This window comes from Actinomadura montaniterrae (assembly GCF_008923365.1).
GTDB lineage: Bacteria > Actinomycetota > Actinomycetes > Streptosporangiales > Streptosporangiaceae > Spirillospora > Spirillospora montaniterrae.
Window position 1 is genome coordinate 1 of the sequence record NZ_WBMR01000002.1, and the last position, 55,263, is coordinate 55,263.

Consider the following 55,263-nt stretch of genomic DNA (forward strand, 5'->3'; position numbering starts at 1 on the left):
GGCGTCGACCTGGGCGAGCGAGGCGTAGGCGTAGGTGCCGAGCGGTTCGTCGACGAACCCGGCGACGGTCGCGGCGGCGGTGCGGCCGCCGGGCAGCCGGAGGGTGACGCGGTCGCCGGCGCCGACGGGCGGCTCGAATCCGCGCTCGCCGGCGCGCGCGGCCGGTTCGTGCTGGTCAAGCCCGACCGCTACGTCGCGGCCGTGTTCCCGTCCGCCCGCGCCGCGCGGGTGCGCGACGCGCTGGCCGGCTACTTCGACATGGCCGGCCACTTCGACACGGTCGGCCACTTCGACATGGAAGGCACGTCATGACCCGTCCGCCCGAACCGAAGATCGACCGGTCGCTGACGCTGCACCTGCGCGGCGACTGGGGCGCCGCCAACCTGCACCGGGTCTGCGGCTGGATCTCCCAGGAGCTCACCGACCGGTGCGGCCCGTACACCCGGGTCGCGATCTGGAACAGCCGAGGCTACGCCGACGCCGTGCGCGCGGTGGGGCGGGGCGAGGTGGACGTGGCGTTGACGACGCCCGCCGCGTTCGCCACCGCCGCCCTGGACGGCCGCGGCCTGTACACCAAGGAGGCGTTCCCCGAACTGCGCGCGCTCGGCGTCGTCCCGCAGCGGGACCGTCTGGTCGTGGGCGTCCGCCGGACGCTCGGGATCACGTCGTTCGCCGAGCTGCGCGAGGCGAAGCCCGCGCTGACGCTCGCGACGTCCGGCCACGACAGGGAGAACCACGTCGGCGTCGGCGCACACGAGCTGCTGACCCGCTCCGGCGTCGACGTCACGGGCTGGGGCGGGACGATCCTGGCCGACGAACGCCCCTGGGAGACGTTCGCGCACGTCCTGGAGGGACGCGCGGACGCCGTCGTCCACGAGGCCGTCATGCTGCCGCACTGGCAGGAGTTCGGCGGCGACCTCCACTTCCTGGAGGTGGAGCAGGACGTCCTGGACGGCCTGTGGGCCGACTACTCCTGGCCCGCGGCGACCGTCGAGGAAGGCCACTTCCCCGGCTGCCCGCGCTTCCGCACGCTCGACTTCTCCGACTTCCTGGTGCTGACCCGCTCCGACCTGCCAGCCGACGTGGCGTACGCGATCGCGTGGGTGCTGGGCGAGACCCGCGAAGTCATCGAGCGGCAGTACCGCCACCTCCCGCCGGAAAAGAGCCCGGTCACCTATCCCCTCGACCCGGTGGCGATGGGCCGCACGCCCGTCCCGCTGCACCCCGGCGCCGCCGAGTACTACCACGCCCTGCCGCAAGGAGAGTCATGACCGAATGGATCACCGTTGAGACCGCCGACGGGCCGATGCGGGTCTACGCCGCGCGGCCGGACGCCCCCGCCGACCGGGCCGTGGTCGTCCTGCAGGAGGCGTTCGGCGTCAACGACCACATCCAGGACATCGCCCGCCGGTTCGCGGCGCGCGGCTTCCTGGCCCTGGCCCCCGACCTGTTTCACCGAACCGGCGTAGCCACCCTCGGCTACGACCAGCACGCCGAGGCGATGCCGCTGATCGGCGCGATCGGCCCGGACGCGATCGTCACCGACGTCGGCGCCGTCGCCGACCACCTCTCCGGCGTCGAAGGCGTCTCCGCCGATCGGACCGCGGTCGTCGGTTTCTGCTTCGGCGGCCGCGCCGCCTTCACCGCGGCCACCGCGATCCCGGGGCTCGCCGCGACCGTCGTGTTCTACGGCCCGGGGATCGCGGCGGGCCCGCACGCCGTCCTGGACCGGGCCGGGACGATCGACGCGCCGATGCTGCTGCACGTCGGCGCCGAGGACCCAACGATCCCCGCCGACCAGGTGAAGGCCATCGACGCCGCGCTGCAGGACGCGGGCGCCGACTTCGACCAGCACGTGTACGAGGACGCCGGGCACGCCTTCGCGTGCGACGCGCGCCCCCACATGCACCGGTCCGGCGCGGCCGAGACCGCGTGGGAGCGTACGCACGCGTTCCTCGACCGGCACCTGCCCTCGGCCGCCGCGGAGGCCCGGTGAAGACGATGCTCGCCGCGCGCGCCGACCGCGGCTCCGACGCGCTGCAACTCCTCGAGATCCCCGTCCCGGAGCCGGGGCCGCTGGACGTCCTGGTCAAGGTGGCCTCCGCCGGGCTCGCGCCCGGCATGATGCGGCTGCTCGCCATGGGCGCGTTCCGGCATCTGCCGACCACCCTCGGGCACGAGGCCGCCGGGACGGTCGCGGCCGTCGGCGAGAAGGTCACCGGCGTCGCGGTCGGCGCCCGGGTCCGCGTCCACCCCAACCTGACGTGCCGTTCGTGCCGGTACTGCCGCACCGACCGCGAGATGATGTGCGCCCAGCAGGCGATGATCGGGCACGCCGCGTTCAGCGACGTGCCGATGCCGCTGTACGACGCGTACCACGACGGCGGGCTCGCCGAGTACGTCCGCGTCCCGCACTGGCTGGTCGACCCGCTGCCGGACGCGGTGGGCTTCGACGTCGGCGCGAAGGTGCACGACCTCGCCAACGCCGTCCGCGCCCTCAAGCTCGCCGGCCTCACGCCGGGCGCGACGCTCGTCGTCACCGCCGCGACCGGCACGATGGGCACCGCGACGATCGCGCTGGCCCGGCACTTCGGCGTGGCTCGGCTCGTCCTGGTCGGGCGCAGCGCGGAGCGGCTGGAGGCGGTCCGCCGCCTCTCCGCCGGCGTCGCCGCCGACGTCGTCGCGCTGGACGGGCTGCCGCCCGGCTGGGACGAGAAGCAGGGCCTCACCCGGGCGCTGCGGGACCTGGTGCCGGAGGGCGCCGACGCCGTCCTGGACTACGTCCCGCACGGCCCTGTCACGCTGCAGGCCACGGCCGCGCTCGCCACCGGCGGGACGCTCGTACACATGGGCGCCAACCAGGCGCCGGTGACGCTCCCGATGGCCGAGCTGATGCGGAACTGCTGGCGGATCGTCGGGACGCGCGCCTGCACCCGCACCGACGCCGAGCAGGTCCTCGGCCTCCTCGGCGGCGGCGCGCTGGACGCGGCGGACCTGATCACCCACCGGTACCCGCTCGCCGACGCCGCCCGCGCCGTCGAGGCGATGCAGACCCGGACGGAACCGATCTGGATGGCCGTCGTCAACCCCTGACACCACGCGGAAAGGCCGGCCCGGTGCGACGCGCACCGGGCCGGCCTTTCTCATCCGGTCAGGGGACGACGGGCGCGGTCTCCTGCGCGGCGGCCCGCTTCTCCGGCGCGGCCGGCAGGACGCGGGGCAGTGCCGCGATCAGGGCCGCGCCGAGGACCGCCGGGATCATGAAGGCGAAGAACCCCGCCTTCGGCGAGGTGAACAGGTCGGTGGCCACCGCGACGTACGACGGGCCGGCGACCGCGCCGAGCCGCCCGACGCCCAGCCCGAACCCGAGCCCGGTGCCGCGCAGCCGCGCCGGGTAGAACGCCGTCATGCAGGCGATCACCATGTTCTGGCCGCCGAGCGTGCCGAGCCCCGCCAGCGCCGACACCGCCAGCAGCAGCACGTGCGGCTGCGGGGTGCTCAGGACGAACAGCGCCACCGCCGCGAGCACGAACCCGCCGAGCGTGACCGGCTTGAGGTGGCCCCGGTCCGCCACGACCGACCCGCCCAGGCTCCCGGCCGTCGCCCCGACCGTGAAGGCGATGGTGAACTCCAGCGACGAGCCCAGGTCATAGCCGGACTTCATCATCACCGCGGGCAGCCAGGCCGTGGTGCTGTAGACGAGCGCCATGCTCATGAAGGACGCGCACCAGAACAGGACGGTGGCGCGGCGGCTGCCGGAGGTGAACAGCTCGGACAGGCGCGTCCGCTCCCGTCCGGGGCCGCCGCGTCCGGGCCCGCGGCGTCCGGCGGGCGCGTCCTCCTTCATCCGCCAGATCACCGGCACGAGCAGGACGGGCAGCGCGCCGAAGAGGAACAGCCACTGGAAGTGCAGGTCCGGCAGCAGGAGCCGGCCGAGCACGGCCGACGCGGTGCCGCCGACGCCGATGGCACCGAGCGCGATGGTCAGATGCAGCGTCCGCCGCCGCGGCGGTGCGGCGTCGGTGACGTAGGCGCTGACCAGCGGCGCGAGGGCGCCGATCCCGACGCCGGTGCAGAACCGGGCGGCGGCGAACAGGCCGAGGGACGGCGCGAACGTCGCCGCCGCCATCGCCGCCGAGATCCAGACGACGGCGGCGGTCAGCGGGACGCGGCGTCCGCGCCGGTCGGCGGCCCAGCCGGCGAGGACCGAGCCGAACGGCATGCCGAGCGCGGTGACGCTGCCGAGCATCCCGAGGGTGTCGTGGGTGGCGCCCCACGGCCTGTACTGCAGCAGGCTCGGCCCGACGGTGCCGATGGCGAACACGTCGTAGCCGTCGACGAACAGGATGAGGCAGGCGAGGACGAGGACGCCGGCCTGCCGCCTTCCGGCGGCGGGTTCTGGGGTCGCGGACATCGGATCTCCTTACGCAGGGGTGGGTACACGCGGGGTTCGGAAACGGACAGCGCAGGAGCAACCGAACGCAGCGTTGACGGGGCGCCCGGCCGCGAGCCGGGCGCGTCGACGCGTCTTCGGGCGTGTCAGTCGAGGTGGCCGACCGCCCGCCGGAGGATCTCCGGCGGGGAGGCGGGGACGTCGCCGGTCCAGGCGACGTGCTGGTCGGGCCGGACGAGACGGAGGCTCGTGGTGTGCGGGTCGTCGAGGACGTCGAGCGGGACGCCGAGGTCGGCGGCGGCCTTGGCGAACGCCGCGGCGCCGGTGGCGGACGGGTTCGCGATCAGGGTGAAGCCGCGTCCGAGACGGTCGTAGAGGGAGTCGCCGGGGGCGAGCCAGCGGTGCGGGAGCCGCCCGCCCGCGTCGCCGGCGACGATCGGTGAGCCCTGGTAGGTGTAGCCGAGGACGAGGTCGAGGCTGTGGAACTCGGCGTCCTTGGTCCGCTGCACGGCTTCGGCGACGGCCGGGCGGGCGGCGGCGAACTCGGCGTCGGTGCCGGCCAGCCGCCGGTCGGCGAGTTCGGGGGCGAGCGTCGCCATGTTGCGGGCGGCCTCGGCGATGGTCCGCGCGGCGACGGGCCGGCGTTCGGGCTCGTAGCTGCGCAGCAGCGTCCCCGGCGCCCATCCGGACAGGACGGCGGCGAGCTTCCAGCCGAGGTTGACGGCGTCGCCGATGCCGGTGTTGAAGCCGTGCCCGCCCCACGGCGGATTGAGATGCGCGGCGTCGCCGGCGAGGAAGATCCGGCGGGTCCCGTACCGCTGCGCGAGCAGCATCTTCGCCTTCCACGGGTCCGTCGCGACGATCTCGGCGTCGACGTCGGCTCCGACGAGCCCGCGGACGATCCCCAGCGGGTCGGCGCCTCCCTCCTGTTCGGTGACGCCCTGCGCGATGCACCACCAGGTGTCGCGCAGGTCGAGCCGGCCGACGAGCCCGGGACGGCTCGGATGCAGGACCCAGTAGTGCACGGCGGGCCCGTGCGGCACGCGTTCGGCGAGGCCCGGGGCGCGGAAGACGATGTTGAAGTTGGGGCGTGCGTCGGCGGTGCCCTCGTAGGCGACGCCGATGGCCTCCCGGACGGTGCTCCAGGCGCCGTCCGCGCCGATCAGGTAAGCGGCGCGGACCTGTTCGGCGGTGCCATCGGGTGCGGTGACGGTCGCGGTGACGCCGTCGTCGTCCTCCTGGACCGCGCTGACGGTGCGGCCGGTGAGCAGCCGGGCGTGCCGCGAGCGGGCGGCCGCTTCCCGCAGCACCTGCTCGACCGCCGGCTGCGGGATCTGCTGGCCGGGCTCGGCGACCAGGTCGTCGCCGGCCAGGTCGAGGCCGAAGCAGCCGTGGAACCGCGTGATCTCGCGGCCGAGCAGCCCGGTGGTGAACACGGCCTGGTCGGACCAGGCCACCGGCAGGGCCGCCCGTTCGCGCACGGCGCCGGCGAGGCCCCAGCGGCGGAACAGCTCCATCGTCCGCGCCGAGGTCGTCTTGGCGCGCGGCCGCAGCCACGACACCTCCTCGCGGGGCTCGACGACCAGCGACCGGACGCCGTGGTGGGCGAGTTCCAGAGCAGCGGCCAGACCCACCGGGCCGCCTCCGGCGATCAGCACCGGTACGCGGTGCGGCGTTTCGTCCGTCACGAGGCGCGTCCTCCCCCGGTCGGAACGCGGAGCCGCGTCCTCAGTTGGCCGATGACTTCGTGCAGTTCAGCCGGGTTTTCCGCGGCGCCGAAGAGGTAGAAGTCGGGGCGGATCACGGCGGCGATGTGGTTGTGCTCCCTCATGTGCGGCAGGTAGGCGTTCTCGGTGTCGGCGTACCCGTCGGCGGGTGCTCCGGCATCGTCCGGCGAGTGGAGCGGGACGAGCACGGCGCCGATGCGCCGGAGGAACTCCCGATCGTCGCCGTCCAGCGCGTCGCCCGCGGCGGCGCCGTCGAGCAGGACGGTGAAGCCGCCTCCGGTGATCTCGTCCAGCAGCGCGGTCTTGCCCTGCCGGGTGACGCGGTGCTGGGGCGTGAGATGCCCGGCGCCGGCGCGGCGGAGCCCGTCCGGGCCGCGCTGGAGGACGCCGTCCCCCAGGACGGGCGGCGGGGTGGCGGGAAGGACGCGCGCCGGGTCCGCGCCCGCCGCGATCATGCGGTCGTCGCGGGCGGCGGCCTCGTCCTCGTCGAGGACGCAGATGACCCGGCCGAGCGCCATCGACATGCCGATCGCGTGCTGGACGTGCTCGCGGCGCTCGGTGGTGTAGGTGTCGAGCAGGCCGGGCCCGGCGACGCCGCGCAGGACGAGGTCGAGCTTCCAGGCGAGGTTCATGGCGTCGCGCATGCCCGAGCACATGCCCTGGCCGGCGAACGGCGGCATCTGGTGGGCGGCGTCCCCCGCGATCAGCAGGCGGCCGTCGCGCCACCGCTCGGCCCAGCGCGCCTGGAAGGTGTACAGCGCGTGCCGTTCCAGCGTGGTGTTCTCCGGGGTGCGTCCCCAAGGCTCCAGCAGGCGCCACGCCGATGCGAGGGTGTTGAGGTCTTCGGGGCTCTCCCCCGGCAGCCGCATGAACTCCCAGCGGCGGCGCCCCGGCCCGCCCGACACGATCGTGGTGGGACGGGCCGGATCGCACAGCTGCCAGTTCATGGGCGACCATTCCCGCTCGTCGCGCGGGACGGTGTCGACGATGAGCCAGTCGAAGAAGAACCCCAGGTCGGTGACGTCCGTGCCCATCCGGTCGCGGACGAAGCCGTTGGCACCGTCCGCGCCGACGACGTAGCGGGCGTGGAAGGTGGAGTCGCCGCCCTCGCCCGCCCGGGCGGTGACGCGTACGCCGTCGCCGGTGTCGTCGAGCCCGGTGGCCTCCAGGCCGCGGCGGACGGTCACGCCGGGCAGTTCGGCGACCGCGGCGGTGAGCACGGCCTCCAGCTCCGGCTGGGAGAAGAAGTTGGCGACGGGCCAGCCGCTGGGGCCCGTCCCCGACCAGTCGATGCGGACGAGGGTGCGCCCGTGCCGGTTCCGCCATTCGTAGAAGTCGGGCACGGGCTCGGTGACGCCGCGGACCTGCTCGGCGACGCCCGCCGCCTGGAAGATCCGGCCGATCTCGTCGTCGAAGTGGACGGCGCGGGGCAGCGGATAGGGGCGCGGGCGCCGCTCCAGGACCAGGACGCGGTGCCCCGCGCGTCCGAGCAGCAGCGCCAGCAGCTGCCCGACGGGCCCGAAGCCGACGATCGCGACGTCGTGCTCGGTCACGCGGTCACCGTCCCGCGCCGTGCGTGCCGGTCATGAGCTCGGCGAGGTCGTCGGGGTGCAGGAAGGACGGGGGCGGCGGCGGGCCCCAGTTGAACAGCCCCTTGGCGCCTTCGAGGGTCTCGGGCGTCCAGAGCTGGTCGTCGACGATGCAGTCGAGGTCGGAGTAGTACTCGGAGAAGTTGCCGGCCGGGTCCTTCAGGTACCAGAAGAAGTTGGAGCCGGCGTGGTGGCGGCCGAGGCCCCACACGTGCCGTTCGGGGTGGCCCTCCAGCATCGCCGACGCGCCGCGCCCGACCTCGTCGATGTCGTCGACCTGCCAGGACGTGTGGTGCAGGAAGCAGACAGGCGCGGCCAGGACCAGCAGGTTGTGGTGGTCGGTGGAGCAGCGCAGGAAGACGCCCGCGTCCTTGATGATGTCGCTTGTGCGGAAGCCGATGCCGTCGCGGAAGAACGCGGTGGTCGCGGCGAAGTCGGTGGTGGCCAGCACCGCGTGGCCGAGCTTGCGCGGCCGCACCGGCTCCTCGCGCAGGACGCCCGGCGCCCGGGTGCCGGTCCGCTCGAACCGTCCGGGCCCGTTGTAGGGCGTGGGCGGGACGGGCTCCTGCCGCAGCCTTGGCGTCACCTCCACGACGGCCCGCACGCCCGTGACGGGTTCGACCGCGGTGAGCGTCGTCGCGGACCGGTCGCAGGCCACGCCGAGCCGGTCGAGGCGGGCGGCCGCCGCGCCCAGGTCGTCGGGCGAGTCGGCGCCGATGTGCATCTCCACGAGGCGGCGGGCCGGGCTCGGCACGATGCGCAGCTGGCGCCCGCCGTCACGGGTGCCGAACCAGCCTCCCGTGTCGGGCCGGAGCCCGAAGTCGGCGTAGTAGTCCGCGGTCTCGGCGACGTTGGGGACGCCGATGGTGACCGAGATCAGGCGGTGCAGGGACATGGTGTCTCCTCGGCTTGAGGGGTGGGAGCCGGAGGCGGTCAGGCGGGGACGAACCGCTGGCGCAGCTCGCCGATGCCCTCGATGTGGCTGACCAGCTCGTCGCCCGGGGCGAGCCAGCGCTGCGGGTCGCGGCCGAGGCCGACGCCCGCCGGGGTGCCGGTGAAGACCAGGTCGCCGGGCAGCAGCGGCAGCACCGCCGACAGCCGCGCGACCAGCAGCGGGACCGAGAAGATCAGCTCGCTGGTGCGGCCCTTCTGCACCTCCTCGCCGTTGATCGCCGACGTCAGCTCCAGGTCGTCGGGATCGTCGAACTCGTCGGGCGTGACGACCCACGGCCCGGTCGGCGCGAAGCCGGGGAACGACTTGCCCAGGCTGAACTGCGGGGCCGGCCCGGCGAGCTGCGTGACGCGCTCGGAGACGTCCTGGCCGGCCATGAGACCGGCCACGTGGTCCCAGGCGTCGGCCTCGGCGACGTCGCGCGAGTGCCGCCCGATCACGGCGACCAGCTCGACCTCCCAGTCGGTGTGGCCGCCCGGCGGCAGCGTCACCTCGGTGACCGGGCCGGTGATGCTCGTGACGAACTTGGTGAACACCGGCGGCAGCCCCTCGGGCGCGTCGAAGCCCGACTCGGCGGCGTGCTCGCGGTAGTTCAGCCCGATCGCGAAGACCTGCCGCGGCGCCGGCACGGGCGCGTCCAGCTCGGACGGCTCGACGGGGACGCCGTCCGGCAGCGCGGCCGACACCGCCCAGTCCCGGAAGCCCTCCCAGTCGGCGTAGACGGCCTGCGGATCGGCCCCGAACCTGCCGCCGCTCGCCTGCTCGACGTCCACCGCCCGGCCGTCGCGCACGATGACCAGCCGCCCGCCGAGGTTCCCGATCCGCATCCGCACTCCCTAATTCAGCATGATGATTAGGGCGATAATGCATGCAGGTCTCGTCGGGCGTCAAGGGATCGGCCTGCTAATGTGCATGACGAATTCAGCAGAGGAGGACCGGGTGCCCGTACACGCCGACGGGACGGCCGGCACCGGCCGCGCCGAGCAGGCCGCCGACCGCATCGCCGAACTGGCCCGCGCCGCCGAGCCGGGCGCGCGCCTCGGCACCAAGGGCGAGCTGCGGGCGCTGTGCGGGGTCTCCGTCTCCACCTTCAACGAGGCGCTCCGCCTGCTGCAGGCCCGCGGGCTGGTCGCGGTCCGCCCCGGCCCCGGCGGCGGGCTGTTCGCCGCCGAGCAGTCCCCCATGGTCCGGCTCGGCAACTCCATGCTGGCGCTCGACGCCGAGCAGACCTCCGTCGCCGAGGCCATCCGGATCCGCGACGCCCTCGACCCGCTGCTGATCGAGGACGCGCTGTGGCACGCGTCGCGCGCCGACATCGGCGAGATGCGCGAGATCCTGGACGACATGGGCGCCGCCGCCGCCGGCGAGGACGCCACCGCCTTCGTGCACGCGAACTGGCGGCTGCACGCCCGGATCGCCGCGGTCAGCCCGCACGTCCTGCTGCGCTCGCTGTACGCCAGCCTGCTGGACCTCATCGAGGCCCACACGCGGTCCGTCCAGCCCGACGGCGAGCGTCCCCTCACCCCGTACCTGAAGGAACGGCACGAACTGCACGCCGCCCTGGTCGACGCCATCGCCGCGCACGACCGCGAGGCCGCCATGCGGATCATCCACGACCACAGGACCACCGGCTCCCTCTAGCCGGCGCGGCCCCGTCCGCGCCTGCCGGCCCCACGGCGTTGCGAGCCTCCTCGCCGCGGGGCCGGGCATCCCGAGATCGACCACTGCCGCGCCTCTCGTCGCGCACTTTCGCGCAGCCTACACAGTCCCGCATTGCGTTACCAGCGTCCCGAATATCAGGACTAGGCGAGGCGGGTGCTCAACAGGCCCAACGGCACGCGGTGAGGCGGGCGACGCCCGGTCGGGTCGGGTCCGGGATCAGCCTTCGATGAAGATCAGGTCGGTGATGGGTTTGGTGAGCCGGACGGTGTCGCCGGTGACCTCGATGACGGTGTCGAACCCGGTCGCGTGGGCGTCGGAGATCACGTACAGCCGGTCGTTCAGGGTGGCCATGTACGCCTTGAAGCCGGCGAGCGAGGGGTCGCCCGGGGCGAGGGCGTAGTACTCGGCGAGACGGCGGAACAGCTTGGGCATGATGACCAGCCGCTCGGACAGGTCCTGCTGGGCCTGGATGCTCGCACCGCCGGTCGTGGCGTCGGAGCCCCAGATCCCCGTCTTGGCGGAGCGGGCGGCGTCGGCGGCCTCGGTCAGCGTCGCGCGCAGGTCGGGATAGAGCTTGCTGTAGAAGGTGGGATAGACCAGGCCGTCCGCCAGCAGCCGGTGGTTCACGCTGGTCTTCAGCAGCGCGGAGTCGGTGAACACCGGCTGCAGGTCGGGACGGTCGGTGTCGCCGGCGAAGGCGAACGCGACGGGGCGGCCGTACTTGTCGCCGAACCGGGTCAGGACGTACCCGGGCGTGGCGTCCGGGGTCGCGCCGGTGACGACCTCACCGTCGCGCACCACGTCGCTGAACCCGATCAGCTCCAGCAGGCGGGCCCCGGCGGCGTGCGCGAACTCCAGCGGCTGGTGCATGGTGTGGCCGCCGTGCCCGGGCGGCGTGTAGTGGGTCTCCAGCGCGTCGATCGCGTCCAGCCGCAGCTGGGCCGCACCGCTCGCGCCCAGGCGCACGTTCAGGTGCAGCCGGGTGAACGCGTCCGGGGCGCTCGGGAAGAAGTGCACGGAGTCCCCGTCGGGCTGGCTGTGCACGATCCGGTACTGGCCCTTGATCAGATACAGCGACACCGCGCTCTCCTCACGGCCGACGACCTCGCACCACGAGTCAAGCAGTGATCGGACGGCTACGCACCGGCCCTAGCCGGTGTCGGCCACAAAATCGACCGCGCATTCTCCGCTTATCGCATTTGGCGCCATTTCAGGGTCTTTTCAGGCCCGCTGGCGTTCGGCCCGCTCGCGGACCAGCTCCTCGACCGCGGAGGGCAGGGTGGTCTCGAAGTCGATGAGCTTCACCCACGTCGGGGTGATGACGATCCGGACCATGCCGTCGTAGAGCGAGCGGACCTCGGCCTCCCACTCGACGCGCTGCTCGGGCGTCATCTCGTAGCTGCCGTTCATCTGGAGGAACTCCTCCGGGATGCCGTCGACGACGTCGAGCTCGGCGCGTCCCCGGATGAGCAGGATCTTCGGCGGGTGCACCTCGGTGTCGATCGTCAGCGCGACCTCGGGGCGCTCACGCAGGGAGCGCAGCTTCGGGGCGTTCTTGGTGGTGCACAGGACGATCTCCGAGCCGTTCCAGGTGAACGAGATCGGGACGTTGCGGGGCGTGCCGTCGCCGGCGACGTAGGCGAGGCGGGTCAGGTCGCGGGCCAGCAGCTCCTGGCTGATCGGGCGGTTGAGGATCTCGGTGATCTCGTGCTGTTCCATGGTCGTCGCTCCTGTCTCGGCGTCCGCGAGCGGGCCGTTCTCGGCTACTCGTACCCCTGGGACGGAGCCGGTCGCGGGTTCTCGACATCCGCGGCTACAGGATTTCTCGATCCGTTTCCGGGGCGGACGCGCGGCCGGGCGGCACCGCTTCCATCGCGTCCATCAGTTCCTCGACGCGCCCGTCGAGGACCTCGTACATGCGCCGGCGGAACCTTATGTCGCCCAGGTTCTCGCGCTGGCCGGACAACCGCATCAAGTCGTCTTGCACATCCATCGATGCCTCGTTGCCGTACACCACGGCCAGAACCGTATAGCCCGCAGCCAGGTACGATTCGCCGCTCTTCTCGTATTGGCGGCCCAGTTTCCGGTACGCCTTCGCGACGGCGGTGTTGTCGCCGGGCCGTCCGTACCGGTTGGGGCCGAGGGTGCCGGGCAGGCAATAGAAGATCATCAGAACGAGACCGCCGTACGGCACGAACGCCATGAGGAGCCAGAGCGCGCTGCGGTCGCTGTCGTGGAGCCTGCGCGCCGCCGCGCCCAGCGTCGGCAAGGCGAAGAGCAGCGGCCAGGCCGCCATTATCGCCCAGAAATGGGAGACGGCACCGATGAAGACGCAGAGCATCGAGAACATGGCGGAGGCCAGGACGAGGAACCAGAACTCGGAACGCGAGGCCCTTCCCGACCACACAAAGGCCCGGCGGAACCCGCGCTTGACCGCCATGTCCATGTTCATTGCTTTGTCCTCCGCCGCTCAAGGTGGAGGCATCGTAGGTTCGCTCCGCCGGGACCGGTCCCGGCCCCGGTCTTGCGGGCCACCCCTTCCGTCGGCCGGGGTGACCGTGGAGCCCGCCCGGAGCGGCTGCTGGTCGTGGTGGGCCTGGCCGGGCACCGCGGCCGCGCCGGCGCTCAGCGGGCGGGTTCAGTTCGCGGGGTTCGACCGCACGGTGAGGTGCCGGATGAGCTGCACGTCGGTGAGCGGTCCCGTGGACGCGGCGAAGCCGAGCCTGACGGTGTCCGGGACCGGATCGGGCGCGCGGAATCGCAGCACCCGCTGGAAGCCGCGCCCGTCCTGGAAGTCGATGTCGACCGTCGCCATCGGCTCCGGCGGGGACGTCACGGCGACACGGACGGTCCTTTTCGCCGGTTCCAGCAATTCTTCGGCCCGTTGGGGCGACGCTCCGGAAGGCATTCTCTCCAGATCGCCGTGAAGCCGGCCGGGAAGCGTCGACGGCCAAAGGCCTGCGTTCGTCGCGTTCCCTGCCGTGGCGGCGAGCAGGCAGTAGCCGTCGTTCCCGTCGCCCGGACCGCGGACGCTCACGATATTCGGGCCGGGAGCGGGTCTCCGGAACTCCGTTCCGGCCGGAGAGCGCCGCTCGCAGCCGTTTCCGCGCCTTTCCCCGTCGCCGAAGTAATCTCCCAGCACGTCGAGCCCGATACCGAGATATCCGCCGCCGACCCCCGGGACGAACCGGCCGTCGGTGCTGCCGTCCGGCAGTTTCTGGGCGTAGCCGAGGCTTCCGCCGAACGCGCCGGGCGTGGTGAGCCGCGCGGCGCCGTCGGTAAGGAAGAACGAGATCCCGTCCGCGGGTGAACGCGTGGTGTTCCCGTACTGCCACTGCTCGAAGGTGACCTCCAGCCCGTCCCGGGCCGGGATCGGCGAGTCGAACAGCGCGGCGCCGGTCTCCTCGACGTGGGCGTCGGTGAGCTGCAGATACCCGTGCGTCGCGGCGTCGCCCGGGGGCACGGGGCCGGCCGGATCCCGGCGGCACCCGCCCAGGGGATGGTTCGTCGCCTCCGCCGGGGCCGCGCCGCGTGGCGCTCCCGTCAGGCAGGCCGACCCGTACCCGACGAAACGCGGGTCGGCGCGGGCGCCGGTGAACGGCTCGCCCACCAGCACCTCCCCCGGCTCCCGGTGCGTCACCGAACCGGCCCCGGCCGAGGCGGCGGCCGTCGTGGCCGCGGCGGCCGCGATCGCCGCGGCGACGCGAAGCGTCCTGTTTCCCATATCGCCGACTCCCCCGCGCGAGTTCTCGCCGCCGCTCACCACCGCCATATGATCACGAATTCGCCCGGGACGCCGCATATTGCCTTACTTATGGAGATAGGCAAGGCCGATCATGACGATAACGCGTGTCATCCCATCGGATGGTCACATAGTCGCATTCAGAGGTTGGAGGCGACCAGGCCCGCGAGGCAGACGGCGCCCAGCACCGAAGCCGCGCCCGCCGTCAGGTAGCGGACGAGCCGTCCCGGGACGCGGCCGGCGAGCAGATAGGTCAGCCCCAACGGCATGGGGACCAGGAAGAGCAGCCCCAGGGTGGGCAGGATCAGTGCGGACAGGCGGCCCTTGACGTCCGCGGGCCGGGCCCGCTCGCCGTCGGGCTGGAGCTGCGCGCGGAAGCTCTCGCCCTCGTCCGACTCGGGAGGCAGCCCCACGGTGCGGGCGGGCGTCCCCCGGTCGTCGGGGACGAAGCGTCCGCGGCACTCGGTCTCCGCGTCCTCGCCCGAGCCGTGCTCGACGCAGCTCTCCACCGTCGCCGTGCCGGGCTCACCGGTGAGGCCGAACGCCAGCCGGGCGTCCGAGAGGCCGAAGAGCAGGGGGAGGAGGGCGACGGCGAGCCAGGCCACGATCGTGACGAGGGCGCCGGCAGGGCTCGTTCTCCGCTGTGACATGCGTGTCCTTCGTGCAAGGGGGAGCCCCGGCACTCGCTATGACGCACGCGGGAGCTATCTCGTTCGCACCCTGCCCTGCCCGTCTCCGTCCGGACGCCCGCCCGGCGCGTGGCACCCGGCATTCCCCGGGATGCCCCGGCCCGGTCATGTGTGCGATCTTCTAGGGGCCGGCCGCCGCGCACGCGGCGCTCCCAGGCCCGCGACACGGAAGGACGGCGACGTGTCCGACTTCGATGACCTGGTGTCGGCCGAGCGGCGCAGGCTCGACGAGCAGGCCGCGGCGCGGGCGGCGGCCGAGGGCGCACGGCGGCACGGCGAACTGCCCGAATGGCAGCAGGTCGTCGCGCGCATCCGGGAATTGCTGGCGGCTTCGGCGCATCACCTCGAAGAAGCCGGTGTACCGGCCGTTCCCGTCCTGGAGACGGGGCCTCGAAACCGGGCGCATGGGCCCCTTCGGCAAGGACGAGAACGGCACTCCCCTGCTGCTTTCGGGCAACCCCGGCGCCGGCGAGCCGCTGGATTCCTTCCTCGCGAAGGAGGTCGCCCGGCTCATCGCCGGGAACGGCGCGCGCTGACGCCCGCGCCGTCCCGTCGCATCAGGCTTCGGCGGTGCGCTTCGGCAGCCTCCAGCCGGGGCGGGGGAAGTGGCACGTGTAGCCGTTCGGGTACTTCTGCAGGTAGTCCTGGTGCTCGGGCTCGGCTTCCCAGAAGTCGCCGGCGGCGGTCACCTCGGTGACGACCTTGCCCGGCCACAGGCCGGAGGCGTCGACGTCGGCGATCGTGTCCTCGGCGACCTTCCGCTGCTCGTCCGAGGTGTAGAAGATCGCGGAGCGGTAGCTCGTGCCGATGTCGTTGCCCTGCCGGTTCAGGGTCGTGGGGTCGTGGATCTGGAAGAAGAATTCGAGCAGCGCCCGGAAGTCGGTCTTGTCGGGGTCGTAGACGACCTCGATGGTCTCGGCGTGGGACCCGTGGTTGCGGTAGGTCGCGTTGGGCACGTCGCCGCCGCTGTAGCCGACCCGCGTGGAGACCACCCCGGGCTGCCGGCGGAACAGCTCTTCCATCCCCCAGAAACAGCCGCCGGCGAGCAGGGCCCTCTCGGTTGCCATGTTCTCTCCCTCGTGTCCTCCGTCGATGGTTACAGCGGGCGCCGCCCCGGCGTTATTCCATGCCGGCGGAGGGGGCCGCCGCCTAGCCGGAGCGCACGGACGACGCGGTCGGCGGGGTGAAGCTGCAGGGCATGCGCTTGTAGCCGTTGATGAACCCGGACATGAGCCGGTCGGGCTCGCCGGCGGTGATGTCCGGCAGGCGGTCGAACAGCTCGCGGAACATGACGGTGATCTCCCGCCGGGCCAGGTTGGCGCCCAGGCAGAAGTGCGGGCCGGGTCCGCCGAACCCGACGTGCGGATTCGGCGACCGGGTGATGTCGAAGCGGTCGGGGTCGGTGAAGACCGTCTCGTCGCGGTTGGCGGACCAGTAGAACAGCGTCACCCGCTCGCCCTTGCGGTAGGTGTGGCCGTTCATCTCGTGGTCGCGGGTGAGGTTGCGGCGCATGAAGATGACGGGGCTGCTGTAGCGGACGATCTCCTCGACGGCCGCCGCGATGCGCCCGTCGAAGTCGGCCAGCAGCAGCTCCCGCTGCTCGGGGTGCTCGGTGAACAGCCGCAGCCCGTGCGCGATCGCGTTGCGGGTGGTCTCGTTCCCCGCCACGACCAGCAGCAGGAAGAACGCGGCGAACTCGCGCGGGCTCAGCCGCTCGCCGTCGACGTTGGCGTTCACCAGCGCCGACGTCAGGTCCCCGGTGGGCGTCGCCCTGCGCTCGCGGCCGAGCTGGGCGGCCAGCCGGTGCAGCCGCCATCCCGCCGACGCCACCGTGCCCAGCATGCGGAGCGTCGGCAGCCGCCCCATCTTCGGGCCGCCACCGCCGTACTCCACGGTGGCGCCGACGTACTCGGGGTCGCTGTAGCCGACGATGATGTTCGTCAGCTCCACGACGCGCCGGTGATGGTGAGCGGGAATGCCCAGCATGTCGCAGATGACCTCGACCGGGAGCCGTGCCGCGGCCTGGGAGACGAAGTCGCCGCCGCCGGCCGCGATCAGCTCGTCCACGATCCGGGCGGCGCGCCGGGCGATGTCGTCCTCGGCCTTGGCGAGCATCTTGGGGCTGAACGCCCGGGAGACGATCCGGCGGATCTTGGCGTGCCGCGGGTCGTCCATGTCGATCATCGAGTTGAAGTACTTGTCCAGCCAGCGGGGCATGTCCGCGGGGCTGGTCGCGCTGGGCTCGCTGCTGAAGATCTCCGGATGGCGGCTGGCCTCGGTGACGTCGGCGTGCCGGACCAGCGCCCAGGACCCCGGGCTCTGCGGGAGGAACGGCAGCTTGGGCAGGGTCAGGAACACCGGTTCCGGCCGGGCGCGCAGCTCCGCGAACGCCCGTGCGCGCTCGTCCAGCGGCCGGGCCCAGAACCGCAGATCGCTCGGGTCGATGTCCGCCGGTGCCTGCTGTGGGGGGTTCTCCGTCGCCACCGGCCTCACGCTCCCGTCTCGCCGCGGCCATGATTTCTGGTGAGGCAGTTCACCAGAAATATTCGGTGTTCAGCGTCCCCAGATTCGCGGGCGGAGTCAAGGGATGCGGCACAATCGGGAACCGTGACGCCCCGGACACCTCGCGCGCGCCCCTACGGCGGCGTCCCCGCCGACCAGCGCCGGGCCCGCCGCCGGACCGCGCTGCTCGCGGCGGGGCTGCAACTGCTCGGAACGCAGGGGCTGGCGGCGACCACCGTGCGGAAGGTCTGCGCCGAGGCCGGACTCAACGACCGCTACTTCTACGAGAGCTTCCCCGACCGGGACGCCCTGCTCCTGGCGGTCGTCGACGACCAGGTCGACCAGGGCACCGCCGTGATCCTCTCCGCCGCCCGCGAGGCCCCCCGCCACCCGCAGGCCCGCACCCGCGCCGTGGTGACGGCGGTGTTCGACTTCCTGACCACCGACCCGCGCCGCGCCCACATCCTCACCCGCGCGTTCCCCTCCTCTCCCCTGCTCCAGCAGCGGCGCGTCGAGATCGTCCGCAGCCTGGCCGCCATCTTCGCCGCCCAGGCCCACGCGACGCTGGACCACGTCCCCGTCTCCGGCACCGACCTCGAACTGACGGGCCTGACCCTCACCGCCGGCCTCTGGGACCTGTTCACCGCCTGGTTCCGCGGCGAGCTGGACATCGACCGCGACCACCTCATCGACTACACCGTCGCCCTGGTCCTGACGACCACCGACCTGGCCGCCCCCCTCCACCACCGCCTCCACTGACCGTTGCAGGCCGGCGCAGGCGGTCGCGTGCTCCCGCGGAGAGCCGGGCGCCCAGCCCGCCGCGCGCGACCAGCGTCACCGGCAGGCCCGGCCGGTATTCGGCGATCTCCGTGCCGGTCTCGATGCCGCGCCTGGGACGCCGCGGTCGCGGGCCCCGTGGCCGCCGAGCGCGTACAGCAGCGTGTTGTAGCCGAGCTCGCCGCCGCCGTCGGGGGCGGCGACGGTGACCCGGGCCACGCGCAGCCGTGTGGCAACGGTCATGCGCGGGTCGCGGGAAAGCGAGAGGATGTCGGCGGTCGTGAAATCACCTATCTCGTTTCGCTGACCGGAGGGATTCCATTCTTATGGCCGAGGAGATTCAGACGGCTCTTTCCAGCAGGATCCGGTCAGCGGTCTTGTCGAGCTGGCTGGCGGCGCTGCTGATCGTCGCGACCTTCCTGCCGTGGCTGTCGACGACGCAGACTCCGAAGGGCCTGGGCGACACTCTCGAGACCTCGCGCAGCGTCGACCTGTGGCGTCTGGTGGAACCCGCGGCGTCGAACCATGTGCCGGGGACCGCCCGCGTGGCCGCCGCCCTGATCGCCTGCGCGGTGGCGGTGATCGTGTGGGTGGCCGCCGAAGGCGCCGCCCATCGTCAGACCGTCGTCGCGGCCTGCACCACCACCGCCGCGGCCGCGGTACAGGGATATCTGGTCCATAAGGTGGCCGACAATGCCGACCTGTACAGCGGTCACGAGGACACTGACGCCGACAGCGTCGTCCATCATGTTCATATCGCCGTCGGTATGTGGGCGACGCTGGGCCTGCTGATCATCGCCATGCTCGCGTTCATCGGCTTGTACTTGGGCGGTGAACGCTGACCGAGAGCATTCCGCTTCGGGCGTCGGCGGCTCCGTTTCGCGGCGGCCGGTTAAGGGGCCTTCGCCTCCTGCTCAGGCCGGTACCGGCCTCGGCACCCGATCTTCGTGCCGTCCCGGCACCGCCGGCTTTATGATCTTCGTCGCCGGGTCGCCGGCGGGGAGAGGGACGGGATGTTCAGTGACGGCACCGCAGGATGAGCTGCAGATCGCGTACCGAAGCCGCACCGTGTGGTTCTGGTCCGCGGTCTGGCCGGTCGCCCTCGCGCTGAGGTGGTTCCTCGGCGGGGACGCCGCGGGGCCGCTGGACCTGTGGTTCCTCGGCATCGCGCTCCTGGAGGCCAACGCGGTCATGACCGCGCTGCGCGCCAGGCGCGGCCTCACCCTCACGGCCCGCGAGGTCATCTGGCACAAGTACGAGATGCGCCTTTCGTGGGCCAACGTGACGGCGGTGGAGCAGAGCGCCCGCCGGGACGGCACGCGGCTGGTCGTCCGCGTCGGCGAGCCCGACCAGGCACTGGAGGAGGTGGCGTTCCCGGCCCGCCTGGAGGTCCGCGCCGACCTTCGGCGCTTCGGCGCCCCGGTCGTGCTGCGCGCCGGAAGCCTCGCGCGCCCCGCGGCGGAGGTCGTCGAGATCGCCGAGCGGCTGCGGCGCGAGTACGAGCCGCCCTCGGGGGTCATGAGGCTCTCGACCGGTGCCGTCTCGCCGGAACGGGACCGGGCCCGGCGGTCCGCTCGCCTGTGGGTCAGGCTGGCGAGCGCCGGCTTCGGCGTGCTGCTGGCCGCCGTCATCGTCAGCATCACGGCGCCGGCCCCCGCCCCGCAGCTCACCTTCGCCTTCAAACGGACCACCGGCCCGGGTTACATGGACCAGACCCTCATGATGAACAACTACGGGTCCACGGCCACGGCGCCGTCCCTGACGTTCGTTCCGCTCGACTGGACGGGGCACGTGCTCCCCGGCGTCACGGTCCGGACCGCGTACGGAAGCGACCGCGGGCTGGTCGTCCTGCCGCCCCGCTCGACCGGCGCCGACGTGCTCGCCTTCGACGGTCCCGGCTTCCGGAACGTCGCCGACGTCCGGGTGACCGTGCGGCACCAGGAGCACCCCAAGCAACCGGCGCACGCCGCCGGTGAACTGCAGGCGCGCCGGTTGATCGGCACCGGGTACACCGAGGCCGGCCAGGACTTCGACACCGTGGTCGTGCACAACACCAACGGCGTGGCGGTCTCCGTACGTCTGGTGTGCATTCTCTGGGAGGACCCGCCTCCCGGCGCCGCCCAGCAGATGGTGCGCAGCCTCCCCATCGGCGGGCTGATCTCGATGGCTCCCTACGCCAAGATCCGGGTTCCGGTGACGGAACCGGTCCGGAGCCTGGCCAGAAGCTGCGGAAGCGTCAAGGTCTACTACTCGCGCTCGACCGATCTGGTCAACGTGTAGGCCGCGTCGTCGCGGGTCAGAACATTCCGTGCGGGTGAAGCACGTCGTCGGGGACGGGTTGAACGACGTCCCAGTGCTCGACGATCTTGCCCACGTCGACGCGGAAGAGGTCGACGGTGGCGAGGTCGCCCTGCGGGGCGGCCACGTGGGTGTGTACGGCGACCAGGTCGCCGTCCGCGAGGACGTGCTTGGCCTCCACGGTCGCGTCTCGCAGGTGGGCGCTGCCGGGCCCGCTCAAGAAGTCGGCGAACGCCTGGCGACCGGACTGGATGGCGGGGTCATGCGCCACGCGCGGGTTATGGGAGACGAATTCGTCGCCCAGCAGTTCGGTGAAGCCGGCGATGTCGCCCGCGCCGAACCGGGTGACGGCCTCCATGACGAGCAGCCGGTTCTGGTCGGTGCGTAGGGTCGATGCCATGTCACGCCTTTCGGGGTCGGTGATCCGTATGCACCCGGTGAGACGGATGCGGGTCCGCCGGCGTCACGCGTGACGCCGACGCCCCCTGGACCGTCTTGTTGATGAGGTCCCTACGGGAGGTGCAATGGACACAGCGGGCGAACTGTTCGAGAGGCACCGGGCCGCGCTTTCGGCCGCGGCGTACCGGATGCTCGGCAACCGGGCAGATGCCGACGACGTCCTTCAAGAGGCATGGCTTCGCTGGAGCCGGGTGGATCACCGTTCAGTCGCGGACCCGGGCGCGTATCTGTTCCGGCTGGTGACCCGCCAGGCGATCGACGAGCTTCGCAAGATACGGGCGCGCCGGGAAGTGCCGGCCAGCGGGGATCGGCCGTCCGAGCCGGGCGTCGAGCCGCGTCCGGTCGACGCGGTGGCGGCGGGCGTGCTGGTCGTCCTGGAGACCCTGGCCCCGACGGAGCGCGCGGTGTTCCTACTGCACGACGTGTTCGGCTTCTCGCACGCGGAGATCGCGGCCATCGTCGGACGCACCGAACGGGCGGTGCGGCAGATGGCGTACCGGGCCCGGCGGCACGTCCGGGCGCGCCGTCCGCGGTTCCGGCCCACGCCGGCCGAGCACCGGGCGACCACCGAACGCTTCCTGGCCGCCGCCGCGCTCGGCGGCGACCTGGCGGGCTACGGCACGGCCTGCGCCAGGGAGTTACAGAGCTTTCGCCACGTGTAGAACTTCTGTAATGTCACCGGGGCGGCATCGCCTGCCGGGCGCCGGCGGGTTCCCGCACTGACGGACAGGAGTCTGCATGTCGACGGTCTTGTACGAGAGCCGGGATCGCAAGGCGTACCTGACGCTGAACCGGCCGGAACGGCTCAACGCCATCGACTTCGCCATGCCCGGGGACCTGGCCGCCGCCGTCCGGCGGGCGAACCAGGACCCCAGCGTGCACGTGATCGTCCTGCAGGGCGCCGGCCGCGCCTTCTGCTCGGGATACGACCTGAAGATCTCCGCGGAGGACGGCCAGGGGACGCAGGGGTCCGGCGGCGGCGACCCGGTCTGGGACCCGATCCAGGACTACACGGCGATGAAGTCGTTCACCGACGACTACTTCTCCCTGTGGCGGTCGCTCAAGCCGACGATCGCGAAGGTGCACGGGTTCGCGGTCGCCGGCGGGAGCGACATCGCGCTGTCGTGCGACCTGGTGGTCATGGCCGACGACGCGCGGATCGGGTACATGCCGGCGCGAGTCTGGGGCTGCCCGACCACCGCGATGTGGGTCTACCGGCTGGGCGCCGAACGCGCCAAGCGGATGCTGCTCACCGGCGACACCATCGACGGACGGCAGGCGGCCGACTGGGGCCTGGTCCTGGAGTCCGTGCCCGCCGACGACCTCGACGGCGCGGTCGAGGCCCTCGCCGACCGCATCGCGGGCGTCCCGATCAACCAGCTCGCCATGCAGAAGCTCATGATCAACCAGGCGTACGACAACATGGGGCTGCACGGGACCCAGATCCTCGCGACCCTCTTCGACGGCATCACCCGGCACTCCCCCGAGGGCCGCTGGTTCCAGGAGTTCGCCGCCGCCCACGGCTTCCACGAGGCCGTCAAATGGCGCGATTCCGGCCGCTGGATCCCCGACGGCGGCGGCCCCGTCCCCGACGCGGCCGACCTCGACCGAGAACCCTGATCCCGGATCCGGGCCCGGCAGGACCTGGACGGCCGCCCGCACGAGCGCCGGCCGGCAGCGGCGTGCCTCGGGTGCGGTATTCGGCTTGATCAAATTGGGTACTCCGACAGTCCGGCGACCATAACGGGCTGGTTCGGGGGCGACATGGGCGAGGTCATCGGGACACTGCTGCCATTGGCGATCGGGGTCGCGGTCAGCCCGATCCCCATCATCGCGGTCATCCTCATGCTGCTGGCGCCGCGCGCCCGCGCCACCGGCCTCGGCTTCCTGGCGGGCTGGGTCTGCGGCGTCCTCGCGGCGACGGTCGTGCTCCTGCTGATCGCCAACGGGCTGGGCATGACCGCCGCGTCGGGGCGGCCCAAGACCGGCGTCTCCTGGATCAAGCTGCTGCTGGGCGTGCTCCTGCTCATCCTCGCCGCCAAGCAGTTCACCGCCCGTCCCGACCCGGGAGAGCAGGCGGAGATGCCGGCGTGGATGAAGGCCATCGACACCTTCACGCCCGTCAGGGCCGCGTCCCTGGGCGTGCTGCTGTCGGCGGTGAACCCGAAGAACCTGATGATGTGCGCCGCGGCCGGAATCGCCGTCAGCCAGGGGCGGTTGAGCACCGGCGGCCAGATCGTGGCCGTCGCCGTCTTCACCCTGATCGCGGTGTCCAGCGTGGCGGTTCCCGTGATCGTCTACGTCGCCGACACCGCGCGCATGCGCCGGCCGCTGGACGCCCTGAAGACCTGGCTCGAACGCAACAACACCACGGTCATGTTCGTGCTGCTGCTCGTCATCGGCGTCGTCCTGATCGGCAAGGGCATCGGCGGCCTCATCGGCTGACCGGCCCGGCAGGGGAATCGCCCGTCAGCCCTCGGGACGGCTCGCGTAGGAGCGGGCGATCGCGGCGGCGCGGTCGCGCAGGGAGATGCGCAACCACTGCGGGGCCAGGGCCTCCGCGTTCGCGGCGAGCTGCCACAGCGCCCACTCGGCGTGTCTCCGGTCCTGGAAGGTCACCTCCAGCCGCAGCCGCCCGTCCGCCTCGGCTTCCTCGGCGAGGACGGCCAGCGCGGTGCCCGCCAGCTCCTCCCGCCGCGCCGGGTCCACCCGTACCAGCACGGTGACCTGGTCGCCGCCGGTGCGGAACCGCGTGCTGCGCTCCCGCCAGGCCCGGTCCAGGTCGACCCGGTCCGGTCGCTGCGCGGGTTCGGCGAGTTCCTCGGCGGCCAGCACACGCGACAGCCGGTAGGTGCGGTCCTCGCCGGACCGCGTGGCCAGCAGGTAGCCCTGGCCGCGAACCGTGACGAGGCCGACCGGGTCCACCGTGCGCCACTTCGGCGGCTGGCCGAAGGCCGCGTAACGGATGCGCAGCCGGTGCCCGGCGAACACCGCGCGCCGGACCTCGGCCACCACGGCGTCGGGCACCTCTTCGGTGACGAGCCGGCGCGAGAGGAGATCGGTCTCCGGGTCGATGAGCAGGCGCTGGGCCGCGCCGGCCGCCATGTCCCGATGGCCCTCGGGCAGCGCGTCGACGACCTTGAGCATGGCCGACGCGAGCGCCGAGCCGAGGCCGAACGCCTGCGCGCCGCGCCGCGATCCGGCGATCAGCAGGGCGAGGGCCTCGTCGTGGTTCAGCCCGGTGAGCTCCGTCCGGAACCCGGGCAGCAGCGCGAACCCGCCGTGCCGGCCGCGTTCGGCGTAGACCGGGACGCCCGCCGCGGACAGCGCCTCGATGTCGCGCAGCACGGTGCGGGTGGACACCTCCAGCTCGCGGGCCAGCGTGGCCGCGGACAGCCGGCCGTGCCGGCGCAGCAGCAGCACCAGCGAGACCAGCCGATCGGCGCGCATACGCGGAAAATACACGACACAGGGTGTCGTGTTTCGCTGCGAGGCTCGTCGGCACGGCGTCGAGGAAGGCCGATCGACGCCTGTGTCCCCCAACGAATCGAATGGAGCCGATGTGGCGATGGAGCGAACGGCGGTCAACCCGTGGGCGTGGTCCGTGGAGATGGGCTACAACCAGGGTGAGGTCGTCTCCGGGCAGACCCGCACCCTGTACTGCTCCGGGCAGACGGCGATGAGCGGCGACGGCAGGCCCCGGCACGCCGGTGACATGGCGGCGCAGCTGGCGCTGAGCCTCGGCAACCTGGAGGCCGTGCTCGGCGAGGCCGGCATGTCCCTCGCGAACCTCGTCCGGCTCAACGTCTACACCACCGACGTCGAGCGGCTCTTCGAGCACTACGGCGTGCTGGCGTCGCGGCTGGGCGCCGCCGGGGTGGCACCGTCCACCACGATGCTCGGCGTGACCCGGCTGGCGATCCCCGACCTGATGGTCGAGCTCGAAGGCACCGCCGTCGCGTGACGCGTACCGGCCGCCTCCGGCAAGCCTGCCGGAGGCGGCACGCGCGGCAGAGGCGGGAGAATCGCGGCACGCGATCACCCTCCCATGGCACCACCCGTAGCCATCCGCCGGCGCCGATTCATGACGGGCCGGCGTTCACCCGGTGAAGTCGCGCCGGTGGTCGACCACCCATTCGCGGTAGGTCAGCGCGGGGCGTCCCGTGAGCTGTTCGACGGTGCGCGTGACCTTCTCCGGCTTCTTGGTCATCTCCAGCATGCCCTCTAGCGTGGCGTCGACGGCCTCGGGCGGCAGCCAGGACAGGAACTGCCGCCTGGCCTCCTCCACGGAGAGCTCTTCGAAGCGCAGCGGCCGCCCGATGACCTCGCCGATGATCCGCACCCGCTCCGCCTGGCTCAGCGCCTGCGGCCCGGTCAGCTCGTAGACGGCGCCGGCGTGCCCGTCGTCCAGCAGCGCCCGCACGCCCGCGGCGGCCAGGTCGGCCTCGTGCACCAGCGATCGGCGCCAGCCGCCGAACGGCTCGCGCACCACACCGCCGTCCCGGATGCCCCCCGCCCAGGCCAGGTCATTGCCGGCGAACCCGCCGCCGCGCAGGAACGTCCACTCCGCACCCGACTCCTTGATCAACCGCTCGAGCCGTCCGTGGGAGTCGAGCACGGGGCCACGGCCGGGCGTACCCGCGCCTATCGCCGACAGGTAGACCACACGCCGTGCCCGTGCCGCCAGCCGCCGCACCACCTCCGGTGCGGCGGCGTCGGCGGCCAGCGTCGGCCAGACCAGGAACACCTTGTCCACCCCGTCCAGCGCCGCGTCCAGGGAACCCGGATCCGCCAGGTCGCCCCGGACCATCTCCACGCCGTCGGGCAGGCCCGCCGCCTCCGGGACGCGTGCCAACGCTCGAGCCTCGACACCCGCCTCGTGCAGCTGCGCCACCACTTGCCCGCCGACCTTCCCGGTCGCTCCCGTCACCAGAATCATGGAAGAGACGCTATGGCCTGCGGAAACGGACGGCATCAGTCATCTGACCGGGATGATGACCCGGGACGACGGCTGCATTCCGCTCAGCGCAGTGGGGATTCGGCGTAAGGGGTCAGGACGACGGGGCCCAAGAGGCCGGTTCGCTGTTCAGGTGCGCGGTAGGTGGCGCCGCCGCTCGCGTGGACGGCGTTGTAGAGGGTGGTCGAGACGGTGACGGTGATGGTGTTGGCGCCAGGGTGCAGCCGACGGCCGAGGTCGACGCGGCTGATGTCGCTCTGGTCGATGCCGTCGACGGCCTGGCCGTTGACCTCCACCCGCACGGTGTCGACCGCCTTTCCGAGGTCCAGGTAGGCGCCGTTTCGGCTGGTCCAGTCGTTGGGCAGCGTGACGGTGGTGGTGTAGGCGCCGATGCCGGAGACGTGGTTCAGGCCGGTGATCTCGTTCCAGGGCTGCAGGGCACCGCCCTGCCCGGCGGTCAACTGGATTGGCGGCAGCGTGGACTTGGTGGTCTCGGCCTGGCCCGCTCCAGGCGTCCAGGACTGTGCGGACAGCCGCCAGGACGTCAGGGTCCGCTGAGGTGCGACGTTCTTGATGACGGTGGAGGCCTTGCGGCCGTTGTCCAGGGCGGCGGTGTAGGTGCCGGCGCCGGTGGCTCGCGCCAGGAGTGAGCCGTCCCCGTTGTAACGGACGTCGGTCGTCGCGGTGACGGCGTGCCGCGTGCCCGGCTTGGCGCCGTAGTCCTTGCTGGTCACCGCGATGACGGTGACGCCGTACGGGGCGAGCTTCGCTGGGATCCTGACGGAGTCGCGGTCCTTGGAGTAGGCGGCGATCGGGTCGATGGTGCCGCTCCAGCTATCGAGCTGGTAGGGCCGTCCGGTGCCGTTGAGGGAGATCATGGTGTCGACTCGTGAGGCGGACCGGTTGTAGATGAAGTAGTAGTCGGTGCCGTCGGCATTCCGGTGCACCGTCTCGAGCGCGCCCGACGACGAGGCCGCTTTGGCATCGGGACGAAGGCCGGCGTTGTCCAGTGCGCCGGGCAGCTCGGCTTCGTTCGCGAGCCGCCGGACGCTCGGCTGGCGCAGCAACTGCGCGGTCAGCGCTTTGACACGGGCATCCTGGCCGGTGGCGCCGGGGGCGGCCGATGGGGCCGCGCCGATCACGAAGACGGGCAGGCCCCGGCGGGCGAGGGCGAGGATGCGCTGGGCCGCGTCGGCGGTGATCGTGGCCTGGTTGTTCAGGACGAGGCCCTTGTAGGCGGCTCCGTCGGGGAAGAGGCGGTGGCCTTCGTAGGGGGCGCCGGCAAGGGTGCCAGGTGTCACGTATTCGTAGGTGTAGCCCGCGGCGGCGGTGGCCGAATCGACGCCGAGCATGTGCGCCGGTGCCTCCTGGGGGCTGACGCTCTGCCCGGCGAGGCCGAGGTCCTGGTAGTAGACGGCGAGGTCGAGGCGCGGCCTTCCCTGCCGCAGGACGAGCTGGAGCCGGGAGAGGTGGTCGTTGACGGAGCGGTAGTCCTGCCATTGCGGGACGCGCGGCCCGAACAGCTCCCCCACGTTGAGGTAACCGCGAATGTTCCACGGGTTGTAGCCGGGCCACGCACCGCCCTCGCCGGGGTTCGGTGAGGCGAGCCCCGCCGGTGCGTCCTTGTAGGCGAAGCCGTGCCAGACGACCTGGGTGACGCCGCCGGCGAACGCCTTGTAGGCGGTGTCGAGGTTGCCGTTCTGGGCGTCGCCGTTGACCCACGGCTGGTCGGACGTGAGATCCTGGTTGAGGTCGCGGCCGGCGACGGTGGACCGGTACGCGCCGTTGAAAACGGCGCAGCATTCGGTCGATATCCGCGTCGTGCCGACGGTGTGGGCGCCGCCTGCGAGCACCTTGTAGTCCTGTTCGGCGCCATAGGCGTTGGGGCTGCCGAAGTTGAGCGACTCCCCTTCGGGGATGCCCGTCACCTGGGCGGCCTTGCCGGTCTCGATGGGGTTGCCGTAGGGCTGGGCGCGGTAGACGAGCCCGTGCGACTCGGCCCAGTGCTGCAGGCCGGTGACGTACCGGTCGATATAGAGGTCGCTCCAGGTCTGGCGGTAGTCCTGCCGGTAGCGGGCTCCGCTGCCGTCGCCGAAGTCGAACCCCGGCGTCGCCGTTCCCTGGGCGCCGATGCCGGTGAGGGCCGGCAGCGCGTCGACGACGGAGTACCCGCGGCGCTTGGTGAACTGGCTCGCAAAGTCCCACGTCCAGAGCTGGTTGGACCCCATCTCCAGGGAGTCCTCGAAGATGGAGCCGCGCCCGTCCATCCGGTCGAGGAGCCGCTGCGTCGCGGGAGTGAAGATCGCCGAGTTCCAGAAGGAGGCGACCGCCTTCGCTCCGGTGCCGCTCAGATGGTCGACGACGTAGTTCGGCGACGTCGCGGACAGGGCGGTCTTCGTCAGGCCGTCCGCCGTCTGGTAGAAGGCGAGCAACGCCCAGGTGCCCGTTCCGGCGGGCGCGGTCCAGGTCAGCTCGCCGTTCTTCACCTGCCCGGTCAGGTCGGTGACCGTCGAGCGGTCCAGCTTCCGCGAAGCGCCTTCGGGGAGAGGACATCCGTCCTCGGTGCACCTGGCGGCGGCGACCGCGACGAGCGTCGTCCTCGCTCCGGCCGGCACGCTCGTTCCGGGAGCCGGCAGGCTCCCCTGGAAGGCCTCCCCCGCCTTCACGAACGCCGAGCCGTACACCAGCTGCTGAGCGGCCGCCGGATCGTTGACGTCCTTCACGGTGGGCACGGTCGGCGGGTAGTGCGGGCCCATGTTCTGGTCCACGGTCAACCCGTACTTGTTCGCCTCGGTGAGGATGACCTGCAGCTTGTGCGTCCACAACGCGGTGCCCCAGCCGTAGGTCTTCAGGAAGCCGGCGTCCTGGTTCCCGGCGCCCGGCACACCGAAGGGCGCCACTTCCACCCCGCCCGCGCCGGAGTCCGCGATCTGCTTGACCTCCGCGCGCAGTTCGCCGTCGTCGGTGTCGGCGAGCGGCACCCACCACCGGTACTTGGGCCGGACGGCCGCGGGCGGGTTCCGGAAGGCGGCGGCCGTCAGGGACGGGACGCGATCCGAGGTGGCGGCGGGCGTCCCCGGCGGGGCCGCGGCGACGGCACCGGCCGTCAGCGCGATGCTCATGCCGGCGGCCGTCATGGCTGCGACCAGCACCTTGGCGGTTGTCACGGGGCCACTCCTTATTAAAACGTTTTAATGGCCGGGCGTGCCGAACGGGTGTTCAGCAGACGGGGAGGGCCATGTCTAACACCTGCGGCGAAAGGCCGTCAACAGGTCCCGTGCCGGAACGGTCGCGCCCGGGACTCAACCGCCGATCGCGTCGGCGGGCTCGCTCGCGGCGCGATGCGCGTCCCGGCGCGGTACACGACCCCGCGACTGGCGCGTCGCGATCCCGGCCGCCTGGACCAGCCGGCGGCCGAGGGCCAGGACCCGGTCGACGCGGACCGGTTCCCCGGACCCGGTGACGCTGAGCGTCAGCAGCGCGCGGGCGCTCGGGTCGAAGATCGGCGCGGCGATCGCCTTGAACACGATCTCGTCGGAGCCCGGCAGGCCGTCGAAGAGCACGAGCATCTCGTCGGTCGCGCGCAGCACCTCGCGGAGGTTCTGCTCGGCGCCGTCATCGGTCGGTTCGGCGCGGACCCGGCTCATGGCCTCGATCACGGCCGGCGCCGCGATCGCGGACGTGGCGACGCTGAAGCCGTGGTCTCGCACCTGGGCGAGGATGCGCCGGTAGAGGGCGTCGAGGGGCGGCCCGACGGCGCCGCGCTCCAGCCAGGCCGAAACGGCCTCGTCGTCGGCCCACGCCAGGAACGGCGCGCCCATCGGGGCGAGCAACGGCGACCGGTCGCCGGGGTAGCCGATGCCGGAGGCGGCCGGTTCCGGCCCCCGCTGGGCGAGGATGACGACGTCCCGCCCGGCGACGGCCGTCACGCCGACCTCGCATTCGAGTTCGGCGGCGAGCACTTCGGCCTGGGCGATGGCGGCGCCGATCGACGGGTGCCGCTCCAGCGCGGCGAAGCCCGTCGCCGCCAGCGCCGGACCGAGCACGTACGTGCGGTGCACGGGGTCCCGCAGGACGAATCCGCAGTCGCTCAGCACGGCCAGCGTGGCGTGGGCGGAGGCGATGTTCATCCCGAGGTGCCGGGCGAGCTCGCTGATCGTGAAGCCCTGCAGGGGATGCGCGGTGAGGAAGGAGATGATCGTCGCCGCGCGGGTGGACGCAGGCGCAGGACGAGCCATGCAGCACAACCTACCGGATTCCGGAGCGCACCCGGACTGTTGACTGCAAAGAACTTTTTGTTATAGCAATGCCGAGGAGAGATCGGATCGGTTCGATCAGCGGCCGCGACGCAGGGACGGAAGCGCGTCGCCGCGCGCCGGCGTGGAGCGGGAAGGGCCGGGAAGCAGTGGGACAACTGGACGGCAAGGTCGCCTTCATCACGGGTGCGGCACGCGGGCAGGGGCGCAGCCACGCGGTCCGCCTCGCCGGCGAGGGCGCGGACATCATCGGCGTCGACATCTGCGCGGACATCCCCGCCAACAGCTACGCGATGGGCACCCGCGAGGAGCTGGCCGAGACGGAGTCGCTGGTCAAGGAGCAGGGACGGCGGATGATCGGGGCCGTCGCCGACGTGCGCGACTTCCACGGGCTGCGGGCGGCGCTGGACGCGGGCGTGGCCGAGCTGGGCCGGCTCGACATCGTCTGCGCCAACGCGGGCATCGCCCCCATGGCGTTCCGCGAGCTGACCATCGAAGAGGAGCTCGAGCACTGGGAGGCCGTCGTCGGCGTCAACCTGTCGGGGACGTTCAACACCGTGAAGGCGGCGATGCCGCACCTGATCGAGGGCGGCCGCGGCGGCTCGGTCATCATCACCAGCTCCACCACCGGGCTGCGCGGCTTCGGCGGCACGCAGGGCGGCGGGGTCGGGTACGCCGCGTCCAAGCACGGGGTGGTCGGGCTGATGCGGACGTTCGCCAACGCCCTGGCGCCGCACAGCATCAGGGTGAACACGGTGCACCCGACCGCGGTCCGGACGATGATGGCGGTCAACCCGGGCATGACCGAGTGGCTCGAGCAGAACCCCGAGGGCGGCGGGCCGCACCTGCAGAACCCGATGCCGGTCGACATGCTGGAGCCCGGCGACATCAGCGACGCCGTCGCGTTCCTGGCCTCCGACCAGGCCAGGTTCATCACCGGTGTGGCGATGCCGGTCGACGCCGGCTTCTGCAACAAGCTCTGACGGGACGGGCGACACGATGGCTGGAAGAGCGGCGGGAAAGCGCGTCCTGGTCACCGGGGCGGCGCGCGGGATGGGGCGCAGCCACGCGCTGCGCCTGGCCGAGGAGGGCGCCGACCTGATCCTGGTCGACCTGTGCGAGTCGCCGCCCGGGCTGGAGTACGCGCTGTCCACCAAGGACGACCTCGACGAGACCGCGCGCCTCGTGCGCGGACACGGCCGCCACGCGGTGGCGGCGGTGGCCGACGTCCGCGACGCCGCGGCGATGCGCAAGGCCGTCGCGGACGGGGTGGCCGAACTCGGCGGGCTGGACGCCTCGGTGGCCAACGCGGGCGTGCTCACCGCCGGCACCTGGGACACCACCACGCCCGAGCAGTGGCGTCTCGTCCTCGACGTCAACCTCATCGGCTCGTGGAACACCTGCGTCGCCGCGATCCCGCACCTGATCGAGCACGGCGGCAGCCTGGTCAACATCAGCTCCGCCGCCGGCATCAAGGGAAGCCCGCTCACGACGCCCTACACCGCGTCCAAGCACGGCGTGGTCGGGATGAGCCAGGCGCTGGCCAACGAGCTGGCGGCGCAGAACATCCGCGTCAACACCGTCCACCCCACCGGGGTGGCGACCGGCATGGCGCCGGCCTCGCTGCACGGCCTGCTCGCCGAGAAGCGCCCCGACCTGGCGCCCATCTACGCCAACGCGCTGCCGGTCCCGATGGTCGAGGCGCGGGACGTGAGCAACGCCGTCCTGTTCCTCGTCTCCGACGAGTCCCGGCATGTCACCGGCATGGAGTTCAAGGTCGATGCGGGTGTCACCATCAGGTAGCCCAGCCCGGGCTTACAGATACGGCAGCCAGGTCGTGCCGGGCGAGGCGTCCTCAAGGGCGGCGAGCGCGGCCGGTGACGCCGGAGCCTGGAGGAATCCGAGGAGGCCGTCGAGCAGGTCGGCGACGTGCAGCGCGAACGGCACGACCGGATAGCCGTTCACCCGCGCCCGTTCGCGGTCGGACGCGGCCTCGACGCCGAACGACACGACCTGGCCGATGCGGTGCTCCCGCAGCGGCTCGGGGAGGTGCGGGAGCAGCGCCGCGACGCGCTCGCCGAACTCGCGCGTGGACGCCTGGAACTCCTCGGGCAGCCGTCGGAACACGTCCTGGCGGTTGTGATGCCGCAGCATGCTGACGAAGGTGAGGTACCTGCTGTCCTCCCGCTCGCCCTGCTCCAGAAGCGGGAGGACATAGCATTCGACCCACGAACGCAGATCGCGCGGACGGTATCGGGCGATGAGCATCCGGCGCCGCTCGTGGATGTCGGGCAGGCGATGCTCGCAGATCGCCTGGAGCAGGAGTTCCTTGGTCCCGAAGTGGTATTGGACCGCCGACTTGTTCCCGTTGCCGGCTTCGGCGCCGATCTGGCGGAGCGATACGCCGTCAATTCCGTGCTGCGCGAAGAGCCGTTCGGCGGCGCGAATTATCTCCGCCTTCGTGGAAGACGTCGAGACCGACATGGACACCATGGATCACCCGCGGGAGGGAAGTCGACTGCGTTCTCATGCGTTTCCGGCGACGCCCATCGTAGAAGGACGGGTGCGCCCCGAGCGTCAGCGGGTCCTTTCGGCCCAGATCGCGTCGGCGGTGCTCCCGAGCGCCTCGCCCTTGGCGAAGCCGTAGTAGGCGGCGAACTGCAGGACGATCTCGTCCATCTCCTCCTTGGAGACGTCGCCGGAGTTCAGCGCGGCACCGACGTGCGACCGCAGCGGCGTGGGCGAGTCGCAGACGGCGACGCTCGCCACGGTGATGATGCGGCGTTCGCGTCGGGTGAGGCCGGGGCGCTGCCAGACGTGCCCGAAGACGAAGTTGAGGATTCCGGCGTGGATGTACGGCGTCTCGGGCCTGGGCGCCTGGATGAGGTTGACGTCGACGAACTCCTCCACGCCGCGCTTGATGCGCTCGTCCCGGTCCTCGATGCCCAGGGTGTCGTTACCGAGGAGCGGCAACGGCCCGGGCTCCTCTCCGCGCTCCCGGAGGATGCGGGCCCACTGCCGGCGGATCACCCCTTCGATGTGCGAGGCCTTCGGCCAGCCGCAGTAGACGGCGAACTGCAGCACGAACTCCAGCATCGCCTCCAGTTCGATGTCGCCGCTGTTGAGGGCCGCGTAGACGTGCTCGTCGATCGGCTCGGGCGCGTCCGCCGCGCCGACGCAGGTCAGCGTCACCCATCGGCGGTCCCGCCGGCTCAGCCCGGGTCGCGGCCACACCTCGCCGAACACGAAATCGCGGGCCGCCGCCTCGAGCGGGGTGGCCGGTGCGGGCGCCTCGCGCGTCATGACCTCGCGATACGTCCTGTCTGCGGGTGCGTCGCCCATGCCAAATCCTCCGGCCGGCCGTTCGGAATTCGGACGGCTTAACTTTAAGTCACTGGACTTTCTCCGGCAAGGTGTGCTTCGATCCGATCGTCAGTGGTAGCGACGTTCTCATGATCGCAAACTCTCCTCTCCAAGCGTCCGGCCACAGATGCCGGACGGGCCGCGCCGTTATGGACAAGGCGGGATCCCGCGATGACCACACCCCCGACCACCTCGGACGACCTCGGCGTCACCGGACCGCTCATCGACGGCACCTGGCTCGACCGCCCGGACCTGGACACGGCGGATCACATCAATCCCGCCACGGCCCGGGTGAACGGCACCGTCATGTTCAGCGGGCCACGGGAGGTGGACGCGGCGGTCAGCGCGGCCAAGGCCGCATTTCCCGCATGGCGGGCGATGTCACCCGACAAGCGCCGGCGCATCCTGCAGCGGATCGAGGAGTTGATGGAGGCCCGCCTCCCCGAACTCGCCCGCCTCACCACTCTGGAGATCGGCGCCCCGGCGGTGATATCCGGGGCGCTCGCGCATCTCTGCGCCGGCTGGTTCGGCTATTACGCGGGCTGGGCGGACAAGATCGAGGGGGCGACGATCCCCCTGAGCCCCGTGCTCAACACGGGCTTCGACTTCACGCTCCCCGAGCCGTACGGCGTCGTCGGGATCATCGTGACGTGGAACGGGCCGATCACGTCGATCGGCATGAAGGTGGCGCCCGCGCTGGCCGCGGGCAACTGCGTGGTCGTCAAGACGTCCGAGCTCGCCCCCTACACGGTGGCCCGGTTCGCGGAGATCGCTCTTGAGGCCGGTCTTCCTCCCGGGGTCCTGCACGTCCTGCCGGGCGGCGCGGAGGCCGGCGACCGGCTGGTGCGGCATCCGGACGTCGGGAAGATCTCCTTCACGGGCGGGATCCCCACCGCGAAGAAGATCCTGGACGCCGCCCGGCACACGGTGAAACCGGTCGTGCTGGAACTGGGCGGCAAGTCGGCGAACGTGGTCTTCCCCGACGCCGACCTCGACGAGGCCGTCGCCCTGACCGTGCGCTCCTGCTACAACATCGCCGGCCAAGGCTGCAATCTCACCACCCGGATGCTGGTACACCGCGAGGTGTACGACGACGTGGTCGAGTCGACCCGCCGGCGCGTCGCGGGCCTGCGCGCGGGCGATCCGTTCGAGCCGAGCACCGCCGTCGGCCCCGTGATCGACGCGGCATCTCGGGACCGCGTCCTCGGTGTGATCGGCCGGGCCAGGAAGGACGCACGGGTGGTGATCGGCGGCCGCGCCGTGGATCGGGCCTCGCTGCCGCCGCACGTCCGCGACGGCTACTTCGTCGAGCCGACGGTCCTCGCCGACGTGGATCCGGCGAGCGAGGCCGCCCGCCAGGAGATCTTCGGCCCGGTGCTGTCGATCCTTCCCTTCGGGAGCGAGGCGGAGGCGGTCGACCTGGCCAACTCGACCCCCTATGGCCTGGGCACCTACCTCCAGACCCGGGACGTGTCACGGGTGCACCGGATCGTGCCGCTGCTCCAGTCGGGCAGCGTGCACGTCAACGGCGTCTCCGGTCAGCCGCCCGGTGCGCCGTTCGGCGGCTACAAGCAGAGCGGCATCGGACGAGAGGGAGGCCGGGAAGGGCTCTTCGAGTTCCTTCAGACCAAGAACGTCTTCATCCATGCGTGACATGCGGTCGATGCGCCCCCGCGCACCGCCGGGCGTGGCGCTTCACGCCGAGGCAGGCGCCCGCACCTCGACCTCCCGCCCTCGAACGGTTCACTCCGCGTCCTGGACGGGAGCGCCGTCGATCTTCCGCAGGTACTCCTCGACGAGGGCCAGGGCTTCGTCATGGCCCACGGTGAGCCCCATGGCGTCCTCAATCGTGAGCGCTCGGGAAACCGTCGATATCAGAACGGTCAGAGCGAGCGGAGGCAGCGTCTCGGGGTCGATTCCGCGCGCCTTCAAATAATCGGCGACCGCCTTTCTTTGGAGTTCGCGGGCCCGTTCGGCATAACCGACCAGCTCGGCGCGCACCGCCTTGCGGTGATTCGACAGCGCGATGAACTCGACGTTCAGCGTCGCTCCCCGGGGATGGCTGTTGTAGGCCCACAGGGAGCGCAGCAGCCCGCCGGACTCCAGCGCGCGCTCCTGCGCCTCCAGCTCCTGCTCGGAGCGCCTGCGGATCAGGGCGACGAACAGGTCGTCCAGGGTCCGGAAGTAGTAGTGGATCAGGGCCGGCGTGACGCCGGCCTCCCGGGCCACGCGCCGGATCCCGACGGCGGCGTAGCCCTCCTCCAGCATCAGCCGTTCGGCGATGTCCAGGAACCGCAGCCGGGTTTTGGAATTCTCCGGTCCCATACGGCGAGGCGAAGTCATGTCCCCTTCTCCTTGACGGCCCGCAGAGCGGGTGTTAAACAGTCGTTTAGCAGAGATCGTGGCGCCATCCGCCCCCTTCCCGCCATCGGCCTCCGAGAAGAACGGAGAAGCTGCTCGATGGAAGTCGACACGCCTTTCCCCGCCGGTCCGTCCGCAGAGCCCGAGGACGTCCGCGCATGGGCGGACCGGTGAGCGGGCACGGGGCCGGCGGACGGGCGGCCTGCCCCGACGCGGGGCTCCCCTTCAACCCGAACGCGGTGGAGGGACACTGCGCCTACGGCGGGGACGGCAACCCCCTCACCACGACCTTCATGGCCTACCTCCCGCCCACCACCACCGAGGTGCCCACCCTAGAGTACGGACACCTGAAGTCCCCGGGAGCGTTCGAACACCACGTCCCGACGACCCTCGAAGAGGCGGTCGCGCTTCTCGCCGAGCTGGGCGAGGACGCCAAGGCCATCGCCGGCGGGCAGAGCCTCGTCCCCATGCTCGTCCGGCGGATGGCGGTCTTCGGCCACCTGGTCGACCTGCGCTACGTGCCGGGCCTGCGCGGCATCGAGCGCCGCAACGGATCGCTGTGGATCGGCGCGGGCACGACGCAGGCCGCGATCCAGTGGTCCGGCGAGGTCTCCGGCGCCGTCCCGCTGCTGGCCCGCGCCACTCCCCTGATCGGCCACTTCCGGATCCGCAGCCGCGGCACCATCGGCGGGTCGCTCGCCCACGCCGACGCCGCCGCCGAGTACCCCGCGGTGGCGCTGGCCCTCGACGCCCGGCTGGAGACGTTCTCGCCCCGGGGACGGCGGACGATCCCCGCCACCCTGTTCTTCACCGGGCTGTGGAGCACCGACCTGGCGGAGGACGAGCTGCTCACCGGGATCACTTTTCCCGTCCGGAGCGCCCGCAGCGGGTTCGCGGTCGAGGAGTTCGCCCGCCGGTACGAGGACTTCGCCTTGGCGGGCGCCGCCGTCGCCGTCGAACTCGACGAGGACGCCCGGATCCGGCGCTGCGGCATCGGCCTGTTCGGGCTCGGCCCGACCGCACGGCGGGCTCCGGCCGCGGAGGCCGCCGCGACCGGCGGGGAGGCCGCCGCGATCGACGCCGCCGATGTCGGGCGCACCGCCATGTCCGAACTCGCGTCCGTCCCGTCGGACCTGCACGGATCCGCCGCCTACCGCACGCGCGTCGGCGCGGTCATGGTCGCGCGGGCCTGGCGGAGGGCCGTTGAGGAGGCCAAGGGTGACTGAGGCCGCCATCGGGACGAAACCGGACGATCCACAACCACGCCGTCGCCTTCGTCGCCTGGACGAGGGCCGCGAGCCGAGAAAGAGGGACAGCATGCCCGGAAGAGTCGAAGGCAAGGTCGCGTTCATCACCGGCGCCGCCCGCGGTCAGGGCCGCAGCCACGCCGTGCGCCTCGCCGAGGAGGGCGCCGACATCATCGCCGTCGACGTCTGCAAGCAGATCGACAGCGTGCCCACGCCGATGTCCACCCCCGAGGACCTGGAGGAGACGGTCGCGCAGGTGGAGAAGGCGGGCCGGCGCGTCCACGCCGTCCAGGCCGACGTCCGCGACTACGACGCGCTGAAGGCGGCGGTCGACGAAGGAGTGAGCCGGTTCGGCCGGCTCGACGTCATCCTGGCCAACGCCGGACTCGCCGCCGCAGGCGACGCCATCGAGAAGATGAGCGAGAAGCTGTGGCGCGACTCGATCGACGTCAACCTCACCGGCGTCTGGCAGACCGTCAAGGCCGCCGTCCCGCACGTCATCGAGGGCGGACGCGGCGGCGCGATCGTGCTGACCAGCTCCGTCGGCGGGCTGAAGTCCCACCCGAACATCGGCAACTACATCGCCTCAAAGCACGGCGTGGTGGGGCTGATGCGCAGCATGGCGGTCGAGTTCGCGCAGCACAACATCCGCGTCAACTCCGTCCACCCCACTCAGGTCAACAGCCCGATGCTGATGAACGACATGACCTACCGGATGTTCCGGCCCGACCTGGAGAACCCGACCGCCGAGGACATGGCGCCGATCTCGCAGATGATGAACACCCTCCCGGTCCCGTGGGTCGAGCCGGTGGACGTCAGCAACGCGATCCTCTTCCTGGTCTCGGACGAGGGCCGCTACGTCACCGGCGTCCCCCTGCCGATCGACGCCGGCGCATTGCTCAAGTAGGCGGACGGAACCGCCACGACCCGCGCGATACAGGGAGGTGCGAAAGGTGGAGACCGGCGGCGAGATCTACTGGGACCCCTACGACGCAGGCATCGCTCAGAACCCGTACCCGATCTACCGTCGGCTCCGGGAAGAGATGCCGCTGTACTACAACGAGAAATACGACTTCTACGCGGTCACCCGGTTCGCCGACTGCGAGCGCGGGCTGCCGGACTGGCGGACGTTCTCCTCGTCCCGCGGAGACATCCTGGAGATCATCCAGTCGGGCTACGAGATCCCGTCGGGCACCCTCATCTTCGAGGACCCGCCCATCCACGACGTCCACCGCCGGCTGCTCTCGCGCGTCTTCACCCCGCGCCGGATCGGCATGCTGGAGCCCCAGGTAAGGAACTTCTGCACCGCGGTCCTGGACCCGCTCGCCGGCGCCGACCGCTTCGACCTCATCGAGGCCGTCGGCGCCGAGATGCCGATGCGCGTCATCGGCATGCTCCTCGGCATCCCCGAGGCCGACCAGCCCGCCATCCGCGACATGGCCGACGAGGCGCTGCGCACCGAAGACGGCCAGAAGATGCGGTTCAAGGGCGCCGAGTCCCTCACCAACGAGGCCTTCGCCGACTACATCGACTGGCGCCGCGACCACCCCTCCAACGACCTCATGACCGATCTCCTGAACGCCGAATTCGAGGACGAGAACGGGCGGACCCGCACACTCACCCGGGACGAGGTGCTGACCTACGTCAACGTCGTCTCCAACGCCGGCAACGAGACGACCGGACGGCTCATCGGCTGGATCGGCGCCGTCCTCGCCCGGCACCCCGAGCAGCGCCACGAACTCGTCGACGACCCGTCCCTCATCCGCAACGCCATCGAGGAGATCCTCCGATACGAGCCGACCGGCCACTCCATCGCCCGCTACGTCACCCGCGACGTGCAGTTCCACGGCGAGACCGTTCCGGCCGGCAGCGCCCTGCTGTTCATCGTGGGCTCCGCCAACCGCGACCACCGCCGCCACACCGACCCCGACCGCTTCGACCTCCACCGCGACATCGGCCAGCAGCTCACCTTCGGGCTCGGCGGCCACTACTGCCTCGGTGCGGCCCTGGCCCGCCTCGAAGGCAGGATCGCGATGGAGGAGATCCTCAAACGCTTCCCGACCTGGGAGGTGGACTGGGACAACGCCAGGCTCGGCCAGACCTCCACGGTCCGGGGCTGGGAGACCCTCCCCCTCATCGTCGGATGACCGGGATCCGTCACCGCAGCTGGTCGCGGCGGCGGGCCAGGTAGGCGGTCTCGGCGGTGTTGCCCGCGAGCTCGATGGCCCTGTCGTAGGCGGCGCGCGCCTCATGACCGCGGCGCAGCCGGCGCAGCAGGTCGGCGCGGGTGGCGTGGTAGGCGTGATAGCCGGCGAGCTCGCCCTCAAGGCGGTCGACGGCCGCCATCGCCACCTCCGGGCCGTCGACCTCGGCGACCGCGATCGCCCGGTTGAGTGCGATGACCGGGGACGCGTCGAGGCGGACGAGCTGGTCGTAGAGGGCGAGGACCTGCGACCAGTCGGTGTCGCGCATGTCGCGGGCGGAGGTGTGCACGGCGTTGATCGCCGCGAGGATCTGGTAGCGGCCCGGAGCGACCCCGCCCGCGGCAGCGGCGAGGCGCTCGCGCACCAGCCGGTGCCCCTCGGCGATCAGCGCCGCGTCCCAGGCACCGCGGTCCTGCTCGGCCAGGGGGACGAGCTCGCCGCCGGCGGAGACCCGGGCGCTGCGGCGGGCCTCGGTCAGCAGCATCAGCGCCAGCAGCCCGGCCGCCTCGCCGTCGCCGGGCAGCAGGGCCCGGACCAGGCGGGTGAGCCGGATCGCCTCGGTGGTCAGGTCGGCGCGCACCGGGTCGGTGCCGGGGCCGGACGCCAGGTAGCCCTCGTTGAACACGAGATACAGGACGGCGAGCACGCCGGACACGCGCGCCGGGAGGTCCTCGGCGGACGGCACCCGGTACGGGATGCGGGCCGCCTTGATCTTGGCCTTCGCGCGGGTGATCCGCCGCTCCATGGCGGTGTCCGCCACCAGGAAGGCGCGGGCGATCTCGGGCACGGTCAGGCCGCCGACCATGCGCAGCGTCAGCGCCACGCGGGTCTGCGCCGCCAGCGCCGGATGGCAGCAGGTGAAGATCAGCCGGAGCCGGTCGTCGTCGACGGCGCCGGCCGGCTCCGGCGGGCCGTCGTCGTGCACCATCCGGGCCTCCCTGTGCTTGTCGTCGCGCTTGCTCTCGCGGCGGATCCGGTCGATGGCCTTGCGGACGGCGGTGGTGGTCAGCCAGCCGCCCGGATTGGGCGGCACGCCGTCGTCCGGCCACCGCTGAACGGCGGTCGCGAACGCCTCGGCGGCGGCCTCCTCGGCGATGTCGAGGTCGCCGAAACGCCTGGTCAGTGAGGCGACGACCCGGGCCCACTCCTCCTGGTGGGCCCGCGTGACCGCCTCGCGGACTTCGGTACCGGTCACAGGAACGGCCGCACTTCGATCTTCCGATTGCAGGCCTTCGACCCGTCGGTGGCGAGCGCGAGCGCGACGTCGAGGTCGGCGGCCTCGATGATCCAGAAGCCGGCGAGGTACTCCTTGGACTCCAGAAAGGGCCCGTCGGTGACCAGCGCCTCCGCGCTCCGGTTGTCGACGACGGTGGCCGTGTCGGGCGCGGCGAGGCCGCCGGCGAAGACCCAGTTGCCCTCCGCCTGGAGCCGTTCGTTGAACACGTCGATCGCGGCGTCCTCCTCCGGGGTGGCGAGGGTGGGCCGGTCGTGGATCACGGAGAACAGGTACCGCATCTGAAGGTCATCTCCTCTGGTGCCGGGCGGAGCGGTCCACCGGTCATTTCTTTGGCGACCTTTCCAGGACGCTACCGGGCCGGGCGAGGCCGACGCGCCGGCCTGCGCCGCCGCCCGTGCGCCGCCGCCCGTGCGCCGCCGCCCGGAACCGGAACACCATTCGGTGCGGAACGGGGCCGGCGAGAACTTGAATATCCGAAGGTTTTCCGGCACCGAAGAATTCGATCTCCCTTTGGATCATCGAACGGATCTTGGCGCTGGAAGATCAGTGCCGGATGCGGCCATAATCGTCGTTGACACCGGTCGAGACGCCGTCTTACGCTCATACTCCTGAGAGGGACCAGGAAAGCATTCCCATGGAAATGCCACGGCTCCTCTCCGCACGACACAAGGAGGCAGCACATGCCCGAGAATTCCCCTCGCAGCGGCCGTCGGCGCGTATTCCTCACCGACGAGCAGCTCGAGAGGCTGCAATTGTCCGCCGAGGAGATGGCGCTGGCCGAGCGCGACGCCGGCCACCACCACCACGACGACGAGGCCGAGACCGAGCCCGAAACCGAGCCGGAGACCGAGCCGGCGTGAACCCCGGAGACCGGGCCGGAAAGGCCGCCGGACCCGGCGGCCTTCCGGCGGATCCGATCGCCCGCGACCTCGAGAAGGCCTTCGCGAGCGACCCGGGTTTCGGAGACAGCGGCTACATTCGCGATCGGCTCCGCCATTCCTACCTGCGCCGGCTGGAGAGGATCTCCGCGACGATACCGGCCGCCGCGCGGCTCCATCGGGAACTGGCGGGCACGGACATCGAGAAATGCGACCTCTTCGATGATCCCGTGCTGAGATGCGCGATCCAGCACGCCTTCGCCCGCATCGCGAACGGCAGCGCACGCGGCCTGCCCCTGGAACACTGCGCCGCACTTCTCGAGAGCATCGGCGACACCGGCGCGCGTCCGACTCTCACGGGTGCTCAGCCCCTGCGCGCGGCGGATTTCGGCGGCGCGGTTTGGCGTGAGGACGCGCCCGACGACGCGTTCGGGCACGCCTTCCGGCTCTTGGTGCGCAACGAGTACGAGGGCTCCCTCTGCACGCCGGGCGAAGCCGAGACGGCGGTCCTGGAGGACGCCGTGCGCCTGCTCGGCGAACTGCTTCCGATGCTCGCGCGCAGCGCCCTGTCCCACACGCACCTGATCGCGGTGTTCCCGCCCGAGGGCGCGTGGAAGGGCAAGGCGTCCAGCTCGCAGTTCCAGCTCAGCGGCGTCATCTTCCTGAACCGGGCGAAGCTGAGGAACCCCTGGTGGACGGCCGAGCACCTGCTGCACGAATCGCTGCACCAGAAGCTCTACGACATCCGCCGCGGGCATGCCCTGCTGCGCCCGGCCGCCGGTGCGGCGAGGATCCGGTCGCTCTGGAACACGCCCGGGACCGGCGAGCACAACCTGTGGAACACCGACCGCGCCCTCGCGGCCTTCCACGTCTACGTGCAGATCGCGCTGCTCGCGCGGGTCGCCGAGCGCTCACCGGCGGCACTGGACCGGACCTACGGGCCGCGAACGGCCGCACCCCGGATGATCGACACCGGGCGCGCGCTCGCGCGCGCCCACTACCTCGGCGAGCAGCTCCAGGACCGGCAGGACCTCGGCCCGGCCGGAACGGTCATGGTCGAATGGCTGCTCGCCCTGCTGGACGAGCTGGACCCGGCCCCTCCGCCGCCGGGCTCCTTCGTGCATCTCCTGCTGGACCGGTATCGCAAGGAGGCCAGGCTCACCGGACGAGCCGGGCCCGCCGGCGGCACCGGCCACCTCACCGCCCTCGCCATCGAGGAACTGGACGTCGCGCGCCACATCCTGTCCGCGCTTCCCGGCGCGGACGGCGGGCCGTCGATCCAGGTGCGCTGGCCGGCGGGCGAACTCGGCGGGCACTTCCGCGAGGTCCGCGAGCACATCGCCGGGACACTGTCGGACGCCTGCGCCGACGGGTTCACGCTCGCCGGGCCGTCCTCGCGGGCGGACGGGCTGGCCCGGATGATGATCGAGCGGTCGAGCCGCCGCCTGGGCGCCCTCCCGTCCCGCTGACACCATGCGGATCCTCGCGACCGTGTCGAACATGCGCAGCCTCGCGGTCGTCGTCGACCTCCGGACCCGGGAGGTCGGGCACATCCCCGTCCGGCCCGGCTTCTTCGACCCGACCATCACCGAGCGCGCGACATGCCGCCCCTTCGGCATCACATGGAGCCCCAGCGAGCTCTTCATCGTCAACAACCGGCAACTCCTCGCGTTCGGGCACGACCTGGCCTTCAGCCGCGCCGTCCCCGTGCGGCTGCAGGTCAACACGCACCAGCTCGCCTACGACGCCGGACGCGCCTGGACGGTGAGCCCCTGGACCAACTCCCTCATCGGCGTCGGCGCCGACGACACGATCGAGTTCGACCTCGCCGCGCAGACCGTCCGGCCGTACGTGGAACGCGACGCCTCTTCGGCCGACGACCGCTGGCACTACAACTCCCTGCTGTGGCACGGCGACCGGCTCTTCGTCGCGGCCCACGCCTTCGGCCCCGCGAGCTTCATCAACGTGTACGACCGGGCGACGCTCCGCCTCGTGGACGTACACCCGAACGCCGGGCATTCCATTCACGGGCTGGCCCGCCGCGACGGGGAACTGTTCTGGATAAGCACCAAGACCAAGGAGATCCGCTCGGACCAGGGCCGCCGCCTGCGCCTGCCCCGCGCCGGGTTCGCCCGCGGCTTCGCCATGACCGACGACCACTTCGTCGTCGGCGTCTCCGTCCCCTCCCCCCGCGACAAACGGCACCGCGGCGACTCATGGATCCAGGTCATCGACCATCGCGACGGCCGCCTCGTCGAGGAGGTCCCCCTTCCCGGCACGGGGAACCTGAACGACCTCCGCCTCCTGGACTCCCCCGACCACGCCCACCCCGTCCCCCCGTTCTGGCCCTGACCATCGAATTCGCGCTGGTCAGCACACCCCTGGCAGGCCCGGCCGTGAGGGCCGCGCTCGAGCGCGACAGGCGCCTTTACGACGAGCTCCCGGACGACGGTGGAGAAGAGCAGGTCGATGTCCTGGAGCCGGCCGACATCAGCCGCGACGGTGAGGACGTCGTCGCCGATCAGAGCAGCCGCCTTCCGGAGCCGCTCCCGGTCGCGTCCCGCGATGGCGACGCTGGCGCCCTCCTGGTGGAACCGTTTCGCCGTTGCCAGGCCGATGCCGCTGCCCCCGCCCGTCACGACGACGACCTGGCCGTCAAATCTGCCCATCGAGGCTCTTTCTCCAGGGCTCAGTCGAGCGGGCGCAGCCCGGCACCGGCGAGCAGGTAGGCCGGAGCGGCGTCGCGGTCGCCTGCGAGATCGACGACCGCCTTGCCGACCTGCTCCGGGGTGAGTATCGGCTGCAAGGCACGGGCGAAGACGTCCTGGTCGACGCCCTGGCGCGCGGCGTAGTCGGCGACCGCCTTCGCCCCGAGGCCGGTCGCCGGTGTGAGCTGCGGGAGCAGCGCGACGAACCGGATGCCCAGCCCCGCCCTGTCCGACTCCTCGGCGGCGTAGCCGCTGATGTACCGGATCGCGGCCTTGGCCCCGGCGTACCCTCCGCTGAGCGGAGACCCGGCCACGACCGCCCCGCTGGACATCGCGACGACCGCGCTGCCCGGCGCCAGCGGTTCGAGCAGAGCCGCCCGGGTCCAGGTGAAGACGTGCCGGGTGTCGACATGCCAGTTGCGGCTGAAGGTCTCCCAGGTCTGCTCGTGTACCGGCGCCATATGCGGCATGACTCCGGCATTGAGCACGAGCAGGCCCGGCCTGTACTTGCGGATCACGCTCTGAGCGAGCGCCTCGTCGGTGGCGTCGGCTGCGACCGGGGTGAACCCCTCCCCCAGTTCCTCGCTTACGGCATGCAATTCCCGCTCGTCGCGGGCGATGCCGACGACACCGGTGCCGGCCGCAACGAGCGCGGTCGCGATCGCGCGCCCGAAGCCGCGGCCTGCTCCGGTCACCACCGCCATCTGGAAAGAATCGGACATCAGACACTCCGGGAGTCGTGGTCGAGTTCGGTCGCTATCAAGACCCGCCGCCCACGGAGAATCCGTCGGGCCGAGCCGAACCCGAAGAGTGACGTGGGCCACAACGCACTCGGCTTCCGATCGCCCGACATTCAGCCGCCCGCCGGGTGTCACGGCGACGGTGGTGGTCATCGACCGTCGCGCAGCGTCAGCCAGGCGTGCGGCGTCCACGAACTGCACGTGCGGTGAGCCGGCAGATCCGCCGCCTCGAACACACCATGCTGGTCAGCCGAAGGTGTGGCCGGTGAGCACGGCGATCAGCATTCCCGGCACGGCACCCACCACCACAACCGCGCCGGCCAGGAACACCGAGAGCATGAAGGCCAGCAAAAGGGTCAACCAGAGGGGTGTCGACAGGCTCTGCAATTCGGGCTCGTCGCCGTGAGCCACGAGCCAGAGCTTCCGTGACGGCAGGGCCGCGAGGGATTCCTTGGGCACGCCCCGCCGGTACGTCACCGACCGGCCGTCGGCGTCCTCGTAGACGAAGTGCTGCTCCCAAGCGTCCCCGTCCGCCGCCTTGGCCGTGCGACGGTACTCGGCCTCGACGATGCCGCCTTTGAAGGCGCCCCAGACCTGCCTCAGGACCTCTTTCCCGAGATCGGCACCGGCGTAGGCCAACGGAAATCCGAAGATCAGACCCATCACCGCGACCACCGCCATGGACCACCCGCCCAGCACCGCTACGGCGACGAGGTAGAGGGCCAAGGCTGCGAGGCCTCCGCGCAAAGCCAGTTGCTTGGACGTGTACCGGTCGCGCAGACGAGGCCGGGGCCGGTCGCTCACAGAACGCGGCGCCTCAGGAGCCGACGCCTGCGGTTTCGGCTCGGATGCCTCTTCCTTCTCCGGGAAGGTTCCGGCCTTCTCCGGGAAGGTTCCGGCGATACGGGCATTGAGCCGGTTCAACGCCGCGACGGAGGCGTCCAGTTCCCGCCTGGCCAGCGCCCTGTCACGGGCCGCATCCCGCTCGGCGGCCTCAAGATGCTCGCGAGCACGCGCGAACTCGGCGGCCATGTCGGCTGTCGCCTCCGGGTGGTCACCGGCGAACGGGTGCGCGGCCAACACCTCGCCGAACGCGGCCAGTTGCCTCTCGAACCGAGCGGTTCGCGTCCGCGCCTTCTGCGGCCGCCCGCCTGATGAGATCACGTCGCCATCATGGCCTCCGGAGAACACAGAAGGCCAGAGAGATCATGTTGACGGGGCGCGCTGGGGTCCGCACGGGACCGGTAGACGGTCTCGTGCGGAACGCCATCGAAGATCTGCGCTACCTCCAGAGAAGAGGACCGACGGCCTGCGCGTCTGGGGGCCGGGTGAGGTGGAGGGCGCGCAGGCGTGTCGGGGAGTACGACATCAGGAACGTTAGCCCTGCACGGATTTCAGCGGAGTTCCTTAAGGCTGTGTTGAAGCAGTGCTGAGTGATCGCTAAGGGATTGCCGCGAAACACGCGTCCGACGACTTTCCGCTCCCTTTTGAACCATCGCGCCGGTGGAGTGCGTACCAGCAGAACGGAGCCGGGTGGACTTCCTCACACCCTTCAAAAATGGAGGAACCCATGGGGCATGCTCGCCGCCCGCACTCGGTCCTGCGTTCCCTCGCCTTGGTCGCCGGGGGCGGTCTCGCCGTGGCGTCCTTCGCCGCCGTCGGGGCGGCGCCGGCCGGTGCTTCGACGCCCAGCGCGTCCCGAGCGCAGACCATCACGTGCCCTACCGTGGCCGATCGGCTGCCGGCGGTGCCGGTGCAGGCCAAGGCGGAAGTGGACCGCAACCTCGGCCAGCTCGACACGCAGATCAAGGAGGCGAATGCGCGGCTGGTGTCGTCGGCGGGGCAGGGAGGCCCGAATTTCGTGCAGAACGCCATCCTGGGCCCGCTGAAGGACAAGCGCGTCGCGACGATCAACCGGATCGCGACCGCGATCGGCCGGGTGGCGCAGCGCCCCGCCGGCCTTGACGCCCTGGCGCCCTGCACCCTGACCGGCGCCGGCGACGCGGGCGGGGGCGGTCAGGCGGGCGGCGGGCAGCAGGCCACGGCCAATCCGACCGCTGCGGATTTCATCGACATAAGGCAGGTGCCGCGTAGCGCTGGCGGCGTCAAGACCACCCGGAGTGGGTCGCGCGGCACGTTCACGTCCCGCTGCGGGCGCAACCAGAACGGCCATCACAACTCGGCCAATTTCATCGTCGCGCCCGGCGTCGAGAACGGTGCGCACCATATCCACGATTACGTGGGCAATCGGTCCACGGACGCGTTCTCCACCGACGGCAGCCTCAGCCGCGCCGGCACGACCTGCAGCAACGGCGACCAGTCAACGTATTACTGGCCTGTCGTGCGGCTGCGCAGCGCCGCGGATTCCGCCCAGAACGATTCCAGCGCCGCAGACCTCAACATCGGCCGCGTGCTGGTGCCCTCCACCGTCTCGATCCAGTACCGCGGTAACGCCCGCAGCAAGGTCACGGCGATGCCCCGGTTCCTGCGGGCCGTGACCGGCGACGCCAAATCCCTGACCAACGGCACCGCCAACGCCCGGGCGCACTGGACGTGCACCGGTTTCACCGACCGTGTGACGGCTGACAAGTACCCGATCTGCCCGTCCGGTAGCAGGGTGACCCGGGTTCTGGATTTCCCGAGCTGCTGGGACGGCCAGAACACCGACAGCGCCAACCACCGCGCCCATATCGTGTTCCCGGACGCCGCGGGCGCCTGCCCGTCCGGGACGAAGGCCGTGCCGCAACTGCGCATGACGCTCGGCTACACCATCAAGGTCAGCAAGGCGCAGATCGCCAAGGGCACCCTCTACGCCCTCGACACCTTCCCCGAGCAGCTACACAAGCCGATCACCGATCACGGCGACTTCGAGAACGTCATGTCCTCGCGCCTGATGCGCAAGGCCGTCACCTGCATCAACACCGGACGTCGATGCTGAGGTAGCGCGAGCGCCGGCGCCGGGCGCGAAGGGCCGTGCCCGGCGCCGAACGCCCGAACTCCTGCCATGCCCCGGGGGGTTACCGCCTTCCCTCAGCCCCTATCCGCTCCGGTCTTCGCGTACGAATCCGTGGCGCATCAGCATCTCGGCGAGAAGGCGCCCAACCGGGGACAGCTTCTTTCCGCTCCCACCGCAAGCACTACAGTCGTTCTCCTGCGGTTCGAGAGGGCGCGCCTTCATGTGATCCTCGATGGCCCGATCGATGACCGCGAGGATCGTGACCTGTTCTGACGATCTCGATGCCGGTGTGCTGCCATTGTTTCCGGCGTTTCCGGCTTCGGCAGGGGCGTGCATCTCGTCCGCGCGGCGCGCCGCCTGCGCCACCGCGATGAGCTCACCGGCGCGCAATTCCCAGTCCTGCCACTGCTCACTGCGCGTCCTGCCGGTCCCCGCGCAAGCGCCGCAGTCCTCTTCGAGTGCTTCGATGAGTCTCACCGCCGGGTCAGCGCCTGCACGGCCGGCACCAACCATCCCCGACCTGGCGTCTTCCTGGCGCTTCACCGTCTCCCCATCCCGCCCTTGGTACGCGGGGTGATTACGCCGGGTTCACCGCTCAGCGCAGTACGGCGGCCAGGAGGTCGGCGCCCAGCGACGTCAGGTCGGACAGGTTGAGGCTGTACCGGACGTAACGGCCCTGCCGCCGAGACGTGAGCAGGCCCGCGCGGCGCAGGACGGCAAGATGCCGGGACACCTCCGGGGGTGAGAGTTCCCAGAAGTGCGCCAGCTCGCCGGTGGTGTGCGGGCCGCGGGCCAGGGTGCGCAGCAGCCGCAGCCGGACCGGATGCGCGAGCGCCTCCAGCCGGAGGGTGACCGTCTCCAGGGAGACCGGCTCGGCCGGACCCGGCTCGGCGACGGGGTACTGCACCACCGGATGCCATCCGGGCGCGTGGACCGCCACCAGGTGCGGGCGGCCGAAGACGCTCGGGATGAAGGTGACACCGGCGTCGCGTGCGGCGGTCGCCTTGTCCTGCACCTTGTCCACGATGATGCAGTCGCCGTCCGGTGCCAGGGTGACCGCGCCGGAGACCGAGGCGAGCGCCGCCCCGACGCCGTGCCGCCTGAGCAGTTCGTTCTTCATCCGCAGATCGGTGGCGAGCTGCGCCGCGACGTCCGCCCAGGCACCGTCGAAGAACGCCTCGGCGCATTCTTCGAGGGTGCGGCGCACCCGCGCCCGGACCGCGGCGGGGTCCGCGAGCAGCCGTTCCGCGAAGGCCTCCTGCAGCGCGCCGCGGGCCTGGGCCACGTCCAGGGCCCGCTCGCGCGCGGTCGTGTCGGTGAGCGGCGACACGCCGCGAAAGTGGACCCGGTTGCTGCCGCACGTGGTGACGAGCGCGGCGGTCACGTACGTCTCGTCGTCGATCCGGTCCACGTCGTCCAGTTCCTCGGCGAGGGTCGGCCGGGGGCGCGCGGGGATCATGAAGTCGGCCTGTGAGGAGCGCCAGAGGAACTCCGCCTCCCTGAGCCGCTCGGCCAGTTCGGGCCGCAGCCCGGCCCAGACGTCCGCTGCCCAGCCCGCGAACTGCGGATGGTGACCGGGTTCGGCCAGCACGTGCAGCATCGCGGTCAGTTCGGCCAGCGGGGAGGCGGCGAACCGCACCCGCTCGGACGGCAGGCCGCTGATGTCGATCCTCAGCGTCATCCGCTCATCATCGCCGCCCGGACGCCCTGGTGGCGGCGCCGATTGACGATATGGGTCAACCGACGTGCCGTGTCTAGGCGGCCGGACGCACCGTCTGACGCCATGGCGACCCTCACCAGAATCCAGCCGCGCGCCCTCGTCCGCGCCTCCGGAGGCCCCCGTTACGCCGTGGCGCTGGCCGTGGACGCGCTGGGCACCGGCATGCTTCGGCCCTTTCTGCTGCTCTACGGCGTGACGGTGCTGAGGCTGTCGGCGCCGGTCACCGGCACCGCCATGACGGTCGGCATCGTCGCAGGCCTGGGGTGCATGCCCGCGGTGGGCCGGTGGCTGGACCGCGGCGCGCGCAGCACGGTCGTGGCGGCGTCGATGCTGGTGCGAGTGCTGGGCGTGGCGCTGCTGCTGGCCGCGCCGGCGGGGCACGTCTGGCTTTTCGCGGCGGCGGCGCTCTTCCTCGGCATCGGCAACCAGGCATGGCCTGCCGCACACGCCGCGCTGGTGGCCACGGTCGCCCATGGCCGAGACCGCGACACCGCCCTCGCAGCGGCCCGCTCCCTCCGCAACGCCGCCCTGGGCGTCGGGGCACTCCTCGCCACCGCTTGCCTGGCGGGCGGCACCACCGCGCTGCGGGCGCTGGCGATCGTCACAGCGCTCGCCTACCTTGCCGCAGCCGCCTTGGCATGGTCGGTCCGCATCCACGCGCATCCGGCGAAGACCGCCCGGGACGACGACCGGGACGGCGAGCCCGCGCCCCGGATGCTCGCACTGCTCGCCGCCAACGTGGTCTACGTCTTCTGCCTCAACGTCCCCGAGGTCGCGGTCCCTCTGGTCCTGGTGACGCAGTTCCACGCGTCTCCGGTGTGGCCGGCGGCCGTCTTCGTGGCCAACACGGTGCTGGTCGTCACCCTGCAGGTGCCGGTCACCGTCCTGCTGTCCCGCTTCTCCCGGCAGACCGTGCTGGCCCTCTCCGGCGTGGTGCTGGCCGCGTCCTACCTCGGCTTCTTCGCGGCCACCTCGCTGGGACACGGCTGGGGCGCCCCCGCCGTCGCCGCGGTGTCCGTGGTCTGCACCATCGGCGAGATCATCTATGCGGGCAGCGCCACCGCGCTCGTCACCGCCATCGTCCCGACCCATGTCCTGGGACGCGCCCTCGCCCGCTTCCAGCTCACCACGGGTTTCGGCCTCGCCGTCTCCCCGGCGGTGATCACCGCTCTCGCCGCCCGCGGCCCGGCCGCCCTCTGGGGCGGCCTCGCCGCCGCGACGCTCGTCGCCGCCTCCGCCGTCGCCACCGAGAAAGGCGAAAGATCGATAACAGTCCCGTTGTGAGACTTCCTCGGATTTGGTGATCGTGCTTCTATGAGCACCGAGCAAGCGTTTGGATCATGGCGGAGCGAGCGCTGAGCGAGGGAGCACCCAATGAGGCCTCGGATTCCCGGGAAATGGTGGGTGCCCCTGGTGGCCGCGACCGTGCTGGTCCTGGGCTTGGTGCAGGCGGCGCAGGCGCACATCGAACGGCCGTCGTACTGGCCGTCCCCCGGTCCCGACTGCTCCGTCAGCCCGTGCGCGGGCGGGAAGGTGCCGACGCCGCGGAGCCTCGCGTCGGCCGTCGACACCGTCCCCGGAAGCACGACCCGCGTGGTGTGCCAGCCGGATTCGCTGAAGCGGCTGGACGCCTCGATCAAGCGGGCGCTGAAGTCGGGCTACAACGTCCGCCCGCACGACCATCGGACGCTCGGGGCCGCCGCGGCGCGGGAGCTCACGCGGATCAACCGGGCGTTGTTCGACCGGTGCCGGTACAGCGAGATCCAGCCCGCGGTGACCGACTCGCGGAACAACGACCGGGTCGTGGTGCTGCCGGGCGTCTACACCGAGCCCACGGCGCGCAAGAAGCCGACCCACGACCCCGCGTGCGACCAGTACAAGCTGAGCACCGGCGCGTACTCCTACCTCGGCGAGTACACCTGCCAGAACGACGCCAACCTGGTCGCCGTGCTCGGCCGGACGCCCGGACCCGGCAAGGACCCGGACCCGCCGCTCGTCGACCGGCACGGCATCCCCAACCGGGGCTCGTGCGTGCGCTGCAACCTCCAGCTCGAAGGGTCGGGCGTGAGCGCCGACGACGTGGTCGTCGACGCCGGCGACCCGTCGTCCGGCAACGGCGGCCCGCGGAACTCGGCCAAGGACGTGGGCATCCGCGCCGACCGTGCCGACGGCTTCGTGCTGCGGAACCTGACCGTCCGGCACGCCAACGAGCACGACATCTACGTGCTGGAGAGCAACGGGTACCTGCTGGACAGCTTCAAGACGTTCTACGCGGGCGAGTACGGCGTGCTCACCTTCGTCGAGGACCACGGCGTGATCCAGAACTGCGAGGCGGCCGGCAACGGCGACTCCGGGCTGTATCCCGGGTCGGGCGCGAAGACCAATGCGGGACGCGACGAGAAGGTCTACCCGGCCGCGCGCTACAGCCAGCAGATCCGGTACTGCGACTCGCACCACAACACCAGCGGCTATTCGGGCACCGACGGCAGCGCCACCTGGGTACACCACAACAATTTCTACGGCAACGCCCTCGGCTTCACGACCGACGTGTTCACCGCCGCAGGGCATCCCGGTTTCCCCCAGCAGGGCGACCTCATCGAGAAGAACGACTTCTACTCCAACAACTTCAACCCGTACCTGGCGGACAGCGACGTGGTGCCGACCGTGCCGGTCCCGGTCGGGAGCGGGATGTGGATCGCCGGCGGTGACGACAACGTCGTCCGCAACAACACGTTCCGCGACAACCGGCGGCGCGGGGCCATGCTCTTCGCCGTCCCGGACGCGTTCGTCTGCGCCGACCAGCCCATGACGGGGTGCGACCCGCTGAAGCTGTCCACCTCGCACCGCAACCAGTTCTACGGCAACACGATGACCGGCAACGGCGTGGACTTCTGGTGGGACGCCTTCCCCGGCAATTCCGGAAACTGCTGGTACTCCAATGGCAAGGTCACCACCTCGCCCGGCAACCTGCCGGACTGCCTGAACGGCAAGGCGCCGTTCCTGAGCTTCGGGTTCGGCAACCTGGGCAACGAGCTCGAACTGCTCACCTGCATGGCCAACCTGAAGCCCGGCGGCCCGTGCCCCTGGTTCACGACCCCGAAGGCCACCGCCCCGCCCGCGTCCAGGACGGCGTCCGCCGGCGACCCCGACCACCCCGGCACGGGCGAACTCGACGACGCGATGCTCGCCGCGATGACCTGCCATTCATGGCAGGAGATGACGACCGACCAGCGCGACCACATGCTCGGCAAGATGGCGGTGTTCATGGGCGGCCAGATCGACCATCCGGGGGCGCGCGGCACGACGCTGACCAACCAGAAGGCGACGAGCGTGCTCAACAACGCCTGCGGGCTCTCCTTCGCGGGGCCGTTCAAGCTCTACAAGCTCTACGCCCGCGCGGCGGCCTTCCCTCTACAACTCCCGTAACGGGCGCACGCGGCGTCCGTGGTCACGATGGCTGGACTCCGTCGAAGAGAGCGAGGGCTTCGGCGGGGTCCGGGCTCACGAGGCGTTCCAGCCCGTCTGTCGTGATCTTCGCCCATCCGCCGGCCCGCGCCCACATCCGTTCCTCGAAGGCGCGCATGGCCGCGTCCAGATCCGCAGGGCCGGTGGCGATGCACTCGGCGAGTTCGGCGCCCTCGATCATCGCGAGGTTCGCGCCCGCCCCCAACGGAGGCATCAGATGCGCGGCGTCGCCCAGAAGCGTCACCCCGGGGACGTGGGTCCAGGTGTGGCCTACGGGCAGGACGTAGAGGGGGCGGTGGACGAAAACGCTGCCGTAGTGGAGAAGTTCCAGGACGGGGGCGGTCCAGCCGTCGAACAGAGCCAGCAGGCTCGATCGCACGGCCTCGGCATCGGCCAGGTCCAGGTTCGCGTGCCAGTCCAGCGGCGCGCGGAACTGGGCGTACACCTTGACGTGGCCGCCGCTGTTGCGCTGGACGACGAACGCCCGGTTCACGCCGTACACGGCCACGGAACCGTCACCGACGAGGCGGGCGAGGTCGGGGTGGCGGGCGTCGACGTCGTCCAGGGAGGTCTCGACCGCGGTGACGCCGGTGTAGTGCGGTGTCGCGGGCGAGAGTGCCGGGCGGACCCGGGACCAGGCGCCGTCCGCGCCGATCACGAGGTCGAACGTCTCCTGCCGTCCGTCCGCGAAGTGGATCAGGACGCCGTCCCGCGCCCCGGGCACCACTTCCTTCACGGCCCGGCCCCACTGAACGTCCAGGGGGCCGAGCAGCAGGTCGCGGAGTTGCCTGCGGTCGATCTCGGGGTGGGCCTGGTCGTCCGGACCGGGCCGCCAGTCGCGCAGCACGGTCCCGTCGGTGTCCAGGATGCGCATGGCCTGCCCCTCGGGACGTGACAGCGCCCGGAACTCCGCCAGCAGCCCCGCCTTGTCCAGTGCGCGCTGGCCCAGCTTCTCCTGCAGGTCGAGCGTGCCGCCCGGCGGACGCGCGTCGGGGGCGGCATCGCGTTCGAGCACGGTGACGGGGTGATCGTGGCGGTGCAGGACGCGGGCGAAGGTCAGGCCCGCGGGGCCGGCTCCGACCACGGCGATACGGCGTCTCATGTCGATACACTGTATTGACTCAATACGCTGTATCGCAACTGTACGGTGTAGGCATGACTGTGTGGGACCGGCCGGAGCCGCCGACCCGGCCCGTGCCGCTCGACCGGGAGCGGATCGTCGCCGCCGCCGTCGCGCTGGCCGACGAGGGCGGGCTCGAGGCGGTGTCGTTGCGCAAGGTCGCCGCCCGGCTGGACGCCGGTCCGATGCGGCTGTACGGATACATCTCCTCCAAGGAGGAGCTGTTCGACCTCATGCTGGACGAGGTCTACGCAGAGATCCTCCCCGAGGAGCCGCCCGGTGACTGGCGGGAGGTGCTGCGCGTCCGCGCTCACCGCACCAGGCAGGCCGCCCTCCGGCACCCATGGCTCGCCGACCTGCTCGGCGGCCGTCCGACCCTGGGTCCCAACGCGCTCGCCGTGGGCGAGGCCACGCTGGCCGCCTTGGACGGCCTCGCCGACCTCGACACCGTCGCACGCGCCGTCGAGACCGTCAGCGCCTACACCACCGGCGCGATCAGGCGCGAGATCGCGAACCTGCGCGCCGAGGCCGCCACCGGCCTGTCCGAGCGCGAGTGGCAGCGCGCCTCCGGCCCGCATCTGAGCACGATGCTGGAGACGGGCCGCTTCCCGGCGCTCGCCAAATTCGTGTACGACGGCACGGAGGTGGACGCCGAGGAGTCCTTCGCGACCGGCCTGGAGTGGGTCCTCGACGCCGTCGCCGCCAAACTCACCCCGCCGTCGTGACGGTCATGGAATCGGACACCGTGCCGTACCGGAGCTAACCCCGCCCCTCGGCGCGGAGTTCGGCCGCCAGGGACGCGATCCGCTCCTGCGGATGGGTGGTTCCGGGGAAATAGGCGCAGACCCGGTCGGCCACGTCGCCGAACCGTGTCCTGATCTCGGTCGCGCACTCGGCCGGCGTTCCGGCGACCGCGAGGGTCCGCATCATCGTGTCGTCGATCAGGCCGATCATCGTCATGATGTCGCCGGCCTTCGACAGCGCGTTCAGCTCGGGCTGCAGATCCCCCCAGCCCTCGATGTCGAGGACCGGCTTGTAGGCCGGGGTCGAACCGTAGAACGCCAGCAGCCCCTTCACCCCGAAGCTCGCGGCCTCGACCTCCTCGGCGGTGTCGCCCATCGCGACGATGACCTGCGGGTACAGGTCGAGGCGTGCGCGCCCCGCCCGTTCCAGGCCCTCGGCGACGGCCGGGAGCGTACGCTCGCGGAAGTGCCGGTGGCTGTGGAACGGCATCACCAGCAGCCCGTCGGCGACCTCGGCC

At 71.6% G+C, this 55,263-nt stretch carries 55 protein-coding genes and 1 pseudogene (1 of these 56 only partly in view); 26 read left to right on the forward strand and 30 right to left on the reverse strand.

Translation table 11 applies throughout. The features are described from left to right. From F9B16_RS01350 to F9B16_RS01365, 4 genes are all read left to right on the forward strand, one after another. A partial coding sequence (locus F9B16_RS01350) for a hypothetical protein (RefSeq protein ID WP_225991244.1) occupies positions 1–312 on the forward strand: 312 nt, incomplete at its 5' end. Next, on the forward strand, positions 309–1,271 hold the full coding sequence (locus tag F9B16_RS01355) for a TAXI family TRAP transporter solute-binding subunit (protein ID WP_151537948.1): 963 nt from the start codon (positions 309–311) through the stop codon (positions 1,269–1,271). The genes F9B16_RS01350 and F9B16_RS01355, both read left to right, overlap by 4 nt. Beyond that, positions 1,268–1,996 carry a dienelactone hydrolase family protein gene (locus F9B16_RS01360; protein WP_151537949.1) on the forward strand — a complete coding sequence of 243 codons (729 nt, stop codon included), beginning with the start codon at positions 1,268–1,270 and terminating at the stop codon, positions 1,994–1,996. Before F9B16_RS01355 ends, F9B16_RS01360 begins: the two co-directional genes overlap by 4 nt. 5 nt (positions 1,997–2,001) lie before the next feature. After that, positions 2,002–3,093, forward strand: coding sequence for an alcohol dehydrogenase catalytic domain-containing protein (locus F9B16_RS01365; RefSeq protein WP_225991260.1), 1,092 nt, complete (start codon positions 2,002–2,004; stop codon positions 3,091–3,093). 58 nt (positions 3,094–3,151) lie between these two features. Here F9B16_RS01365 and F9B16_RS01370 read toward each other — a convergent pair whose 3' ends face one another. The 5 genes from F9B16_RS01370 to F9B16_RS01390 all read right to left on the reverse strand — a co-directional run bounded on the left by F9B16_RS01370 (position 3,152) and on the right by F9B16_RS01390 (position 9,488). Next, positions 3,152–4,414, reverse strand: coding sequence for an MFS transporter (locus F9B16_RS01370; RefSeq protein ID WP_151537951.1), 1,263 nt, complete (start codon positions 4,412–4,414; stop codon positions 3,152–3,154). Between the two features lie 125 nt (positions 4,415–4,539). Continuing rightward, positions 4,540–6,081, reverse strand: coding sequence for an FAD-dependent monooxygenase (locus tag F9B16_RS01375; protein ID WP_151537952.1), 1,542 nt, complete (start codon positions 6,079–6,081; stop codon positions 4,540–4,542). Continuing rightward, complete coding sequence (gene mhpA / locus F9B16_RS01380; protein ID WP_151537953.1) at positions 6,078–7,673, reverse strand: bifunctional 3-(3-hydroxy-phenyl)propionate/3-hydroxycinnamic acid hydroxylase MhpA; 1,596 nt, start codon at positions 7,671–7,673, stop codon at positions 6,078–6,080. The genes F9B16_RS01375 and mhpA overlap by 4 nt, the downstream gene beginning before the upstream one ends. 4 nt (positions 7,674–7,677) lie before the next feature. After that, complete coding sequence (locus F9B16_RS01385; RefSeq protein WP_151537954.1) at positions 7,678–8,604, reverse strand: VOC family protein; 927 nt, start codon at positions 8,602–8,604, stop codon at positions 7,678–7,680. A gap of 38 nt (positions 8,605–8,642) precedes the next feature. Then, a complete protein-coding gene (locus F9B16_RS01390; RefSeq protein ID WP_151537955.1) occupies positions 8,643–9,488 on the reverse strand; it encodes a fumarylacetoacetate hydrolase family protein in 846 nt (281 codons plus the stop codon). Between the two features lie 85 nt (positions 9,489–9,573). On the opposite strand from F9B16_RS01390, the gene F9B16_RS01395 reads away from it, so the two are divergent. Then, positions 9,574–10,302, forward strand: coding sequence for a FadR/GntR family transcriptional regulator (locus tag F9B16_RS01395; RefSeq protein WP_151537956.1), 729 nt, complete (start codon positions 9,574–9,576; stop codon positions 10,300–10,302). A gap of 237 nt (positions 10,303–10,539) precedes the next feature. On the opposite strand, the gene F9B16_RS01400 is transcribed toward F9B16_RS01395, so the two are convergent. From F9B16_RS01400 to F9B16_RS01420, 5 genes are all read right to left on the reverse strand, one after another. Beyond that, entirely contained in the window at positions 10,540–11,403 is an 864-nt protein-coding gene (locus F9B16_RS01400; protein WP_192808555.1) for a thermonuclease family protein, read from the reverse strand. 141 nt (positions 11,404–11,544) lie between these two features. Then, positions 11,545–12,042, reverse strand: coding sequence for a pyridoxamine 5'-phosphate oxidase family protein (locus F9B16_RS01405; protein WP_151537957.1), 498 nt, complete (start codon positions 12,040–12,042; stop codon positions 11,545–11,547). Positions 12,043–12,136: 94 nt separating this feature from the next. Next, positions 12,137–12,775 carry a DUF805 domain-containing protein gene (locus F9B16_RS01410; RefSeq protein WP_151537958.1) on the reverse strand — a complete coding sequence of 213 codons (639 nt, stop codon included), beginning with the start codon at positions 12,773–12,775 and terminating at the stop codon, positions 12,137–12,139. Between the two features lie 186 nt (positions 12,776–12,961). Further along, a complete protein-coding gene (locus F9B16_RS01415; protein ID WP_151537959.1) occupies positions 12,962–14,047 on the reverse strand; it encodes an L-type lectin family protein in 1,086 nt (361 codons plus the stop codon). A gap of 158 nt (positions 14,048–14,205) precedes the next feature. Beyond that, a complete protein-coding gene (locus tag F9B16_RS01420) occupies positions 14,206–14,715 on the reverse strand; it encodes a hypothetical protein (protein ID WP_151537960.1) in 510 nt (169 codons plus the stop codon). A gap of 443 nt (positions 14,716–15,158) precedes the next feature. Here F9B16_RS01420 and F9B16_RS53485 point away from each other — a divergent pair, with 443 nt between their 5' ends. Next, positions 15,159–15,290 (forward strand): hypothetical protein, encoded by a 132-nt coding sequence (locus F9B16_RS53485; protein ID WP_264159662.1) that lies wholly within the window; start codon positions 15,159–15,161, stop codon positions 15,288–15,290. A 21-nt stretch (positions 15,291–15,311) separates the two neighbouring features. Here the strand turns inward: F9B16_RS53485 and msrA are convergent, their stop codons facing one another. Continuing rightward, entirely contained in the window at positions 15,312–15,821 is a 510-nt protein-coding gene (msrA, locus tag F9B16_RS01425; RefSeq protein ID WP_151537961.1) for a peptide-methionine (S)-S-oxide reductase MsrA, read from the reverse strand. A gap of 82 nt (positions 15,822–15,903) precedes the next feature. Continuing rightward, entirely contained in the window at positions 15,904–17,238 is a 1,335-nt protein-coding gene (locus F9B16_RS01430; RefSeq protein ID WP_151537962.1) for a cytochrome P450, read from the reverse strand. A 123-nt stretch (positions 17,239–17,361) separates the two neighbouring features. Here F9B16_RS01430 and F9B16_RS01435 point away from each other — a divergent pair, with 123 nt between their 5' ends. Continuing rightward, positions 17,362–18,015 carry a TetR/AcrR family transcriptional regulator gene (locus F9B16_RS01435; protein ID WP_192808557.1) on the forward strand — a complete coding sequence of 218 codons (654 nt, stop codon included), beginning with the start codon at positions 17,362–17,364 and terminating at the stop codon, positions 18,013–18,015. A 75-nt stretch (positions 18,016–18,090) separates the two neighbouring features. Here F9B16_RS01435 and F9B16_RS01440 read toward each other — a convergent pair whose 3' ends face one another. Beyond that, positions 18,091–18,276, reverse strand: coding sequence for a hypothetical protein (locus F9B16_RS01440; RefSeq protein ID WP_225991245.1), 186 nt, complete (start codon positions 18,274–18,276; stop codon positions 18,091–18,093). Positions 18,277–18,359: 83 nt separating this feature from the next. Between F9B16_RS01440 and F9B16_RS01445 the strand changes: the two genes are divergently transcribed. Both F9B16_RS01445 and F9B16_RS01450 read left to right on the forward strand, forming a co-directional pair. After that, entirely contained in the window at positions 18,360–18,875 is a 516-nt protein-coding gene (locus F9B16_RS01445) for a hypothetical protein (RefSeq protein ID WP_151537964.1), read from the forward strand. Between the two features lie 178 nt (positions 18,876–19,053). Next, positions 19,054–20,313 (forward strand): hypothetical protein, encoded by a 1,260-nt coding sequence (locus F9B16_RS01450; RefSeq protein ID WP_151537965.1) that lies wholly within the window; start codon positions 19,054–19,056, stop codon positions 20,311–20,313. 16 nt (positions 20,314–20,329) lie between these two features. On the opposite strand, the gene F9B16_RS01455 is transcribed toward F9B16_RS01450, so the two are convergent. Next, on the reverse strand, positions 20,330–20,731 hold the full coding sequence (locus tag F9B16_RS01455; RefSeq protein WP_151537966.1) for a nuclear transport factor 2 family protein: 402 nt from the start codon (positions 20,729–20,731) through the stop codon (positions 20,330–20,332). Positions 20,732–20,855: 124 nt separating this feature from the next. Here F9B16_RS01455 and F9B16_RS01460 point away from each other — a divergent pair, with 124 nt between their 5' ends. The 3 genes from F9B16_RS01460 (at position 20,856) to F9B16_RS01470 (ending at position 23,235) form a co-directional block, all read left to right on the forward strand. Next, entirely contained in the window at positions 20,856–21,452 is a 597-nt protein-coding gene (locus tag F9B16_RS01460; protein WP_151537967.1) for a sigma-70 family RNA polymerase sigma factor, read from the forward strand. 76 nt (positions 21,453–21,528) lie between these two features. Further along, entirely contained in the window at positions 21,529–22,410 is an 882-nt protein-coding gene (locus F9B16_RS01465; RefSeq protein WP_151537968.1) for a crotonase/enoyl-CoA hydratase family protein, read from the forward strand. Between the two features lie 144 nt (positions 22,411–22,554). Next, the gene (locus F9B16_RS01470; RefSeq protein WP_151537969.1) at positions 22,555–23,235 is read left to right on the forward strand and encodes a GAP family protein; all 681 of its coding nucleotides are present in this window, start codon (positions 22,555–22,557) and stop codon (positions 23,233–23,235) included. 24 nt (positions 23,236–23,259) lie between these two features. Here the strand turns inward: F9B16_RS01470 and F9B16_RS01475 are convergent, their stop codons facing one another. Further along, the gene (locus F9B16_RS01475) at positions 23,260–24,240 is read right to left on the reverse strand and encodes a helix-turn-helix transcriptional regulator (protein ID WP_151537970.1); all 981 of its coding nucleotides are present in this window, start codon (positions 24,238–24,240) and stop codon (positions 23,260–23,262) included. A gap of 118 nt (positions 24,241–24,358) precedes the next feature. Here F9B16_RS01475 and F9B16_RS01480 point away from each other — a divergent pair, with 118 nt between their 5' ends. Then, entirely contained in the window at positions 24,359–24,754 is a 396-nt protein-coding gene (locus F9B16_RS01480; RefSeq protein ID WP_151537971.1) for a RidA family protein, read from the forward strand. 135 nt (positions 24,755–24,889) lie between these two features. Here F9B16_RS01480 and F9B16_RS01485 read toward each other — a convergent pair whose 3' ends face one another. The 3 genes from F9B16_RS01485 to F9B16_RS01495 form a co-directional block, all read right to left on the reverse strand. Then, positions 24,890–25,729 (reverse strand): NAD(P)H-binding protein, encoded by an 840-nt coding sequence (locus F9B16_RS01485; RefSeq protein ID WP_151537972.1) that lies wholly within the window; start codon positions 25,727–25,729, stop codon positions 24,890–24,892. Between the two features lie 83 nt (positions 25,730–25,812). Continuing rightward, positions 25,813–28,914 carry a glycosyl hydrolase gene (locus tag F9B16_RS01490; protein WP_151537973.1) on the reverse strand — a complete coding sequence of 1,034 codons (3,102 nt, stop codon included), beginning with the start codon at positions 28,912–28,914 and terminating at the stop codon, positions 25,813–25,815. A gap of 135 nt (positions 28,915–29,049) precedes the next feature. Beyond that, the gene (locus F9B16_RS01495) at positions 29,050–29,985 is read right to left on the reverse strand and encodes a helix-turn-helix domain-containing protein (RefSeq protein ID WP_151537974.1); all 936 of its coding nucleotides are present in this window, start codon (positions 29,983–29,985) and stop codon (positions 29,050–29,052) included. A 167-nt stretch (positions 29,986–30,152) separates the two neighbouring features. Here F9B16_RS01495 and F9B16_RS01500 point away from each other — a divergent pair, with 167 nt between their 5' ends. Together F9B16_RS01500 and F9B16_RS01505 are read left to right on the forward strand one after the other, a co-directional pair. Further along, the gene (locus F9B16_RS01500) at positions 30,153–30,986 is read left to right on the forward strand and encodes a mycofactocin-coupled SDR family oxidoreductase (RefSeq protein ID WP_151537975.1); all 834 of its coding nucleotides are present in this window, start codon (positions 30,153–30,155) and stop codon (positions 30,984–30,986) included. Positions 30,987–31,002: 16 nt separating this feature from the next. Continuing rightward, on the forward strand, positions 31,003–31,806 hold the full coding sequence (locus F9B16_RS01505) for a mycofactocin-coupled SDR family oxidoreductase (protein ID WP_151537976.1): 804 nt from the start codon (positions 31,003–31,005) through the stop codon (positions 31,804–31,806). A 12-nt stretch (positions 31,807–31,818) separates the two neighbouring features. Here F9B16_RS01505 and F9B16_RS01510 read toward each other — a convergent pair whose 3' ends face one another. Both F9B16_RS01510 and F9B16_RS01515 read right to left on the reverse strand, forming a co-directional pair. After that, positions 31,819–32,487: a TetR/AcrR family transcriptional regulator gene (locus F9B16_RS01510; RefSeq protein WP_151537977.1), complete on the reverse strand. Its 669-nt coding sequence runs from the start codon at positions 32,485–32,487 to the stop codon at positions 31,819–31,821. Positions 32,488–32,580: 93 nt separating this feature from the next. After that, positions 32,581–33,345: a carboxymuconolactone decarboxylase family protein gene (locus F9B16_RS01515; RefSeq protein WP_151537978.1), complete on the reverse strand. Its 765-nt coding sequence runs from the start codon at positions 33,343–33,345 to the stop codon at positions 32,581–32,583. Between the two features lie 192 nt (positions 33,346–33,537). Between F9B16_RS01515 and F9B16_RS01520 the strand changes: the two genes are divergently transcribed. Next, the gene (locus F9B16_RS01520; RefSeq protein ID WP_151537979.1) at positions 33,538–35,019 is read left to right on the forward strand and encodes an aldehyde dehydrogenase family protein; all 1,482 of its coding nucleotides are present in this window, start codon (positions 33,538–33,540) and stop codon (positions 35,017–35,019) included. A gap of 90 nt (positions 35,020–35,109) precedes the next feature. Here the strand turns inward: F9B16_RS01520 and F9B16_RS01525 are convergent, their stop codons facing one another. Beyond that, complete coding sequence (locus tag F9B16_RS01525) at positions 35,110–35,709, reverse strand: TetR/AcrR family transcriptional regulator (RefSeq protein WP_151537980.1); 600 nt, start codon at positions 35,707–35,709, stop codon at positions 35,110–35,112. A gap of 176 nt (positions 35,710–35,885) precedes the next feature. Between F9B16_RS01525 and F9B16_RS01530 the strand changes: the two genes are divergently transcribed. The 3 genes from F9B16_RS01530 to F9B16_RS01540 all read left to right on the forward strand — a co-directional run bounded on the left by F9B16_RS01530 (position 35,886) and on the right by F9B16_RS01540 (position 39,121). After that, positions 35,886–36,953 carry an FAD binding domain-containing protein gene (locus F9B16_RS01530; RefSeq protein ID WP_225991246.1) on the forward strand — a complete coding sequence of 356 codons (1,068 nt, stop codon included), beginning with the start codon at positions 35,886–35,888 and terminating at the stop codon, positions 36,951–36,953. Between the two features lie 91 nt (positions 36,954–37,044). Continuing rightward, positions 37,045–37,881: a mycofactocin-coupled SDR family oxidoreductase gene (locus F9B16_RS01535; protein ID WP_151537981.1), complete on the forward strand. Its 837-nt coding sequence runs from the start codon at positions 37,045–37,047 to the stop codon at positions 37,879–37,881. A gap of 46 nt (positions 37,882–37,927) precedes the next feature. Next, the gene (locus tag F9B16_RS01540) at positions 37,928–39,121 is read left to right on the forward strand and encodes a cytochrome P450 (protein WP_225991247.1); all 1,194 of its coding nucleotides are present in this window, start codon (positions 37,928–37,930) and stop codon (positions 39,119–39,121) included. Between the two features lie 10 nt (positions 39,122–39,131). On the opposite strand, the gene F9B16_RS01545 is transcribed toward F9B16_RS01540, so the two are convergent. Further along, complete coding sequence (locus F9B16_RS01545; RefSeq protein WP_151537982.1) at positions 39,132–40,373, reverse strand: RNA polymerase sigma factor; 1,242 nt, start codon at positions 40,371–40,373, stop codon at positions 39,132–39,134. Beyond that, entirely contained in the window at positions 40,370–40,693 is a 324-nt protein-coding gene (locus tag F9B16_RS01550) for a YciI family protein (protein ID WP_151537983.1), read from the reverse strand. Before F9B16_RS01550 ends, F9B16_RS01545 begins: the two co-directional genes overlap by 4 nt. Before the next feature lie 402 nt (positions 40,694–41,095). Between F9B16_RS01550 and F9B16_RS01555 the strand changes: the two genes are divergently transcribed. Genes F9B16_RS01555 through F9B16_RS52285 form a run of 3 tightly spaced genes read left to right on the forward strand, consistent with a single transcriptional unit; the run spans position 41,096 to position 43,645 of the window. Further along, positions 41,096–41,275, forward strand: a complete 180-nt coding sequence (locus F9B16_RS01555) for a hypothetical protein (protein ID WP_151537984.1) — start codon at positions 41,096–41,098, stop codon at positions 41,273–41,275. Next, entirely contained in the window at positions 41,272–42,762 is a 1,491-nt protein-coding gene (locus tag F9B16_RS01560; RefSeq protein WP_151537985.1) for an aKG-HExxH-type peptide beta-hydroxylase, read from the forward strand. The genes F9B16_RS01555 and F9B16_RS01560 overlap by 4 nt, the downstream gene beginning before the upstream one ends. 4 nt (positions 42,763–42,766) lie before the next feature. Next, entirely contained in the window at positions 42,767–43,645 is an 879-nt protein-coding gene (locus tag F9B16_RS52285) for a hypothetical protein (RefSeq protein WP_151537986.1), read from the forward strand. Between the two features lie 95 nt (positions 43,646–43,740). Here F9B16_RS52285 and F9B16_RS52290 read toward each other — a convergent pair. From F9B16_RS52290 to F9B16_RS01580, 3 genes and pseudogenes are all read right to left on the reverse strand, one after another. Next, positions 43,741–43,962: pseudogene (locus tag F9B16_RS52290) on the reverse strand (SDR family NAD(P)-dependent oxidoreductase); the annotation flags it as partial. A 20-nt stretch (positions 43,963–43,982) separates the two neighbouring features. Continuing rightward, complete coding sequence (locus tag F9B16_RS01575) at positions 43,983–44,723, reverse strand: SDR family NAD(P)-dependent oxidoreductase (RefSeq protein ID WP_151537987.1); 741 nt, start codon at positions 44,721–44,723, stop codon at positions 43,983–43,985. 264 nt (positions 44,724–44,987) lie between these two features. After that, a complete protein-coding gene (locus F9B16_RS01580) occupies positions 44,988–45,905 on the reverse strand; it encodes a hypothetical protein (RefSeq protein ID WP_151537988.1) in 918 nt (305 codons plus the stop codon). A gap of 562 nt (positions 45,906–46,467) precedes the next feature. On the opposite strand from F9B16_RS01580, the gene F9B16_RS01585 reads away from it, so the two are divergent. Then, positions 46,468–47,679 (forward strand): DUF1996 domain-containing protein, encoded by a 1,212-nt coding sequence (locus tag F9B16_RS01585; protein ID WP_225991248.1) that lies wholly within the window; start codon positions 46,468–46,470, stop codon positions 47,677–47,679. Between the two features lie 99 nt (positions 47,680–47,778). Here F9B16_RS01585 and F9B16_RS01590 read toward each other — a convergent pair whose 3' ends face one another. Then, a complete protein-coding gene (locus F9B16_RS01590) occupies positions 47,779–48,240 on the reverse strand; it encodes a hypothetical protein (RefSeq protein WP_151537989.1) in 462 nt (153 codons plus the stop codon). A gap of 52 nt (positions 48,241–48,292) precedes the next feature. Then, positions 48,293–49,378 carry a helix-turn-helix domain-containing protein gene (locus tag F9B16_RS01595; RefSeq protein ID WP_151537990.1) on the reverse strand — a complete coding sequence of 362 codons (1,086 nt, stop codon included), beginning with the start codon at positions 49,376–49,378 and terminating at the stop codon, positions 48,293–48,295. A gap of 102 nt (positions 49,379–49,480) precedes the next feature. Between F9B16_RS01595 and F9B16_RS01600 the strand changes: the two genes are divergently transcribed. Beyond that, positions 49,481–50,701 carry an MFS transporter gene (locus F9B16_RS01600; RefSeq protein ID WP_151537991.1) on the forward strand — a complete coding sequence of 407 codons (1,221 nt, stop codon included), beginning with the start codon at positions 49,481–49,483 and terminating at the stop codon, positions 50,699–50,701. Between the two features lie 90 nt (positions 50,702–50,791). Continuing rightward, positions 50,792–52,843 carry a right-handed parallel beta-helix repeat-containing protein gene (locus F9B16_RS01605; protein WP_151537992.1) on the forward strand — a complete coding sequence of 684 codons (2,052 nt, stop codon included), beginning with the start codon at positions 50,792–50,794 and terminating at the stop codon, positions 52,841–52,843. Positions 52,844–52,865: 22 nt separating this feature from the next. On the opposite strand, the gene F9B16_RS01610 is transcribed toward F9B16_RS01605, so the two are convergent. Next, the gene (locus F9B16_RS01610; protein ID WP_151537993.1) at positions 52,866–53,984 is read right to left on the reverse strand and encodes an FAD-dependent oxidoreductase; all 1,119 of its coding nucleotides are present in this window, start codon (positions 53,982–53,984) and stop codon (positions 52,866–52,868) included. Between the two features lie 53 nt (positions 53,985–54,037). On the opposite strand from F9B16_RS01610, the gene F9B16_RS01615 reads away from it, so the two are divergent. After that, positions 54,038–54,727, forward strand: coding sequence for a TetR/AcrR family transcriptional regulator (locus F9B16_RS01615; protein ID WP_151537994.1), 690 nt, complete (start codon positions 54,038–54,040; stop codon positions 54,725–54,727). A 34-nt stretch (positions 54,728–54,761) separates the two neighbouring features. Here the strand turns inward: F9B16_RS01615 and F9B16_RS01620 are convergent, their stop codons facing one another. Then, positions 54,762–55,263, reverse strand: the final stretch of a protein-coding gene (locus tag F9B16_RS01620) for a TIGR03617 family F420-dependent LLM class oxidoreductase (RefSeq protein ID WP_151537995.1). 521 nt of this gene lie beyond the right edge of the window; only the last 502 of its 1,023 coding nucleotides appear in the window; its start codon lies off the right edge, out of view; its stop codon occupies positions 54,762–54,764.

Coding starts and splice junctions, on each gene's coding strand:
- F9B16_RS01355 (WP_151537948.1), top strand. CDS start 309: ATGACCCGTCCGCCCGAACCGAAGATCGACCGGTCGCTGACGCTGCAC.
- F9B16_RS01360 (WP_151537949.1), top strand. CDS start 1,268: ATGACCGAATGGATCACCGTTGAGACCGCCGACGGGCCGATGCGGGTC.
- F9B16_RS01365 (WP_225991260.1), top strand. CDS start 2,002: ATGCTCGCCGCGCGCGCCGACCGCGGCTCCGACGCGCTGCAACTCCTC.
- F9B16_RS01370 (WP_151537951.1), bottom strand. CDS start 4,414: ATGTCCGCGACCCCAGAACCCGCCGCCGGAAGGCGGCAGGCCGGCGTC.
- F9B16_RS01385 (WP_151537954.1), bottom strand. CDS start 8,604: ATGTCCCTGCACCGCCTGATCTCGGTCACCATCGGCGTCCCCAACGTC.
- F9B16_RS01390 (WP_151537955.1), bottom strand. CDS start 9,488: ATGCGGATCGGGAACCTCGGCGGGCGGCTGGTCATCGTGCGCGACGGC.
- F9B16_RS01395 (WP_151537956.1), top strand. CDS start 9,574: ATGACGAATTCAGCAGAGGAGGACCGGGTGCCCGTACACGCCGACGGG.
- F9B16_RS01405 (WP_151537957.1), bottom strand. CDS start 12,042: ATGGAACAGCACGAGATCACCGAGATCCTCAACCGCCCGATCAGCCAG.
- F9B16_RS01410 (WP_151537958.1), bottom strand. CDS start 12,775: ATGAACATGGACATGGCGGTCAAGCGCGGGTTCCGCCGGGCCTTTGTG.
- F9B16_RS01415 (WP_151537959.1), bottom strand. CDS start 14,047: ATGGGAAACAGGACGCTTCGCGTCGCCGCGGCGATCGCGGCCGCCGCG.
- F9B16_RS01420 (WP_151537960.1), bottom strand. CDS start 14,715: ATGTCACAGCGGAGAACGAGCCCTGCCGGCGCCCTCGTCACGATCGTG.
- F9B16_RS53485 (WP_264159662.1), top strand. CDS start 15,159: ATGGGCCCCTTCGGCAAGGACGAGAACGGCACTCCCCTGCTGCTTTCG.
- msrA (WP_151537961.1), bottom strand. CDS start 15,821: ATGGCAACCGAGAGGGCCCTGCTCGCCGGCGGCTGTTTCTGGGGGATG.
- F9B16_RS01440 (WP_225991245.1), bottom strand. CDS start 18,276: ATGACCGTTGCCACACGGCTGCGCGTGGCCCGGGTCACCGTCGCCGCC.
- F9B16_RS01445 (WP_151537964.1), top strand. CDS start 18,360: ATGGCCGAGGAGATTCAGACGGCTCTTTCCAGCAGGATCCGGTCAGCG.
- F9B16_RS01455 (WP_151537966.1), bottom strand. CDS start 20,731: ATGGCATCGACCCTACGCACCGACCAGAACCGGCTGCTCGTCATGGAG.
- F9B16_RS01460 (WP_151537967.1), top strand. CDS start 20,856: ATGGACACAGCGGGCGAACTGTTCGAGAGGCACCGGGCCGCGCTTTCG.
- F9B16_RS01465 (WP_151537968.1), top strand. CDS start 21,529: ATGTCGACGGTCTTGTACGAGAGCCGGGATCGCAAGGCGTACCTGACG.
- F9B16_RS01470 (WP_151537969.1), top strand. CDS start 22,555: ATGGGCGAGGTCATCGGGACACTGCTGCCATTGGCGATCGGGGTCGCG.
- F9B16_RS01475 (WP_151537970.1), bottom strand. CDS start 24,240: ATGCGCGCCGATCGGCTGGTCTCGCTGGTGCTGCTGCTGCGCCGGCAC.
- F9B16_RS01480 (WP_151537971.1), top strand. CDS start 24,359: ATGGAGCGAACGGCGGTCAACCCGTGGGCGTGGTCCGTGGAGATGGGC.
- F9B16_RS01485 (WP_151537972.1), bottom strand. CDS start 25,729: ATGATTCTGGTGACGGGAGCGACCGGGAAGGTCGGCGGGCAAGTGGTG.
- F9B16_RS01495 (WP_151537974.1), bottom strand. CDS start 29,985: ATGGCTCGTCCTGCGCCTGCGTCCACCCGCGCGGCGACGATCATCTCC.
- F9B16_RS01505 (WP_151537976.1), top strand. CDS start 31,003: ATGGCTGGAAGAGCGGCGGGAAAGCGCGTCCTGGTCACCGGGGCGGCG.
- F9B16_RS01510 (WP_151537977.1), bottom strand. CDS start 32,487: ATGTCGGTCTCGACGTCTTCCACGAAGGCGGAGATAATTCGCGCCGCC.
- F9B16_RS01515 (WP_151537978.1), bottom strand. CDS start 33,345: ATGGGCGACGCACCCGCAGACAGGACGTATCGCGAGGTCATGACGCGC.
- F9B16_RS01520 (WP_151537979.1), top strand. CDS start 33,538: ATGACCACACCCCCGACCACCTCGGACGACCTCGGCGTCACCGGACCG.
- F9B16_RS01525 (WP_151537980.1), bottom strand. CDS start 35,709: ATGACTTCGCCTCGCCGTATGGGACCGGAGAATTCCAAAACCCGGCTG.
- F9B16_RS01530 (WP_225991246.1), top strand. CDS start 35,886: ATGGGCGGACCGGTGAGCGGGCACGGGGCCGGCGGACGGGCGGCCTGC.
- F9B16_RS01535 (WP_151537981.1), top strand. CDS start 37,045: ATGCCCGGAAGAGTCGAAGGCAAGGTCGCGTTCATCACCGGCGCCGCC.
- F9B16_RS01550 (WP_151537983.1), bottom strand. CDS start 40,693: ATGCGGTACCTGTTCTCCGTGATCCACGACCGGCCCACCCTCGCCACC.
- F9B16_RS01555 (WP_151537984.1), top strand. CDS start 41,096: ATGCCCGAGAATTCCCCTCGCAGCGGCCGTCGGCGCGTATTCCTCACC.
- F9B16_RS52285 (WP_151537986.1), top strand. CDS start 42,767: ATGCGGATCCTCGCGACCGTGTCGAACATGCGCAGCCTCGCGGTCGTC.
- F9B16_RS01575 (WP_151537987.1), bottom strand. CDS start 44,723: ATGTCCGATTCTTTCCAGATGGCGGTGGTGACCGGAGCAGGCCGCGGC.
- F9B16_RS01595 (WP_151537990.1), bottom strand. CDS start 49,378: ATGACGCTGAGGATCGACATCAGCGGCCTGCCGTCCGAGCGGGTGCGG.
- F9B16_RS01600 (WP_151537991.1), top strand. CDS start 49,481: ATGGCGACCCTCACCAGAATCCAGCCGCGCGCCCTCGTCCGCGCCTCC.
- F9B16_RS01605 (WP_151537992.1), top strand. CDS start 50,792: ATGAGGCCTCGGATTCCCGGGAAATGGTGGGTGCCCCTGGTGGCCGCG.
- F9B16_RS01610 (WP_151537993.1), bottom strand. CDS start 53,984: ATGAGACGCCGTATCGCCGTGGTCGGAGCCGGCCCCGCGGGCCTGACC.
- F9B16_RS01615 (WP_151537994.1), top strand. CDS start 54,038: ATGACTGTGTGGGACCGGCCGGAGCCGCCGACCCGGCCCGTGCCGCTC.